This is a genomic window from Pseudonocardia alaniniphila (assembly GCF_022524485.1).
Classification (GTDB): domain Bacteria; phylum Actinomycetota; class Actinomycetes; order Mycobacteriales; family Pseudonocardiaceae; genus Pseudonocardia; species Pseudonocardia alaniniphila.
In genome coordinates, this window is record NZ_JAKXMK010000003.1 from 171,923 (window position 1) to 228,386 (window position 56,464).

A 56,464-nucleotide genomic window follows, 5' to 3' on the forward strand; every position below is an offset into this window, starting at 1 on the left:
GGACGCCCCCGACCTGCGCCACGTCGTGCTCACCGGGGACGCCGAGCCGCAGGTCAGCGGCGCGGCCACGCTCACGTGGCAGGCCCTTCTCGACAGCGGTCGCGACGTCGAGGTCGGCGAGGCCTACCGCACGTGGGACGAGTCGCCCGCGCTGTGGCTCTACACCTCGGGCACCACGGGCACCCCCAAGGGCGCGATGCACCGGCACACCGACATCCGCTACGTCTGCGAGACCTACGCGGATCAGGTGCTCGCCGTTGGACCGGACGATGTCTGCCTGTCGGTGGCCAAGCTCTTCTTCGCCTATGGCATCGGCAATTCGCTGTTCTTCCCACTGGCAGTGGGCGCCACCACCGTGCTGGAGCCGTCGCGGCCGAACCCGGCGCTGTACGCCGACCGCGTGGCCGAGCACGGGGTCACGCTGTTCTTCGGCGGTCCGAGCTTCTGGGGCCCGTTGATGGCCGCCGACCTCCCGCGGGAGAAGTTCGCGACCGTCCGCAACGGAGTCTCGGCGGGCGAGACGCTTCCCGCCCGGATGTTCCACGGCGTCCGCGATCAGTACGGCTTCGAGATCCTCGACGGCATCGGCTCCACCGAGGCGCTGCACATCTTCATCTCCAACGTCGCCGGCAAGGTCGTTCCCGGCAGCTCCGGATTCCCCGTCCCCGGGTACCGGGTGGAGCTGCGCCGCACCGACGGCAGCGTGATCGAGGGGGCAGGCGAGTCCGGGATGCTCTACATCGCGGGCGACTCGATCTGCACGGGCTACTGGTGTCGCACCGAGGTGAACCGGGCGGTGTTCCAGGGCGAGTGGATGCGCACGGGCGACCAGTACGTGCGCGGCGAGGACGGGAGCTACACCTGCCTCGGCCGGGCCGACGACGTGCTCAAGGTCGGCGGGATCTGGGTGAGCCCCACCGAGGTGGAGACCAGGCTGCTGGAGCATCCGGCGCTGGCCGAGGCCGTGGTCGTCGGCGTGCCGGATGCGGACGGGCTCGACAAGCCGGTCGCCTACGTCGTGCCGCGGCCGGGCATGGCGGTGGACCAGGACGAGATCATCGAGTTCTGCCGGGCCGGGCTCGCGTCGTTCAAGCGGCCCCGGCTCGTCGTCGAGGTGGACGAGCTGCCCAGGACGGCCACGGGCAAGATCCAGCGTTTCCGCCTGCGGGCCCTCGCCACCGCCACCGAGGCACCGGTGCCCATCACGGCGGCGGACGTCGCGGAGGTGCAGTCATGACGGAGGTGCGGCCGTGAGGTGGGTCCGGGAGACGCCCGCGCACTGGGACACCGACAAGAAGCGCGTGCTCGGCGACCTGGCCCCGGAGCTGTTCGGCTTCGGCAGTCCCGGCGTCGGCGACGTCCTCGCCGACGAGTGGTGGCGCGTGGAGGACGGCGACCAGATCATCGGCTACGGCCGGCTCGACGACACCTGGGGTGACGCGGAGATCCTCGTGCTCGTGGATCCGCGGCGGCGCCGGTCCGGCGTCGGCGCGTTCATCCTCGCGCGGCTGGAGGAGGAGGCCGCTGCCCGTCATCTGAACTACATCTACAACGTCGTGCCGGACCGTCATCCGGATCCCGAGAAGGTCACCGGCTTCCTCGCCGCGCACGGCTTCACCCCCAACTCCGTGGGCGAGCTGCGCAAGAAGGTGCCGGCAGAAGGGGCCTGACACCCCGGCTCCTCCCATCGGACGCGAGGGCCGTTCAACCGGATCTATCGGACGAGGGTGCCGATCGTCCGGACGCCGGGACTGCAAATTCCTGCAAGGGATTGTGCCCCCGGATGCAGCCTGCCTATCTTCGGGCCCCAGCAGGCGGGTCCGCGGCTGCGATCAGACAAGGAGGTCTGACGATGTCCGGTCGAAGGTTCCTGGCGTTGGCGGGTGTGCTCGGGGTGGCGGTGACCATCGCGGCGTGCGGGGGCGGGTCGAGCAGCGGCGGCGGTGACCACGCCGGTCAGACGCTGCAGGTCTACCTCAGCAGGCAGGCGTCCTATCCCGACCAGCAGCAGCAGTGGATGCAGCGCATCAAGGACGAGTTCCAGAAGAAGACCGGCGCGACCGTCGAGTTCGAGACCTACAGCTCGGCCACCGAGGAACAGCAGAAGATCCAGACCTCCGTGGTCTCGGGTCAGGGCCCGGACATCTACGAGATCGGCACGACGTTCACCCCCACCGCCTACTCCAGCGGCGCGTTCCTGAAGTTCGGCGACGAGCAGTGGGACGCCGTCGGGGGCCGGGACCGGTTCGTGCCCTCCACGCTGGCGATGTCCGGCCCCGACGAGGCGGACCAGATCGCGGTGCCGTTCTCGTCGATCCCGTTCGTGCTCGTCTACAACACCCAGATGTTCGCCGCCGCGGGCATCGACGGGCCACCGTCCACGTGGGACGAGCTGGTGGCGGACGCGAAGAAGCTGACCCAGGGCGACACGTACGGCCTCGCGATGGACTACAAGGACAACTTCTCGCCCTGGAAGTACGTCTGGATGTTCGCCCAGCAGTACGGCAACCCGCTGGTGGAGGGCACGACCGCCCGGCTCGACGACCCCACGGTCGCACGGGCGTACGACGCCTACTTCGGGTTCCTGACGAAGGACAAGATCGTGAACCCGGACGCGGTCAACTGGTCCTCGCCGGACGCCACGGCGAGCTTCGCGTCCGGGAAGTCCGCGATGTTCGCCATGACCAGCACGAGCGTCATCCCGACGCTCGCGAAGTCGCCCGTGGCGAACTCGTACGCGTTCGCGCCGATGCCGACCGTCCCGCCGGGCGAGAGCGCACTGCCCGCAGGCGGCGTGCCCGCAGCCAGCATCGTGTCCGGCCAGAACCTCGTGGTCGCGTCCTACTCGCCGCAGCAGGACCTGGCCCTGCAGTACGTGGAGCTCGTCACCTCGGAGGCCGAGCAGAAGCACTTCTCCGACGTGTTCGGGGTGCTGCCGGTCAACGCGGCGGCCGCCGACTCGGTGGCCAGCGGGAAGGATCAGTACGGGCCGGTGCTGGAGGCGGGCAAGCAGGCCAAGCCCACTCCGTTCACCGGAGCGTGGTCGGAGATCCAGCTGGGGCTGACGAACATCACGGTGCAGTCGCTCGCCGGGCTGAGCGCGGGCTCGGTGCCGCCCGACCAGGTGCAGCGACAGCTCGCCGACCTCCAGAAGACCGCGCAGGCTGCCGTCGACAAGGCGGCGGCCGCCCGGTGAGCCTCACCAGCCCGGCGGGCCGGCCACCCATGGCGACCCGCCCGGTCGCCGCGACGGCCGGGCCGCAGCGCACCGGCCCGGCCAGGACGGCCCGGCGACGGCAGGGGCCGCTGTGGCTGATGACGCCGGGCGGCCTGCTGCTGCTCGTGGTGGTCGTCGTGCCGTTCGTACTGGCGCTGTGGATGTCGGTCACCGACCTCGACCAGTACACGCTGCGGCAGTGGGCGGGGGCGCCGTTCCTCGGTCTCGGCAACTACGTCGAGGCCGTCGCATCAGGGCCGCTGCTGCACAGCGTGTGGCTGAGCGTCGCGTTCAGCGTGCTGACCACGGTGCTGACGCTGCCGCTCGGGCTCGCCGCGGCGTTCGCCGCGCACGACAGCTTCCGGGGCCGCGGCCTCGTGCGCTCGATCTTCCTCATCCCCTACGTGCTGCCGACCTTCGTGGTCGGCACCGTCTGGCGCATCGCGCTCGGGCCCGACGGCGCGGTCAACACCGTGCTCGGCAGCGTCGGGATCGACGGGGGCAACTGGCTGATCGGGGGCCGCACCTTCTGGACGCTCGTGCTGGTCGACACCTGGGCGGCGTGGCCGTTCGTCTATCTGCTCTGCCTGGCCGGACTGCAGTCCATCGGCCGCGAGGTGCACGAGGCCGTGGCCGTGGACGGGGCGTCGTGGTGGCAGAAGACGGTGTACATCGTGCTGCCGAGCCTGCGCGGTCCCCTCCTGCTGGCGGTGATCATCGCGACCCTGCACCACCTCAACAACTTCACGCTGCCGTTCGTGCTGTTCGGCTCCCCCGCCCCCGACGAGGTGAACGTCCTGCCGATCGCGATCTACTCGGCCTCGTTCCAGACGTTCCGCTTCGGCCTCGCCGCGGCCATGTCGGTGGCCTCGCTGGTGCTGGTGCTGATCCCGCTGCTGTTCTACCTGCGGGCCGTGCGGCTCGACACCGGGCTGGAGAAGGGGGCCCCCAGATGACGACCGGCGTGAGAGCCACCGGCCGCAGGCGTTCCGGTGTGGACGCCACCGCGATCCTTCCGCCGGGCCTTCGCCGTGGCGTGATCGCCGTGCTGGTGCTGCTCGTACTGGCACCGTGCGCCTACATCCTCGCGGCTTCCGCGATGCCCGACATCGAGGTGGCCTCGGGCTCGGTCGTTCCCAGCAGCGTCACGCTCGAGAACTGGATCGCGATCTGGACCACGGTGCCGCTGGCGCAGGGCCTCGCCACCAGCGTGCTGGTCTGCGGTGTCGTCGCCGTGGTCTCGGCGCTGCTCGCGGTGGCCACCGCCTACGTGCTCGTCCGGTTCACGTTCCTCGGGCGCATCACGTTCCTGCGGGCGCTGGTGGGCCTGCAGAGCGTGCCCGGCACGTTGCTGCTGCTCCCGCTGTTCGTCGTCTACGCCTCGGCGCCCACCTACCTCGGCATCACGGTGGTGGGTACGACCTGGGGCCTGATGATCACCTACCTGACGTTCGCGCTGCCGTTTGCGACCTGGGTGATGGTCACCTACCTCCGCGGGATGCCCGTGGAACTCGAAGAGGCCGGGCTCCTGGACGGCCTGAGCCGCATCGGGGTGCTGCGCCGCATCGTGCTCCCGCTGAGCGCCCCCGGACTCATCGTCGCCGCGATCTTCTCCTTCCTGCTGGGCTGGAACGACGTGCTGTTCGCGAGCGTGCTCACCCAGCCCCGGACCCGTACGGCAGCTGTCGTGCTGCAGGCGTTCGGGGCTTCCCAGGAGGGTGGGGCGCTCCCGCTGTACGGGCAGGTCATGTCGTCCGCCGTGGTGTGTGCCGTGCCCGTCGTCGTCCTGTATCTGATCTTCCAGCGCTACCTCGTGGGTGGCCTGACCGGAGGCCTGAAGTGAACGATTCGGCAGTGAACGATTCCGTGCCGCACGCACCCGTACGGTTCGCCGTCGTCGGTTGCGGGGTGATCGGACGCCTGCACGCGGAGGTCCTCGCCGCCGGGGAGGACACAGCGCTCAGCGTGCTCGTGGACACCGATCCGGCTGCGGCGGACGCCGTGGCCGACCACGTGGCTGGGCTGTTCGGTGACCGGCCCGCCGTCACCACGTCCCTGGCCGAGGCGCTGGCCCGCGACGATGTCGACGCCGTCGCCGTCTGCGTGCCCAGCGGCGCGCACGCCGCGGTCGGGGTGCCGGTTCTCGAGTCCGGGCGCCATCTGGTGGTGGAGAAGCCGCTCGACGTCAGCGTGACAGCGGGCCGGGCCGTCGCCGAGGCCGCGGCCCGCCGCCCCGGCCTCGTCGCCGCCGTGATCAGCCAGCACCGTTTCGACCCGGCGAGCGTGGCCGTCCACGAGGCCGTGACGCGCGGGGAACTCGGCAGGGTCACCTCGGCCGTCGCGACGGTGTCGTGGTGGCGCAGCCAGGGCTACTACGACTCCGGCGACTGGCGCGGCACCTGGGATCTCGACGGGGGCGGCGCGCTGATGAACCAGGGTGTGCACACCGTCGACCTGCTGTTGTGGTTCCTCGGCCGGCCGATCGACGTGGTGGCCCACACGGCGCTGCTCGCCCATGAGCGGGTGGAGGTGGAGGACACCGTGGCCGCCGTGGTCCGCTTCGAGTCCGGCGCGCTCGCGACGCTGCACGCCACCACGGCGGCCTACCCCGGCCTCACCGTCCGGCTGCAGGTGATGGGCGACGCGGGCTCGGCGGTGGTGGACAACGATCGGCTGTACTACTTCCACAGCGCCCGCCGCTCCAGCGTGGAGGCGGCCGGGGACGCGGGCGTCGGGCCGAACCGTGGGATCGGCGGCGACGGCAACCAGGCGGCGCAGCTCGTCGGTCCCGAGGAGAGCGGGCAGCAGGTCGGAGGGGGCCCGGGCACCAGCGCCATGTTCGCCGGCCACGAGCGTCAGTACCGCGACGTCCTCGACGCGATCCGGACGGGCCGCGCACCGGGCGTGACCGTGGCCGACGCCCTGCTCGCCCTGGCCACCGTGCAGGCCGTCTACGAGTCCGCCCGGACCGGCGCGACGGTCGCGATCGCCGATGTGCTGGACGGCCGGATCGTGCCCACGCCCGAACCACCTCGGCGACCCGCCGCCGTCAGCTGAGACCCCTTCCGACCCGACCCGAGGAGCAGCCCGTGTGGACCCTGTCCGGCTTCGCCGACGAGATCTCCCCCGACCTGGACGAGCAGGTGCGCGTGCTCAGGGAGCTGGGGATGACCCAGCTGGAGCTGCGCGGTGCCTGGGACACGAACGTCTCCGACTTCGACGAGGAGCAGGTGGAGCGCATCGCCCGCACCCTCGACGGGGCAGGCATCACGGTGTCCTCGATCGGCTCGCCCATCGGCAAGGTGCCGGTGACCGCTGACCTCGACGAGCACGTTGCCCGCTTCCGCCGCTGCGCGCAGGTCGGACGCCGGCTCGGCGCACCCTACGTGCGGGTCTTCTCCTTCTACCCGAGGGACGCCAAGGATCCCGCCGCCGACCGCGACACCGTCCTGCGCGGCATGTCGGCGCTGGCAGCGGCGGCCGAACAGCACGGGGTCGTGATGCTGCACGAGAACGAGAAGGCGATCTACGGGGACGTCCCCGACCGCTGCCTCGACATCGTCGAGTCCGTGGGTTCTCAGGCGCTGCGCCTCACCTGGGACCCCGCCAACTTCGTGCAGTGCGGTGTCCGGCCGTTCAGCGAGGGCTACGAGATGCTGCGCCCGTACGTGGAGTACATCCAGATCAAGGACGCGATCGCCGCGACCGGCGAAGTGGTGCCGGCCGGGAAGGGCGACGGCGAGGTGGCACAGACCCTGGCGGCCCTGCGCGCCGACGGTTTCGACGGCTGTTTCTCACTGGAGCCGCATCTCGCGCAGGCGAGCGCGCGCGGCGGGTTCAGCGGACCGGAGCTGTTCGCCGTGGCGCACGCGGCGTTCACGGGACTGCTGCGCGAGCAGGACATCCCGTTCCGGTAGAGCACACGTCGCCCGGCCGGGCCCGGCGATCACTCGCCGGCCAGGCGGGCGGCCCGAGCTGTGCGGCGGACCGCGATCCGGTCAGGCCGGCATCGAGGGCGGCGGTGGCGGCGAGCAGCCGGTCGACGTCGGCGTGCTCGTCGCACCAGGGCTCTTCCCTGGATGTCAGTGACGGGGTCTTCTCCTGGCGGGGACGGGTCCGGTCGAACCGCGGATCGTCAGCACGGCCGGCACGGTGTGCACACGCGGCGGGGGCGCCACCGACCGCAGCTGCTCCAGCAGCATGTCCGTGGCCAGGCGCCCGACCTGCTCGATCGACGCGGTGATGGTGGTCAACGGCGGGTGGCAGAAGTCGGCGCCGAAGGTGTCGTCGCACCCGACCACGCTCATGTCGTCCGGCACCGCCACCCCGCGAGCGAACAGCCGCTGCAACACGCCCAGCGCGATCAGGTCGTTGAAGGCCATCACAGCCGTCACACCGGCGTGCACGGCGGCGTCGGCCGCTGCCGCACCCGCCGCGCGGGTGGGCGGGAACGGCCCGAGGCGCCGGACCGACAACCCGGCCTGGCGCGCGCCCAGCTGCACGGCCCGCCAGCGCCGTCCGTTGGACCACGACGAGCGCGGGCCGGACAGGTAGGCGACATCGCGGTGGCCGAGCGAGGCCAGGTGGTGCACGGCCTGGATCATGCCCGACGGGGTGTCGATCACCACCGAGGTGACTCCGGGCGTGCTGCGGTTGACGGCGGTGAGCGGCACCGAGCGGGCCGCCTCGCGCAGCGCGTCGTCGCCCAGCCGTGACGCCCCCAGCACCAGGCCGTCGGCGCCCTTCGCCGCGGTCGCGATGTGCTGGTGCTCCAGCTCCACGGACTCGTTGGTGTCGATCAGGATCTGGCTGTAGCCCGCCGCGGCAGCCTGGGCCTGAGTGCCCCGGACGAGGTCGAAGAAGAACGGGTTGGTGATGTCGGGGACGAGCAGCGCGAGCGTCATCGACCGGCCCGACATGAGCGAGCGGGCGGCGGTGCTCGGCTGGTAGTCCAGCTCGGCGACGGCGGCCAGCACCCGCTCGCGAGTGGCGGCGTTGACGAGGTCGGGCCGGGAGATGGCCCGCGACACCGTGGAGATGGAGACCCCGCAGGCGCTGGCCACGTCGTGGATCGTCGCCATGGCCCCCCTTGCTCGCACCGTTGCGATGCGGCGGTCGGGACCCGCCGCGGATTGCACGCTACTGCAAGCGCTTGCGCCGGGTAAGGCTCTCAAAGTTCTACACACATGGCCCGTCGAGCGTTGATGTTGTAGAGTGTTGTGCGACCCACGGAGGAGCCGATGACGACCACCGCAGATCCCGACCAGGCCGCGATCCCGGCGGTCTCGTTCGACACCAAGCCTGCGTCGTACCGGCACTGGAGCCTCGACATCGACGGGGAGATCGCCTACCTCCGCCTCGACATCGACGAGGCGGGCGGCATCGTCCCGGGCTACGAGCTGAAGATGAACAGCTACGACCTCGGCGTGGACATCGAGCTCTACGACGCCACGCAGCGGTTGCGCTTCGAGCACCCGCAGGTCCGGTCCGTGGTCGTCACCAGCGCGAAGGACCGCAACTTCTGCGCAGGCGCCAACATCCGGATGCTCGCCCAGAGCTCGCACCCGTGGAAGGTGAACTTCTGCAAGTTCACCAACGAGACCCGCAACGGCATGGAGGACGCCACGGCCAACTCCGGCCAGACGTACCTCGCGGCCGTCAACGGCACCGCCGCGGGTGGGGGCTACGAGCTCGCTCTGGCGTGCGAGCAGATCCTGCTGATCGACGACAACTCGTCTGCAGTGTCGCTGCCGGAGGTACCGCTGCTCGGCGTGCTGCCCGGCACCGGTGGGCTCACCCGGGTCACCGACAAGCGCCGGGTCCGCAAGGACCGCGCCGACGTCTTCGCGACACGCCCCGAAGGGGTGCGCGGCAAGCAGGCGGTCGAGTGGAAGCTCGTCGACGAGGTGGTGCCGAAGCGGGTGTGGGACGAAACCGTGCGCGAGCGGGCCGCCGCTGCGGCCGCCCGCTCCACCCGTCCCGTTGACGTGCAGGGCATCTCCCTCACCCCGCTGGAGCGCGAGGAGACCGCCGACGGCATCCGCTACCAGCACGTCGAGGCCCGCTTCGACCGGTCGCAGGGCCTGGTGGAGATCACCGTGCACGGCCCGGAGGGGGACGTCCCCGACACCGTCGCGCGTGTGCACGAGCTCGGCGCCGACTTCTGGCCGCTCGCGATGACCCGCGAGCTCGACGACCTCATCCTGCGGCTGCGCACCAACGAGCTGGAGCTCGGCACCTGGATCATCCGCACGAAGGGGGCCGTCGAACACGCGCTCGCGTTCGAACGGGTCATCGCTGAGCACTCCCGCGACGACTGGCTGGTGGGCGAGATCCGCCACTACTTCAAGCGCGTGCTCAAGCGCCTCGACGTCACGTCGCGCTCGCTGATCGCGCTGATCGAACCCGGCTCGTGCTTCGCCGGCGCGCTGCTGGAGCTGGCGCTCGCGTGCGACCGGCAGTACATGCTGGAGGGCTTCCTCGAGGAAGACGCCCAGGAGGGCGAGCCCGCGCAGATCGTGCTCTCCGAATCGAACTTCGGCGCGTTCCCGATGTCGAACGGCCTCTCGCGGCTGGCCTCACGCTTCTACGGCGACGACGACCACGTCGCCAAGCTGCGCCAGGAGACCGGCCGCCGGATCGAGGCCGTCGAGGCCATGGAACTGGGCCTCGTCACCGACGCCCCGGACGACATCGACTGGGCGGACGAGATCCGGATCATGCTGGAGGAGCGCGCCTCCCTCTCCCCCGACGCGCTCACCGGCATGGAGGCCAACCACCGGTTCGTCGGGCCGGAGACCATGGAGTCGCGCATCTTCTCGCGGCTCACCGCGTGGCAGAACTGGATCTTCGTTCGACCCAACGCCTCCGGCCCCGACGGCGCGTTGCGCAGATACGGCACGGGACGCAAGGCCGACTTCGACCGCAAGCGAGTCTGAGAGCAGAGCGAATCATGCCGATCGACTACTCCGAGAAGATCCCGAACAACGTGGATCTGGCCGGCGACCGCAAGCTCCAGCGCGCGCTGGAGAGCTGGCAGCCCAACTTCCTCAACTGGTGGAAGACGATGGGCCCGGCCGTTCCGACCGAAGACGTGTACCTCCGTACGGCGGTCGCCGTGGGCCGTGAGGGGTGGGCCCACTTCGACCACGTCGCCATGGAGGAGTACCGGTGGGGGGTCTTCCTCGCCGAGCGCAACGCCGACCGGCGGATCGCGTTCGGCGAGCAGAAGGGCGAGCCGGTCTGGCAGCAGGTCCCCGGCGAGTACCGCGCCGACCTGCAGCGGCTGATCGTCATCCAGGGCGACACCGAGCCCGCCTCGGTGGAGCAGCAGCGACGGCTCGGCGAAACCGCGCCGTCGCTCTACGACCTGCGAAACCTCTTCCAGGTCAACGTGGAGGAAGGCCGCCACCTTTGGGCGATGGTCTACCTGCTGCACGCCTTCTTCGGTCGGAACGGTCGCGAGGAGGCCGAGGCGCTGCTGCAGCGCAACTCGGGCGACCTCGACAGCCCGCGCATCCTCGGCGCGTTCAACGAGGAGACGCCCGACTGGCTGTCGTTCTACATGTTCACCTACTTCACCGACCGGGACGGGAAGTACCAGCTCGGCACGCTGAAGGAGTCGGCGTTCGACCCGCTGTCGCGCACCTGCGAGTTCATGCTCAAGGAGGAGGCGCACCACATGTTCGTCGGCACCACGGGTGTCGACCGCGTCGTGGCCCGCAGCGCCGAGCTGATGCGCGAGCACGACACCGAGGACATCGCCCCACACGGCGGCATCCCGCTCGACGTGATCCAGAAGTACATCAACTTCCACTACTCGGTCTCGCTCGACCTCTTCGGCTCCGAGCAGTCCACCAACGCCGCCAACTACTTCACCGCGGGCCTCAAGGGACGCTGGCAGGAGGAGCGGCGCAAGGACGACCACGTGCTCACCGAGGACTCGGCCCACATCCAGCTCGTCCGCGACGGCGAGCTCACCTCCGACGAGGTCCCGGCGCTGCTGGCGCTCAACAACGACCTGCGCACCGAGTACATCTCCGACTGTCAAAGCGGGCTCAAGCGCTGGAACCGCGTGCTCGAGCAGGGTGGCGTCGACCAGCGGCTGACACTGCCGCACGTCGGGTTCAACCGCGACGTCGGCCTGTTCTCCGAGCACCACATCACGCCCAAGGGCGACCTCGTGGGTGCAGACGCCTGGGAGGCCAACCGCGACAGGTGGCTGCCGACCGAGGCCGACAAGACCCACGTCCGATCCCTGATGCGCCCGGTCTACGAGCCCGGCAAGATCGCGGGCTGGATCGCCCCGCCGTCGCACGGCATCAACGACAAGCCGTTCGAGTACGAGTACGTCCACTTCCCCTGAGCCCGTGAGACGCGCCCCGGCCCACTGTCCGTCGTAGGCCGGGGTGCGATCCCTCCACCGTCCCGATCATGATCACCGGCTGGGGACGCTGAGCCGCGCCCGGCACAGCTACTGGGCCCCGAACGACGATCACCGCGCAGCGCCGAGCCGCAGCGGCACCATGATCACCGGTTCGGGACGCGCAGCCGTCCCACGCACGGCTACCGCTCCCCAAACGACGATCACCGCACAGCGCCGGCCCGCAGCGACACCATGATCACCAGCTCGGGACGCACAGCCGCGCCCAGCACGGCTACCGCTCCCCGAACAACGATCACGAGCCCCGCCGGGGAATCCAGGCGATCATTCGGTCGGCTTCATGCGGGCCAGCCCGCCGCAGCACCGCGCGCCCACACCCGCCCACCACAGCCGCTCCATCATGATCACCAGCCGGGGACGTGCGGCCGCGGCAGACGCAACTGCCAGTCCCCAAACGATGATCACCACGCGGCGCCGAGTGGGAGCGGCACCATGGTCATCGTTTCGGGAGGCGCAGCCGCGCCCAGCACGGCTACCGCTCCCCGAACAATGATCACCGCACAGCGCCGGCCCACAGCGGCACCATGATCACCAGTTCGGGACGCGGAGCCGTCCCCAGCACGGCTACCGCTCCCGAAACAATGATCACGCCGCCGCGGAGCCCGCTGGCGGGGCCGAGGTGACCAGCGGTTGGCACCGACCGGCCAGCCTGCCGCACCACCGCCCTACTACGCCCGCACCGGCCGCCCCCACCATGATCACCACTTGGGGACGTACACACGGGCCCCACGCAGCTACCGCGCCCGAAACAACGATCACCACCGGGCCTCGGCGCCAGGCCGGCACGTGATCACGAGTTCGGGACGCGCAGCCGCGCCCAACACACCAACCGCTCCCCAAGCGACGATCACCGCGCAGCGCCGAGCCGCAGCGGCACCATGATCATCGTTTCGGGACGCGCAGCCGTCCCACGCACGGCTACCGCCCCCAAACGATGATCACGCCACCCCGCACCTGCCAGCGGGCTCGAGCGCATCGCTGGTCGACACCATCGAGGCCAGCCCGCCGCAGCCACCGCCCCCACTCGCCCACCCCGGCCGCCCCACCATGATCACCACTTGGGACGCACACACGGGCCCCACGCAGCTACCGCGCCCGAAACAACGATCACCACGGGGCACCGGCCCGCAGCACGCACCATGATCACCAGTTCGGGACGCTCAGCCACGCCCAACACACCCACCGCTCCCCAAACGATGATCACCACCTAGGGCCGAGCCGGAGCGGCACCATGATCATCGTTTTGGGACGCGCAGCCGCGCCAACACAGCTCCCGCTCCCCAAACGACGATCACCACGCAGCGCCGAGCCGGAGCGGCACCATGATCACCAGTTCGGGACGCACAGCCGTCCCCAGCACGGCTTCCGCTCCCCAAACAGTGATCACGCCACCGGGCAACCGTCCGCGGGATCGCGGTGATCACCGGTCGGCACCCGGAGCGACCCAGGGATCGAGCGGCGGCGGGCCGGCTCGCTCACCGCCGCCTGCGGGTGTCCGACCCTCAACGGACCGGACACCCGCAGGTGCGCTGGACGGTTATGAGACCGCCAGTGCGGTCGGGGTCGGCTGCGGGAGCGGGGAGCACTGAGCGTCCGAGGTGTCGCCGGACTTGCGCTCGGGCAGCGTGCCGTTGGCGAGGTAGTCGGCGACGTGGTCGTTCACGCAGTCGTTGCCGCTCGAGAGCGACGCCGCGTGCGTGGTGCCGCCCGTGCCTTCCACCAGCGCGGAGTTGGGGAACTCGCGGCGGGCCTGGAGGGCGCCTTCGTAGGGCGTGGCACCGTCGAGCGTCTCGCTGACCAGCAGCAGGTTCTTCAGCTTGCTGCCGTCGATCTTCACCGGCTTGTCGGCTCCCGGTTTGACCGGCCAGAAGGCGCAGGGCGCGTTGTACCAGGCGTTGGCCCAGGTCTCGAACGGCGCCTTGGCCGCCACCCTCGTGTTGTCGTCCTGCCAGGTGCTCCAGTCGGCGGGCCAGGGCGCGTCGGTGCACTGCACCGCGAGGTAGATGGCGTAGTTGTTGTCGTCGGTTGGCGAGCCCGAACTGTCGTAGACCGCCTTCAGCGCCCCGGCGTCGCCGTTGTGCACCCAGCGTGAGAAGGCGCTCGCGACGGCCTCGTAGTTGCGGACGTCGTAGCCCGCCCCGAGGAAGAGGTCGGTGAACTCGTCCGGCCCGATCTGGCCGCCGGCCGGATTCTGGCGCAGCTTGTCCTTCTCCGAGTAGAAGAGCTTCTCGATGTCATCGCCGCTGTTGCCGAGCTTGTAGATGTTGTCGTTCTTGGCGATCCAGTCGAAGAAGATCTTCTCGTTGCGGTCAAACGCGACGTCCTGGCTGAGGTTCGCCTCGTACCAGACGTTCCGCTCGTCGACCACGCCGTCGAGCACCATCCGGCGCACCCGGTCCGGGAACATCGTGGCGTACACCTGGCCGATGTAGGTGCCGTAGGAGAAGCCGTAGTAGTTGATCTGGTCGGCGCCGAGCGCCTTCCGGATGCTCTCCATGTCGTTGATGGTGTCGACGGTGGTGAGATGGCGCAGGAGAGCGCCGCCCTTGGCCTTGCAGGACTGGGCGTAGGACTGCGCGCGCTTCAGCCAGGCGGCCTCGGTGCCTGCGTCGGGGTCGTAGTCGGGGCGGTTGTAGCCGCCGTAGTCGGGGATGCAGCTCAACCTGGGCTCGCTCGACCCCACACCGCGCGGGTCGAAGCCGATCCAGTCGTAGCTCGAACCGACGTTGCGCGGCACCGCGCCGCCGAGGAGCGAGAGCCCGAGGCCGGAACCGCCCGGCCCGCCCGGGTTGACGAGCATGACGCCCTGGTACTGGTTGTCGGGCACGGTGTGCTTCACCATCGACACCGCGAGCTTGATCTTCGTCTTCTGGGGTGCGGAGTAGTCGAGCGGCACCTCGACGGTCCCGCACTGCGCCGACGCGGCCTTCAGTGGTTCGACGGCGCATGGCGCCCATGCCACCGGTGGTGGCGTGTAGTCAGGCGTGGCCGCGCCGGTCTGCACGGCGGCGTGCGCCTCCGCCGTCGCGAGCGCCGGATGGCCCGCCGGCGCGACAGCGGCCCCCACCGCCACAAGCCCAGCTGCCGCAACAATTGTCACAATTCTGCGCACGCATGCCCTCCGACTTCTGCCCCGATGCGAGCGACAGATCCCCCTACGAGCGACACGTCACTCTGCGCTATCGCCGCCCAAACCTCAATCCGAGGCACGGCCTGCCGAGGGCAGATGCTCACATGCGGAACTGCTCGGCGGTTTCCCGCTGTGTCCCGCCGCCCTCCACACCGGACAGACGGGTCCATAAAGGCCCCAGGCAGCCCCGCGAGGGCAAAACTGTGATCTGCGTCTCAGTAAGGGCGGCGGTGCGCACCCCGCCGGTCGCGCTCCTCCGTGCAGATGCCGCTAGTAGAACTCGACGGTGTTCACCACGTTACGTAGCGGGCGTCCGTCGAGGAGCCGGCCGGCGTTCTCCGCGAAGAGCTCGGCGATCCGCCGGTCCTCCGCCGCGGTGATGGTGGCGGTGTGCGGGCTGATCAGCACGTTCGGCAGCTCCCACAGCGGGCTGGCCGCATCAAGCGGCTCCACCGCGAACACGTCGAGCGCCGCGAAGCCGATACGCCCGTCGCGCAGGCCGTCGATCAGGGCGTCCTCGTCGATGACCGTGCCACGGCCGACGTTGACGATCGTCACGCCGGGCCGGACGGCGGCGAGCACGTCGGCGCTCACCAGCTTCTCGGTGGCGTCCGTGCCGGGAAGAGTGACGACGATGCCGTCGACCCGCCCGACCACTGCGGCGAGCTCGTCGGGATGCACCAGCTCGGCCACACCGTCCACGGGCTCGCCGCGCCTGCTCGTGCCGATCACCCGCGTACCGAGCGCCGCGAGCACCCTGGCGACCTCGCTGCCGATCCCGCCGAGCCCGACCACCAGCACCGTCTGTTCCCGCAACTGGGCCACCGGCCAGCGGCCCCAGCGATGCGCGGCCTTCTCGACGAGCAGCTTCGGCAGGTTCTTCGCCCCCGCCAGCAGCCCGAGCAGCGCGAACTCCGTGAGCGGGGCGGCGTGGACACCCGCCGACGTCGTGAAGGTGACGCGGTCGAGCTGCTCCTGGGTGAGGCCGGCCGCCTTCACATGGGCGCCTCCCCCGGCGGCCATCGTGTGCACCCAGCGCAGGCCAGGGTTGGCCTCGACGGCGCGGCGCAGCTCGGCGGGGCGGTCGTCCGGGATCCCGTAGAGCGCCTCCGCCGCGTCGAGCATCTTCTGGAAGCGCTCCCGCTGCTCCGGGGTACGGACGAACGACGGATCGCCGGCGTGGTCGGCCGGGTAGCGCACCGGCGGTAGCAGTTCCTGGTCGCGCACCAGGTCGATGCGCGGCTCCAGACGCTCGATCAGCCCGCACAGCTCCTCGCTCAGGGGCGTCGCCACCGCGACCCGGAGCCGATCCTCCACCCGCCACCTCCTGCTCCGACCGCCGCTGCTGTCCGCGGCTTCGGTGACACACCCTGTCACGACGACGAGCCGGCCCCGCTGCGGACCTTGCCCGGCAGACCGACACCCGAGAGCATCCGCGCATGACCCTGTCACCGACGGCGCTGCTCCCCGGCGTACGTTCCGCGACCGTCGACACCGACCGCATCCGCATGCACTACCTCGACTCGGGCCCGGCCGACGGCACCCCGATCATCATGGTGCACGGAAACCTCTCGACCAGCCGTTTCTTCGAGCACCTGATGCCCGAGCTCCCGCAGTACAGGGTGATCGCGCCGGACATGCGCTGCTTCGGCGACTCCGAGCCCGCTCCCGTCGACGCGACCCGTGGCCTCGCGGACTGGGCGGACGACGTGTTCGCGCTGGTCCGCGCCCTCGGAATCGACGAGCCGCCCCATCTCGTCGGCTGGTCGACCGCAGGTGCGGCGATCGCCCGGTACGCGATGGACCGGCCCGTCGCGTCGCTGACCCTCCTCGATCCGGTTTCGCCCTACGGCTACGGCGGCGTGCGCGCCGACGGCACACCCTGCTTCCCCGACTTCGCGGGTTCCGGCGCCGGCACCGTCAACCCCGAACTCGTGCGGCGCATCACCGCGGGCGACGACTCGGACGAGAGCCCCCTCTCCGTCCGCAACGTCTTCAACGCCTTCTACGTCGCACCGGGCCATCGCGAGTCGCCCGAGCGCGAGGACCTGCTCGTCTCCGAGATCCTCAAGACGGTGACGGGCGAGGCCAACTACCCGGGTGACCTCGCGACCTCGCCGAACTGGCCCGGGATGGCCCCCGGAACGTCGGGCCTGCTCAACGCGCTGTCCCCCAAGTACTGCAACTGGGCGGGCATCGTCGACCTGGATCCCAAGCCTCCCGTCCTCTGGACGCACGGCAGCGCCGACCTCGTGGTCGCCGACGGCTCGTCGCTGGAGCTGGGCACGCTCGGCGCATCAGGGACCGTCCCGAACTGGCCGGGGCCGGACGTGTTCCCGCCGCAGCCGATGGTGAGCCAGATCAGGGAGGTGCTGGAGCGCTACGCGCAGGCGGGCGGGACGGTCCGCACCGAGTTCTTCGACGGGTCCGGGCACGCCCCGCATCTGGACGCCCGAGAGAAGTGGCTCGCGGTGTTCACGGAGTTCCTGACGTCCACCTGACGCCGCGAGTCGCCCGTTCCGGCCGGCGAGTCACCCCGGCTCGCTGGTCGGATCGGGTGAACCACCGTCGGAGAGCGCTCCCGCGCGCCGATGAAGAGGTGTGCACAGCGGCGAGAGGGTCCGGCCGGACGCCGGTGCCGTGCTGCTCGACCTCTACGACGTGGCGCTCCCTCAGGTCTACGGCTACCTGCTGGCGCGCTGCGGCTGGCAGGCACTCGCGGAGGAGTTGACGGCGGAGACCTTCCTCGCCGCCGTCGCCGCGTGCCGGCGTGAGCCGCCCCCGGCACCCACCACGGCGTGGCTCATCGGCATCGCCCGCCACAAGCTGATCGACCACTGGCGCGCCGCCGAGCGTGAACATCGCGGGCGGATCACCGTCGCTCTGGCCGAGCCGGACCCGGTGCAGGACCCGTGGGAGGAGCGGCTCGACGCGATGCTCGCCCACGAGGTGCTCGACGCGCAGACCAGCACCCACCGGGCCGCGCTCACCCTGCGCTATCTCGACGGGCTGCCGGTGCCCGACGTCGCGCAGGTCCTGGGCCGCACCGTGCACGCCACGGAGGCGCTGCTGGTTCGCGCGCGGAGCGCGTTTCGCCACAGCTACGCGGCAGTCGAGAAGGAAGGCCCGCGATGACCGACGCCTTCGACGCCCTCCGCATCCCCGACGCTCCCGCCGCGCCCGACCTGGAGTTCGCCAGTGGCCTGCGCGCCCGCGTCGAGCAGGCCCTGTTCGCCCCACGGGAGGCCCGCATGTCTGCCGTGGAGGCGACGGCCACGAACGTGGCCGCGCCTTCGCAGCCGCCCACTCAGCACACCATCACGCCGTACCTCGCGGCCGCCGACGCCCGCGCCGCCGTCGACTTCTATGTCGACGCGTTCGGCGCGGCGGAGCGGGGCGAACCGATCGTGATGCCGGACGGCCGCATCGGGCACGTCGAGATCGAGGTCGGCGACAGCGTGCTGATGCTCGCCGACGAGTACCCCGAGATGGACCTTCTGGCCCCTGTCACACGCGGCGGCCCCAGCCAGTCGCTGCGCATCGAGGTCGCCGACCCGGACGCGGTGGTGCAGCGCGCGGTCGCCGCGGGCGCCGAACTGGAGCGTCCCGTGGCCGACTCCCCCCATGGCCGCGGCGGCGTGGTGCGGGATCCCTCCGGGCACCGGTGGATGGTGTCGCGTGAGGCCCCGTCGGCTGCGGCGCCACGGCCGGGAGACGTCGTCTACACCTCGATCTGGACGGACGACGTCGAACGGGCCGAGCGGTTCTACGGGGCCGTGCTGGGCTGGGTCACGGCTCGGGGGCACGGACCGCAGGACCGTCACGTGACGAATGCGGGCGCCCGGCTGGGGCTCTCCGGTGGGCACGCCCGGCCCACCGCCATGCTCTGCTACGCCGTGCCGGACGTGGACGCGGCCGCCGCCGTGGTGCTGGCCGCCGGTGGCACGGCGGGCGAGCCCACCGACGAGCCGCACGGCCGCGTCGCCGACTGCGTGGACGACATGGGCGTGCCCTTCGCGCTGTGGACGGGTGGGTCCGCCCCGGCCCCGTCGTCCGAGCCCCGCAACGGGATCGCCCACCTCGTGTTGCGGACGCCGGACGCGCGCCGCGCGCGGGCCTTCTACGGCACTGTTCTCGGCTGGGGTTTCGCCCCCGCCCGTGTCCCGGACGGGTGGAACGTCCGAACGGCGGGGTACGAGCCGCGGCCGCGCACCTCGATCTGGGGCGGCCACTCCGAGGACGCCGCAGTGGTGCCGGCATTCACCGTTCCCGACCTCGCCGCCGCGGTGGATTCCGTCCGCGGAGCGGGAGGCAGCAGCACCGGGCCCGAGCAGCGCCGCTTCGGGACGGTGGCCGAGTGCCGCGACGATCAGGGCGGCCACTTCCAGCTCGTCGAGCGCTGAACCGGGCCCGAGCACGGGCCGCTCACCAGGGCAGCGGGCCGGAGCGGTCGAAGAACCGGCCGGTCGGGCCGTCCGGCGCCACGGTCGCGAGGGCGACGACGGCGTCGCTGCCCTCGTCCACGGTCTGGACGCCGGAGTTGCCGTTGAGGTCCGTGGCCGTGTAGCCGGGGTCGGCGGCGTTGATCCGGAACTCCGGCAGCGCCCGCGCGTACTGGCTCATGACCATGTTGAGAGCCGCCTTGGACGACGGGTACGTGAGCGCCACGATCTGCGACTCCGGCCGCTCCGGGTCGCCGGTGATGGTCATCGAGCCCATCCCGCTCGACACCATCACGATCCGCGGCGCGGCCGAGCGCCGCAGCAGAGGCACGAACGCCCTCGTCACGCGGACCGGCCCGAACACGTTCGTCGCGTAGCAGGCGAGCATCTCCTCGGCGCCGGTGTCCAGCGCCGACACCAGCGGCCCGAGGATCCCGGCGTTGTTCACCAGCACGTCGAGCCGCCCGTAGCGGCTCACGACCTCCTTCGCTGCGCTCGCCACGGACTCGTCGCTGGTCACGTCCAGCGGGAGCACCGTCACGTCACCGTCGAGGCCCGCGGCTGCGGCCGCCCCGCGCCGGGCGTCGCGCGCCCCCAGCAGCACCGTCCAGCCGCGCTCTGCCAACCGGCGCACGGTCGCCAGGCCGATGCCCTTGTTCGCGCCGGTCACCAGCGCGATCGTCGCTCCGCCCACGGGCGTCATCCCGAATGTCCCCGTCGATTCCGTCATGCCTCGACGGTGCGGCCGGGCGGGGCCGCCTACCAGGGCCGACTCAGGCCGGGACTGCTTGTACCAGGCTGCCAGAGCGCTGCGTGCGCCATGCTCATCCTGTGGACCGCACCGAGTTCGGCAGCACGCTACGCACCTGGCGCGAGCGGCTCCGCCCGTCCGACGTGGGAGTGCCAGCGGGGCTGCGCCGACGCACGCCGGGGCTGCGGCGTGAGGAGGTCGCCGCTCTCGCGGGAGTGTCGGTCGACTACCTGACGCGGCTCGAACAGGGCCGCGGTCCGCACCCGTCCGACGGGGTGTTGTCCGCGCTGGCCAGAGCGCTGCGGGTCACGGATGCCGAGCGGGACCACCTCTTCCACCTGGCCGGCAGCACCCCGCCCTTGCCGGGCCGGATCCGCAGCGCCGTCCGGCCGAGTGTGCTGCGGTTGATGGACCGTTTCACCGATCTCCCCGCCCTCCTACTCGACGCGAAGAGCGACGTTCTGGCCTGGAACCCGATGGCGGTCGCACTGCTCGGGGACCTGTCGTCGATCCCGCCCGCCCAGCGCAACATCGCGAGGCAGGCGTTCACCGGGACGCACCGGGTCGAGTTCCACGCGGAGGAACGCGAGCGACTCGATCGAGCCCTGGTCTCCGAACTGCGCCGATGCGCCGCCCGCTACCCGGCCGACCCGGATCTGCAGCGCCTGGTGTCGGACCTACGAGCGGCGAGTGCCGACTTCGAACGACTATGGACCCTGCGCGAGCTCGACGAGCGTCACGGCGACACGAAGCGGATCCACCACCCGGAGCTCGGGGTGCTGGAACTGGACTGCAACGCGCTCGTGGTGCATGGCGACGACCAAGTGCTGCTGGTCTACTCCGCCGCACCCGGCACACCGGCCGCCGAAGCGCTGCAGCTGCTCCGCGTGATCGGTCTGCAAGACGTAGGTCACATCTCGACGGGCTACGCTCAAGCGCCTATACAAGGTCAGGACATCACTCAGGGGGGCCGGTAGTGAGCGAGCCTGCGAGCGGATCAATGTGCAGCGAGGGCGGGCGATGAGCAGGAGGGACGACCGAGGTGGTTGCTGACGAGGCGTTCGACGCCCTCGCGGATCCGGTTCGCCGCGAGATCCTCACGCTGCTCTCCCAGCGCGACGAGTGCAGCGCGGGTGAGCTGTCCGAGCAGATCAGCCGGGTCGGCCGCACGGCCGTCTCCAGCCACCTGCGTGTACTGCGCACCGCGGGGCTCATCGCCGAACGCCGTACCGGACGCTTCCGCTACTACTCGGTGGACCCCACCGGGCCTGCGCAGGAAGTGATCCAGCTGCTGATCGAGCTGTTCCAGGGATCGCTCGACGCCGCGAAGGCCGCTGCCGAGAACACCGCCGCGAGCACCGACCGGGTGAGCATCGCTCGTTCCGGCACGGCGACCGCGCCCGCGGCCCGGCCGGTCGCCGGCGCAGCCCACCCCGACGGGTCCGTCCGCAGAGCCATGTGATGGGGCGGCTCGCGCTCACCGCCGAAGAGCACGTCGACGCGCCGCCAGAAGCGGTATTCGCGCTGTTCGGCGCGGGCGCGGGCGCAGGTTGGGTCTTCGACGCGGTGTGCGACCGGGTCGCCGTCGGCGCGGTCGTCACGTTGCAGGCGCCGATGTTCGGCGTGGCCGCAGGCCCGGTGGAGATCCTCGGCCGGATCTCCGCGGTCCGCGCGCCGTCGCGCATCGAGATCCGGCACGACCAGCCGTGGCGTGGGCGACTACGGGTGCACGTCGACCCCGACGGTGCCGGCACCCGGGTCCGCCTGATCGCCGACCTCGACGATGCCGGCCTCCACTGGCTGATGCGCCGCCGCGGGTTCAGCGTGCCCGACGGCGCCCCCGAGGGCACCCATCCCGTGGGCCTGTTGACGAGCAAGTCCGGGCCGGCCAGCGTGTTCGCGTCGGGCACCGAGAACCTCGCGGCGATGGCCGTCGACGAGATCAACGCCGAGGGCGGCGTCGACGGCAGGCCGATGCGGCTGGTGGTCGGGGACGACGCCACCGACCCGCGGCTCGGCACGATCGAGGCGTGGCGGCTCGTGCACGCCGGCTGCCGGGTGATCATGGCGAGCACGACGTCGGCCACGTTCTCCCGCGCCGCCGACGAACTGCGCGACTCGGGCGTGCTGATGGTCCAGCCCGTCATGAACGAGGGCGGCAGCGGCGGCGCGCTGCGCGTTCAGCTCGGGGAACGCCCCGAGAACCAGTTGCGGGCTGCGGCGCGTCCGATCATGCAGGTGGCGGGCGGGCGCCGGTGGTTCCTCGCGGGCAACGACTACGTGTGGCCCCAGATGGTGCACAGCACGGCCCGGCGGGTGCTCGCCGAGGACGGCGGCACCGTGGTGGGGGAGACCTTCGCCCCGCTGGGCACGCGCGACTTCGCCCCCCTCATCGAGGACGTCCTGAACTCCGGCGCCGACGTCATCCTGTCGTCCTTCGTGGGAGCCGACCTGGTGCACTTCGAGCGGCAATGCCACGCGATGGGCGTCCGCGATCGGTGCCGCTCCCTCGCGCTCGCCCTCGACGAGCCCACCCGCGAGCGCATCGGCGACGACGCCGCGGCCGGCATGTGGGGGGTCTCGGGGTACTTCGAGGAACTTCCCGGCGACGTCAACGAGGCGTTCCTGCAGCGGTACCGATCGGCGTTCGGACCGTTCGCACCGCCGGTCTCGAGCATCACGGAGTCGGTGTACGAGGCGATCCATCTCTACGCCAAGGCAGTCCGGCGCGCGGGTGTCGACGATCTGGAAGACATCGCTCGCGAGCTGCGCGGCAGCCGCGACGACTTCCCCCGCGGTGAGGTCGCGGTCGTCGGGCCGGAGACGCTGCGCCAGCGCATGTTCCTGGCCGAGGCGACGCGAGGCGGGTTCCGCGTAGGCCTCCCGGGTTGACGTTCGATCACAACTTCGCCGTCGCGCCAATGATCGTTGACGCGTCCCGTATCGCCTAGTTACGGTGCGTTGTCTGCCGACTGCGAGGAGATTCCCGGATGCCCGTTCAGCCGCCTGATCCGTCGATCCTCACCAAGGTCGCCGAGAGCTACGGCCTGGGTCTGACCGACACCGACGTCGCGTCCTTCGCCCCGCTGGTGAACGGCGTGCTTCAGTCGTGGGACGTTGTCGAGCGGTTGCACGCCGAGGTCGAGCCGGCGGTTCCGCAGCGGGCCTGGACGCGTCCGGAGGCGGCCGAGAACCCGCTGGGCGCCTGGTACGTGACCTGCGAGGTGACCGGAAGCGGTGAGGGTCCGCTCGCCGGGCGCACGGTGGCGGTCAAGGACAACACCGCCGTGGCCGGAGTGCCGATGATGAACGGCTCCGCCACGGTGGAGGGCTTCGTCCCGCGCCGGGACGCCACGATCGTCTCCCGGATGCTCGATGCCGGCGCCACGATCGCGGGCAAGTCGGTGTGCGAGGACCTCTGCTTCTCCGGCGGTTCGCACACGTCACGCTCGGGACCGGTGCGCAACCCGTGGGACCCGACCCGGTCCTCCGGGGGGTCCTCCAGCGGCAGCGCGGCGCTGGTCGCATCCGGCGCGGTCGACTTCGCAACGGGCGGCGACCAAGGTGGGTCGATCCGCATGCCCGCATCTTTCAGCGGGATCGTCGGGCACAAGCCCACCCATGGCCTCGTGCCGTACACGGGCGCGTTCCCGATCGAGCAGACGATCGACCACGTGGGCCCTATGACGCGCACGGTGGCGGACGCCGCACTGGTGCTGAGCGTCATCGCCGGGGTGGATGGGTACGACCCGCGGCAGCCGGCCGACCTCGTTGTCGACGACTACGTGGGTGCTCTCGAGCGCTCGGCGGAGGGACTGCGCGTCGGCGTGGTCAGCGAGGGCTTCGGGCACCCGAACTCCGACCCGGACGTCGACGACGCCGTCCGCGAGGCCATCGAGACCCTGCGCGGGGCCGGGCTCACGGCCGAGGACGTCTCGATCCCCTGGCACGCACATGGGCTGAAACTCTGGGACGTCATCTCCATCGAAGGCGCCACGGCGCAGATGGTCGACGCCAACGGCTACGGGCTGAACTGGCAGGGCCTCTACGACCCCGAGCTGATGGAGTTCTACGGCAACAAGTGGCGTGAGGACGGCAGCCAGTTCTCCGAGACCGTCAAGCTCGTGCTGCTCTCGGGCCGGTACTCGCTCGATCGCTATCGGGGCAAGCACTACGCGATGGCCCGCAACCTGACATCGCACCTTCAGGCGGCCTACGACGAGGCGCTGTCGCGTTTCGACGTGCTGGTCATGCCGACCACGCCGATCCAGGCCTCGGTCATCCCGGCCGAGGACGCCCCCCGCGAGGAAGTGATCGCCCGCGGCCTGGAGATGGTGGCCAACACCGCTCCCACGGACGTGTCCGGTCACCCCGCGTGCAACGTGCCGGCCGGGATGGCGAACGGTCTCCCGACCGGGATGATGATCATCGGGAAGCGGTTCGACGACGCCACCGTGCTGCGCGTGGCCCACACGTTCGAGCAGGCGGTCGGGGGCTTCCCGGCCCCGACGACCGTTGCAGTGGCGGGCGCCTAGCACCGTCTCTGAGCCTGCGGCGGACCCACCGGTCCCCCTCCCGGTGGGTCCGCCGCCTCGTCAAGGCGTCGGCTGCTGCGCGCCGCCGCCTATGCACGCACCGCTGTCGCCGCCACCCGGCCACCGCACCGCGGGCATACCCTGTCTCGGTCGGGTCCTCACCTGGATCCCCACGCGGACAGGCGAGCATCTTGTCGCAGCACAGTTCGCGATCTCCCACGCGAGTGAGTCGAGGAGGCGATGTGGATTCCGACGAGCTGCGGTCGGAAATCGACCTTACAATGTGGCGGTTCATCGCCGACGTCGTGCTACGCACCCAGGCCGTTGCCCAGCAGGTGGGCCTCGGGGGAAGCGACTGCCAGTTCGTGGCCCTGCTGGGCGTGCACGGTCCGCTCACCGCGGGCCGTCTTGCCGAGCTGAGCGGGCTGACCACCGGCACCGTCACAGGGGTGCTCGACCGGCTGGAGAAGGCCGGGTACGCGCGACGCGTGCGGGACGCCACCGACCGGCGGAAGGTGCTGGTGACCCCGGTGCCCGAAGCGATGGAGACCCTCGCGGAGCACCACCGGGCCCACAGCGAGCATCTCGACGCGGTGCTGCACCGCCGGGACGCGGCTCAGCTGCAGGTGATCGCAGACTTCCTCGCGGAGCTGTGCGCGCCGGGCTCCTCGTCAGGCTCGCGGGAACGCGGGAACGGCACCACGGTGAGCAGCGGAAGCTGACCGTCCTCGGCCCGGTTGGGGCGCCGGACGTGGGCGACCACCCATCCGGTGCTCCGAGCGTGACCCTGCACGAACGACACCCTCATCACCTCCGCCTCCAGTGGAGCACGGGGCACCGACAGGCCGGCGCGCGACCGGCTAGTGGATCGTGCGGGACATGCAGAGGCTCAGCGGCGAGTCGGCGTACTCCCCGAATCGCTCGATCTCGACGTATCCGGCGCGGTGGTAGAGCTCGACGGCCTCGATCTGGCGAGCTCCGGTCTCGAGCACCACGCGGTCGGCGAAGAGTGCCTCCGCCTCGGCCTCCAGCGCGCCCAGGAGCGCTCTGCCGATCCCACGACCGCGAGCCTGCGGCCGGACGTACATTCGCTTGATCTCGGCGACCCCCGGTTCGCGCAGCCGCACGGCTCCGCAGCCGAGCAGGTCGCCCGTCGTCTCGTCGACGGCGGCGAGCAGCACCCCGCGGCCTGCGCTCACCTCAGCCGCGTCGAGCCGGTCGTGGACCGCTCCCGCCTCCGGATACAGGTCGTGCAGCTCGGCGTCCAGCTCCCCGATCAGCTCGCGCACGGCGGGCTCGTCGATGGTCACGGACTCGATCCGTACGGACGACATCGGCGCAGGATATCGACGCGCGGATGATCACGACGTTTCCTAGGATCCAGCCGGTGTCCGACATCGCCACCGCCTCCGCCGCCGCCTTCGACGCCGCCGCCGACACCTACGACGAGGACCGCCACCACGTCGAGATCGCCGAAGAGCTGGTCCGCGGGCTGCAGCCGACCTCCCCACCGGCACTGGTCGTCGACGTCGCCACCGGCACCGGTTTCGCCGCGTTCGCCGCGCTGCGCCGGCTCGCAGCACGGCGAGTGGTGGGCATCGACATCTCACAGGGCATGCTCGACAGGGCACGGGCGAAGGCCGCGGACGAGGACCCCGGCGGCCGGATCGAGTGGCGCCACGCGCCCGCGATGCCGCTCGACCTCGTGACGGGCTCCGCCGACGTGGTGCTCTGCGCATCGGCACTGCACCTCCTCGGCCGCGAAGCTCTGCGCGAGTGGCTGCGCGTGCTGCGTCCGGGTGGACAGGTGGTGTTCAGCGTGCCGATGGCCGAGGACTTCCATCCGTCGCCCGAGTTCCGTCGCATGGTCGAGAGCCACCTGTCCGTTCCGCGGGACGCCACGGAAGCCGCCGGACTCGCCCACGAAGCGGGATTCGCCGAAGCGCGCGCCGAGGTCCTTCTCCCGGCTTCCGAACGTCCACGCCGCGTGTTCATCGTCCGGGCGCAGGCACCGCTGTAGCGTGGATCGAGTGGCCAGGGTGGTGTCGTTGCTGCACTATCCGATCAAGGGATGCGCCGGCACGCCGGTGTCCGGGTCGGTCGTGACCGCCGCCGGGCTCGCCCACGACCGGTCGTTCATGGTCGTCGGCCACGACTACGTCTTCCGGACGCAGCGGCGGGACCCCCGGCTCGCGGTGATCCGTCCGGAGGTCGGTGCCGACGGTGACCTGCTGACGCTGCACGCGCCGGGCATGGCCGAACTGTCCGTGAAGGTGGATCGCGACGGCGCCCGCCACGGCGTCGACCTCTTCGGCAACCGCTTCACCGGGATCGACCAGGGCGAACCGGTGTCCCGTTGGCTGACCGAGGTACTGGACGCGCCGAGCCGCCTCGTCCGGGTGCCGCCGGAGCACGACCGCGCCACCGACGGCGAGACGCCGGGCACCGCGGGCTACGCCGACAGCGCGGCCGTGCTCCTCGTCGGCCGGCCGTCGCTCGACCTGCTGCATGCGCGGCTCGTCGAGCAGGGTGGCGAGCCGCTGCCGATGAACAGGTTCCGGCCCAACATCGTCGTCGACGGGTGGGACGAGCCGCACATCGAGGACAGCGTCCGAAGAGTCACGATCGGGAACGTGCGGCTCGGCTTCACGAAGCTCGCCATCCGCTGCCCCGTCACCCTGGTCGACCAGGAGACGGGTGTCCGGGCGGGTCCGGAGCCGCTGCGCACGCTCGCCTCCTACCGGCGCTCGCCGGAGGGCGGGGTGACCTTCGGGACGAAGCTGGCCGTCCTCCAGGCAGGCGAACTATCAGTAGGCGATGAGGTAGAGGTCGATAACTGGGCCTAGGCGACGGCACACAAGGCGACGGCACACATCACGGGGCGACGGCACACATGTCCGGCCGTGTGCACGGCGGCCACACGGTGTGTCCGGTCAACGCTTGCTGTGGGGGAAGGCTCCCGGCGCTCTCCCGGGGCCTGGTTCGCCCGCGAAGGCCTGCGCGATCGAGATCCACTCGGTGGCTACCGGCCCGACGACCTCCAGGTCCGTGTCGGCAACGTTGCGGCGCTGGGTGACGACGAGGCAGAAGTCCAGCGCGTCGCCGCTCACGCGGTCGGCTGCGTCGGCGTCGCCCCAGGTCCAGACGTCCCCGGACGGTCCGGCGAGCTCCACCCGCACGGGGACGGACGGGGCGGCACGGCCGCGGAGCGCGAAGCTGAAACCGGTGGTGCGCACGCCCAGATGGGCCACGTGCCGCAGCCGGTCGGTGGGCTCCCGGCGGACGCCGAGCGCGTCGGCGATGTCCTGGCCGTGGGCCCAGGTCTCCAGGAGCCGCGCCGTGACCGACGTCGCCGCGCTCATGTCCGGCCCGTACCAGGGCAGCCGGGCCGAGGGGTCGAGCGTCCGGAACGTGTCGATGAACTCCTGCCGGGCCTGCAAGAACCACGACCGCACCTCAGCGGCGCTCATGTGGGCGTGCTCGGCCGCCACCCGGTCGGGATGGTCGGTGCCGGCCTCGGCCTCCGCGACGCGCCGGAACCCGGCGGGATCCACCGCGGCCTGCCGGGCCAGCTCGTCGAAGAAGGCGAGGTGGGTGAGCTGGTCGCGGATGTCCCAGCCCAGGGACGGGGTGGGGGTGCTGATCGAGTCGTCGTCGAGACGGGCCACCAGCGCGCCCACCGCGTCGGTCTCGGCCTGCAGGTCATCCAGCAGCGCCGCCATCGACACGGCCATCGTCAACGTTCCTCCACCTTCTCGACGATAACCGCGAGCGGTGCGCCGGCGTCTACGGTCTGCCCCACACCCACGAACCCCTCACCGACGGCTCCCTCGGCCGAGACTTCAGCGGATGCTCCATCTTCATCGCCTCGACCGCACCCTGCAGGCGGGCCACGCGGAGGATGCCGTGAGTTCACCCGGAATCGCTTGCCCGCGCTCGCCACGCCGACCGAGGATCTCCGGTCGTGACCCCCGAGCACACCCTGATCCAGCTCACCGACCTCCATCTCGTCGCCGAGCCCGGGGAGCTGCGCCACGGCGTCGACACGGCCGACGCACTGGCACGCGCGCTCACCTCGGTGGAGGAGTCAGGAGTGCGGCCCGCCGCTCTGCTGTTCACCGGCGACCTGGCCGACGCGGGCGAGCCCGGTGCGTACGAGCGGCTTCGCGAGATCGTCGAACCGGTCGCCAGGCGTCTCGGTGCTCCCGCGCTCTACGCCATGGGAAACCACGACGACCGCGCCGCATTGCGCCGGCACCTCCTGGGAGTGCGCCTGTGCGGCGAACCGGGCGACACCGCCCCGCTCGACCACGTCACGTGGGTCGGCGGCCTGCGGATCGTCGTGCTCGACAGCACCGTGCCCGGGCACGTCCACGGCGAGCTCTCCCCTGCCCAGCTCGCCTGGCTGGAGGCCGAACTGGCCGAACCGGCACCTGCCGGCACGGTCCTCGCGCTGCACCATCCGCCGCTGCCGACGTCCTCCCGGCTCTCCGCGGACATCCAGCTGCAGAACCGGTCGACGTTCGCCGCGATCCTCGCCGGGACCGACGTGCGCGTCGTACTCGCCGGGCACACCCATGTGGTGAGCGCTGGTGCGGTGGCCGGGATCCCGGTCTGGATCGGTGGAGCCACCTCCTACATCAGCGACGCCCTCGTCCCGGCGGGTGGGGAGCGCACGCTCAACGCACCGTCGGTGAGCCGGATCGACCTGTTCGCCGACGCCGTGGTGACCGCGGCCGTGCCCGTGGGCGCGGAGCACGGGACCGCCCTGTCCGCAGTGCAGGTGACGCAGCGGATCGCCGAGTTCGGCGTGGCCTGACCAGGAACGGCGATCAGCCCGCCGGGCGTCTGAACGCCCCGTGCCACTGCGAGACGGCGAGCTCGCGGGCGATCAGCGTGTCGCGGGCGGGGTCGCCGACGGCGACGTGGCGGGCGATGACCGCCGCGCCGCCGACGGCCAGCGTCCAGCCCGCAAGGGCTGGATCGACGTCGGGGGCGAGGCGTCCTGCCTTCTGCTCCGCCGTCAGGCGCACCACCGCGCGCTCGGCGAACCGGCCGATCTCCTCCGTCCAGTACTCACGGACCTCCGGGTCGTAGCCGGCCGTCTCGGTGATCGCCGCCAGCACCGCCCCGTGGTCGCGGTAATAGCGGATCATGCGCTCGTACAGCGTGGTGAGCCCGTCGGGCCCGCCGCCCGGACCGGTCGGACGCCAGTCCTCGCCGAGGTCGAACAGCTCGTCCTTCAGCGAACCGGCGAGCCGGACCAGCAGCTCGGTCTTGTCCCGGAAGTGCAGATAGAACGTGGAGCGCGCGATCCCCGCCTCGGCGGCGATGCGCTGCACCCCCAGCTCGGTGAACGGCACGCCCCCCACGAGCAGTCGCTCGGTCGCGGCCAGCACCTGGGCGACCGCCGCCGCACGGCGGTCGGGGCCCTGGGGCCGGGGGCGCGTGATCGAGGGCATCGTCGGATCCTATTTCGCCCGAACCCTGTGCCACCGTGCACACCACGGCGCCACCGTGCACACGTCCTGACGTGTGCACGGTGGCCATCGGGTGGGTGCGGTCAGCGGGCCTTCGTCAGAAGGTCTCCTCCGCGCGCAGCACCGACCGGACCACGGGCCAGGGGTCACCCGCCTGCAGCAGGACGAGGTCGGCGCGCAGCCCGGCGGCGAGCCGGCCGCGGTCGGTGAGCCCCGCGGCCTCCGCCGCACCCCCCGTGATCAGCGCGATCGCCGCGGGCAAGGACATCACAGCCCGTGTTGCGAGCAGGAACGCGGCGGCGGTGAGCCCGGACGGGAGGTAGTCCGACGCCAGCGCGGTCAGCAGCCCGCGGGCCGCGAGGTCACTGCCGGAGACGTTGCCGGCGTGCGACCCGCCACGCAGGACGTTGGGCGCTCCGGCGATCACCGGCAGCCCCCGCTCACGTGCCGCCTCGGCCGCCTCCAGGGTGGTCGGGAACTCGGCGACCGAGCCGCCCCTGGCCACGAGCTCGTCGATCTCCACCGCGCTCGCGGGGTCGTGGCCGAGCAGCCGGATCGCCTTGGACCGCGCCAGCCCGCCCAGCCAGCCGAGGGCCTCCTCGCGAACGGTGAGCCGGCCCTCGCGCTCGACGATCAGCTGGTCGACGTGGTCCTTGGCCTCGCCGTCGCTCAGGCCCCGGGTGCCCGCCACGTACCGCTCGTAGTGGCGGCGGTCGGCGTACTGACCCTGCCCCGGGGTGTGGTCCTCGTGGGACACCAGCAGAGGCATGTCGTCCGGATCCGGCAACGTGTCGAACCGTTCCCGCAATGCGGCGATCCCCTCCGGGGAGCGGACGTCGAGCCGGTGGAGCAGGCGATGGTCGACGGGCGCCGTCCCGCGCGCCGTGACCGTGGCGATCAGCTCGCGTGTCCGGGCGATCGAGCGCTGCGTGGAGGGAGAGGTGCCCTCCTCGAAGGAGGCCCCGTGGAACACCGTGGTGACACCCGCGGCGCGCAGCTTGCCCTCGAAGGACAGGATCGCGAACTCCCACGGTAGGCGCGCCGACGGTCGGGGCAAGATCTCCCGCTCCAGGCCGTCGGAGTGCACGTCCACCACGCCCGGCAGGCACAGCAGCCCGGCACCGTCCACATCGGCTTCCGACCCGGCCGGCTGCGGCGCCACCTCGGCGATCCGCCCGTCGCGGACGGCGATCCACGCGTCGTCGACGACCCGGTCGGGCAGCACCGCCCGGACGTGGCCCAGCACGTAGTCGACCGGCGGCAGCCCGAGCGTCCATCGCGTCGACGTGCCGCTCGCCTGCTCGGTGAGTTCACTCATGCCGCGCTCCCCAGCAGCTCGGTCGGAGCGCCGTGGCGCTGCACCCGTCCGGACCCCAGTTCGACGACGCGGTCGGCCAGCCTGCGCATCGCGTCGGCGTCGTGGAAGACCGCGAGCACCGCCACGCCGTGTGCCGTCAGGGAGGCGACGAGGTCGAGCGCACGTTCCCGGTTCGCCGGGTCCAGCGCCGACACCGGCTCGTCCAGCAACAGCAGCCGAGGCGGCCGCACGGTGCCTGCCGCCAGGTTGATCCGCTGCCGCTCACCGCCGGACAGCACCCCGCAGTCGACGTCCCACAGCGCCTCCTCGATCCCGAGGGTGCGCAGCGCAACGGCCGCCGCATCGAGCGCCTCCGCACGGTCGAGTCCTCGCCTGCGTGCGGCAGCCGCCACGACCTGCAGCGGACCGGTCCGCGGGGGCGCGGTCAGGAACTGGGCGACGTAGCCGAGCTCGCGGCCGCGCAGCCGGGCCATGGCGCGGTCCGGGAGTGTCGTCAGCTCGATGTCACCCAGGAGCACGCTCCCGGCGTCGGGGAGATAGCTGCGATACACACAGCGCAGCACGCTCGACTTCCCCGCACCGCTCGGACCGGCCAGCGCCACGTGCTCACCGGCTGCCACGTCCAGATCCACGCCGTCGAGGGAGACGACGGTGCGCCCGTCGACGGTGTGCAGGGTGAAGGTCTTGCACAGTCCCCGGACTCGCAGGACCGGTTCCTGCGCCGGGCCGTCCGTACTCACGGCGGTCACCTCCGTGCCGCGGCCACGAGCCGCTGGGTGTAGGGGTGGTGGGGGTCGGAGAAGAGCTGGTCGGTGAGCCCATGCTCGACCACCCGGCCGAGCTGCATCACCACCGCCCGGTCGGTGAGCGCCTCGATCACCGCGAAGTCGTGGCTCACCACCACCGCGGCGACGTCCCGCTCGGCGAGCAGTCCGCGCAGCAGATCCAGCACACCGGCGGCGACGGAGGCGTCGAGCCCGGTGGTCGGCTCGTCGAGCAGCAGCACGGCCGGGTCGGTCGCGAGCGCCTTCGCGATCTGGACGCGCTGGCGCATGCCGCCGGAGAACGTGCGCACCGGGTCGTCCATGCGGGAGAGCGGGACCTCGACGCGGTCGAGCAGCTGCGCGGCGCGCCTGCGGATCGCGTGGTAGCTACGCCACCCCGCGGCCGTCAGGCGCTCGGCGATGTTGCCGCCCGCCGAGACGCTGAGCGCGAGCCCGGCCGACGGGTCCTGCTGCACGTAGCCGAGCACGTCGACACGCAGCTTGCGCCGCGCCGCCGCGTCCAACGCCAGAAGCTCGGTGGCGCCGCCGTCGAGGGCGGCCAGCCGGACGCTTCCCGTGGTGGCCTCCTCCTCCCCGATGACACAGCGCAGCACCGTCGACTTGCCGGAGCCGGACTCGCCGATCAGGCCGACCGCCTCGCCGGGAGCCACGTCGAACCCGACGTCCCAGGCAGCGACGATCGCCCCGGTGCCGGGGCTGACCGCGGTGCCGTGCTCCGGGCCCGTGCCCGCGATGGCCGCGGCGCCGCCCGGGCCGTGCACCTTGCCCAGGCCTGCCACTCGCAGCGTCCACTCCTCGCCCGCGGCCGCGAGTCGCGGGGTGGTCGTCGCGGGTGCCGGGCCGACCGGCGCGACCGGACCCGACCGGACCCGTCGCGAGGGATCGGGCAGCAGGCGCAGCGGCGCCACTGCGGCGTGGGCGGCCAGGTCGGCGTCGCCCGCGGCCACCCGGGCGCACCACTCCGTGTCGCTGCAGATCGTGCGACCGCCACCGCCCTCGACGAGGAACGTGTCGGCCGAACCGCAGAGCGCGCAGCGCTGCTGCGGGCCGCCCTCCACCTCGAACGGCACGTCGTCGAACGTCAGCGGCTCCACGTCCGTGCCCGGCGGCACCGCGTAGATCCGCTTCTCCCGGCCCGCGCCGAACAGGCTCAGGTGCGGAGCCTGGTGCAGCCGCGGGACGTCCCAGCGCGGGATCGGCGTGGTCGCCATGACATAGCGCCCGCCGACGAGCACCGGGTAGCCGGTGGACTTGGTGATCACGCCGTTGCGCACCAGGTCCTCGTAGAGGCTCACCCAGATCGAGGCGTAGTCGCCCTCGGCGTGCATCCGGTCGCACTCGGCGGTGGAGCGTTCCACTCCACGCAGCGGTTCGGGCACCGGCACCTGCAGCACGAGCACGTGCTCGTCGGTCAGCGGTTGCTCGGGGATGCGGTGCCGGGACTGCACGATGCTCGCCTCCCGGCTGTCCGTCGTCTCCTCGCAGCCCTCGGTGGCGGCGATCATCCGTCGGAGGTTGGTGGCGTTGACGCCGGCGTCGTCGCCCTGGTCGATCACCTTGACGGTGTCGTCGGCGCCGATCACGGCCAGGGTGACCTGCAGCCCGCCCGACCCCCACCCGCGTGCCACCGGCATCTCCCGCGAGCCGAAGGGCACCTGGTGGCCCGGCACGCACACCGCGGTCAGCGCGGCCCGGCGGATCTCCCGCCGCGCGCCCTCGTCGAGCAGCCCCTGCCCCTCCTCGCCGGAGTCGATCTCGGCGAGCAGGTCCACGACGGCGGTCATTCGCAGTCCTTCCCGATCGGGTCCGTCGCGCGCGGCCGCTCCCCGGTCCCGCGCACGGCGAGCTTCCGGTCGACCATCGAGCGGAAGGTCACGTAGTGCGGCAGCTTGAGGTGCTCGAGGAAGCCGCCGGAGTCGAGCCCGTCGACGGTGAGCAGCAGCAGCTGCTCCAGCGGGGTGTCGCGGCCGAAGCGGCGGCACGCGATGTCGAGGTTCGCCATGGCGATGGCCTTGCGCTCGTTGTGCCCGAAGCACAGGCCGTACCCGAGGTCGAAACGGCCGCGGTCCTCGTCGGCCCCGTCGAGGTCCTCGATCGCCTCGGTCTCGGTGGCCCGAAAGTGCCCGACGGTCACCGGCGCGCCGGTATGCGGGTGCTTCACCCGCAGCGGCAGCCTGCCGTGGCGGACCTCGCCGAGCGTGACCTCGTGGACGTTCCCGTCCGGGCCGAGGATCGAGCGGTACCACAACCCGACGAGCGCACCGGTCTCCGCGCGGGCCATGCTGGCGAGCACCGCCGAGCGCGGTGCCGGCGGGCGGGCCGGGCGGCGGGTCACGTCGAAGGGCTCGGGGCGGGGAGCCGTGGGGTCGGCGGGCCGGTGGTCGACCAGCAGATCCATCTCGCGCAGCAGCTCCGAGAACCGCCGCGGCCTGCGCTGCGAGTCGCCCGTTCCCAACCCCCGAGTCGCCCCGTTCCCGTCCGCGAGTCGCCCGTTGCCGTTCTGCGACTCGCCCGTTTCGAGCCCGTGAGCCGCCCCGTCGCCGTTCCCGTTCGTGGCTGCGGGCGGCCCGTCGAGACGCTCGAGCAACCGCCCCGTGTAGTCCGACGTGCGACCGAGCAGCTGCGGCCCCTCGGGCGTGCGGTGGGCCGGGACGATCCGGCGCAGCACCACCATCTCGTCGGGGTTCACCGGCTCGCTGCGCGCCAGCCGGGGCAGCGCCGAGCGATGGGCGCGCACGAGGTGCGCTGCCTCCAGCGTGTCGCCCTCGGCCTGCCGGAATGCGTGAGCGGCCGTCTGCTCGTCGTAGAGCCCGGCCTCCCCCATCACACGGTCCACGGCCAGCCGGAACCGCGCCGTGATCTGGCCGGTCTCGGCCCAGGGCGCAGGCGCGTGGTCGCGCGAGCGGCGCACCAGGTCCTCCGCGGCCAGAATGGCCTCCAGGCCGCCGCGGGCTCCTGAGTACCCCATGGTCAGCTCCCTTCGTTCGTACGCGTGCTGCGCGGCAGGCCGACGCAAGCGCCGTCGGAGTCCACGAGCAGCAGGTCGGCGCCCGCGGGGTAGGTCACCGCGGCGCGGACGTCGAGCCAGCCCACCGGCAGCCCGGCGGGGGTGATCACGGCACCGGGCGCCACCCCGGGGCCCTCCAGCCGCACGACCGGGCCCCCGGTCAGTGCGGACACGGCGAACGCGACCAGCGCGGCCTCTTCCGGGTCGGCCGGGCTCCCCACCCGAACGGCCCGCAGCTCGTCCACGGTGATCGGCCGCAACGCCGCCACCAGCCGCGCCTCCCCGAGGACGGAACCGGGCGCCGACGTGGCGGTCATGACGGCCCGCAGCCACTGCTCACTGTCGGCCGTCGTGGCGTCGAGCACGCACACGGGTGTGTCGAGGTCGGCGAGGGCGAGGAGCGGCACCAGCGCCGCCGGCACCCCGGCAGGCGCAGGCAGGTGCGTCGTCGTCCCCGGCCGGGCCAGGGCGTCGAGCACCGCGCGGAAGATGCGTTGAGCGTCCCGATGCCCGGGCCGGACCAGGACGGGTGCCGCCTCGGTGCTGGTCATGCGAGCTCCTCGAACGCGACGACGGTGGGGGCGAGCACAGCCCATTCCGCAGCCTCGGCAGCGGCCTGACGTGCAGCGACACGGCGGCACAGCGCGGCCACCTCGCCCGCCATCGGCCTGTCGGCCTCCGCCTCGGCGTCGCACACGGCTGCGGCGAGCACCGCCACCCGGTCGTCGCCGAGACGCATCGCCCATCCCCTTGTGCCGGCCAGATCGACCTCCGCACGGCAGGCGAGCACGTCGCCGAGCAGGAACCGCTCGTGGCCCACCGGCTCCAGCACCTCGGTCGCCACGCAGCCGACCTCGGGTGGGACGAGGACCGTCAGCTGGGCACTGTCGGCGAGGCAGCCGTCGGCCAGCGCCACGAGCTCTGCGGTCCCGGCCAGCGCCAGCAGCCCCGCGCGTTCCTCCCGTCGGCCCGCTCGATGCCCGGTCGTTCGCTCCGATGTGGTCATTCCGCTCCTCTTCGTCCTTCCCCGAGCTCCACCACCACGCGGAGCGCATCCGCGCGCATCCATGAACTGCTGCACATCACCGGGCTCCCCGCATCGCCGTCCCGGCTGAGGCTCTCGACCAGCCAGACCGGTGCCGTCGACTCCATCTGCAGGCCCGCGACCACGTCCGGCGGTGGCACGTCGAGACTCACCCGGCTCCACGAGCGCACGGGACAGACCCGACCGACCTGGCGCAGCACGAGGTCGACGGACTCCGCGGCGTGCAGCGCCGCGCCCAGCTCGGGCACGATCGCGACCGGGATCCATTCGTGCGTCGCGGCGGCGAGCAGGTCGTCGATGTAGGACTGGCGGCGCAGCCGATGCGCGGGCGTACCCGGCGGCAGGTCGAGCAGCTCGGCAGGCTCCGGCGGCAGCGCCACCACATCGACCCCGCGCACCACGGTGCGGGGCTGGGCGCCCGCCGCGGACACCGTCTCGTGCCAGGACGGCCGCCGGTTGTGGGAGATGACGTAGTCGATGCGCCGGTTGACGAAGGTGCCGGCGCCCTGGATCCGGCGCACCAGCAGGCGGCGCTCCAGCTCCTGGAGGGCTGCCCGGGCCGCCGCCCGCCCGACGCCGAACCTCAGGGTGATGTCGTGCTCCCCGGCGACCCGCGCCCCCGGTGGTAGCCCGGCCAGCTCGCTCGCCAGTTGCTCGGCGATGTCCAGGTACCGCCTGCCCCGGGTGGTGACGGTGGTGGCCGCGTCCATGGGCGAAACGCTGCCCCTCGAACTTGTCCGGACAACTCCACGAACGCGAACGCCAGGCGGTCCGCCGGTGAACCCCATGAGCGGTTGTCGCGGCCGAGGCGGGCAATTGGGATCAACGCCGGCTTGACCGGGCATCGGAGGGGAACCGTTGCCCTGCGTTCAGCCACTCGCAACCCGGGGGACCGCACCCCAGCATCGCCGGCTCGGACCCTCGGCGCTGATGTCGGACGGCCGGATGGTCCGACGCTTCCTACTGACAGGGAGACACCACCTCAGATGAAACGCACTCTCCGCCGCGTGCTCCCCGCCGTGGCCGCAGCTGTGCTGTTCGCCGCTCTCGCCGCGTGTGGCGAGAGCGCCTCCACCGCCGGCCAGGGTGGAGGCGGGGGCGCTGACCCGGACACCCTGGTGTTCGCCGCGGTGCCGAGCGAGCAGACGACGACCCTCCAGCAGAACTTCCAGCCCGTGCTCGACATGCTCGGCAAGGTCACAGGGAAGAAGATCGAGTTCCGGCAGGCGACGAACTACGCCGCGGTGATCGAGGCCCAGCTCTCCGGGCAGGTCCAGATCGCTCAGTACGGCCCGCTCTCGTACGTGATCGCCAAGTCCAAGGGCGCCCCGATCTCCGCCGTCGGCGCGCAGATCACCGCGAAGGGTGCCGCGCCCGGCTACAAGTCCTACGCCATCACGAAGGCGGGTTCCCCGATCAAGTCGCTGAAGGACTTCGCGGGGAAGAACATCTGCTTCGTCGACCCCGACTCGACCTCCGGTTATCTCTACCCCTCCGCCGAGCTGCTCCAGAACGGGATCAACCCGACCACCGGCGTGCACCCGATCTTCGCCGGCGGGCATGACGCCTCCGTGCTGGAGGTGGCCTCGGGTCGCTGCGACGCCGGGTTCGCCGAGGACTCGATGGTCGACACGACGCTGATCCAGTCGGGCCAGCTGAAGCCCGGACAGATCACCACGCTGCTGAAGTCCGAGGAGATCCCCGGGTCGCCCGTGGCGATCAGCACCACGCTGTCCCCCCAGCTTCAGAAGACCCTCGCCGACGCCTTCCAGAACATGGCGAACGTCGACTACCTGACGGCCAACGGCTTCTGCAAGGGGGCCTGCACGATCGGCGACGGCGGTGGGTGGGGTTACGCCCCGGTGGACGACGCGTTCTACAACACGATCCGCCAGGTGTGCGACGTCACCAAGAACAAGAGCTGTACGCAGGCATGACCGGCGACGGAAGAGTCAACGGCACGGCGCGACATGCCGGCGGGGCGCCGGTCGTGGAGTTCGCCGGCGTCACGAAGCGTTTCGGCCCGCAGGTGGTCGGTCTCGACGACGTCAGCCTGACCGTGCACGCGGGCGAGGTGGTCGCTCTGGTCGGCCTGTCCGGCTCGGGGAAGTCCACCCTGCTGCGGCACGTCGACGGCCTGCACCTGCCCACGGCAGGCAGGGTGCAGGTACTCGGCGTCGACGTCGGCTCGGTTCGCGGGAGCGCCCTGCGGACGCTGCGGCGCCGGATCGGCTTCGTCTTCCAGCAGTTCGAGCTGGTGGGGAGTCGGACGGTGCTGGAGAACGTGTGCACCGGTGCACTCGGCCGGCTCCGTGGACCTCGCCTCGGTCTGCCGACCTACCCGAAGGCGGTGCGCCGGGAAGGACTGGAGCACCTCGACCGGGTGGGGCTCGCCGACCGGGCGTTCCAGCGGGCGGATACCCTGTCCGGCGGGCAGCAGCAGCGGGTCGCGGTGGCCCGCGCGCTGATGCAGCGACCCGAGGTACTGCTGGCGGACGAGCCGGTGGCCTCCCTGGACCCCGAGTCCTCCGAACAGGTCATGGCCCTGCTGAAGACGATCAGCCGGGAGAACTCGCTCACGGTGCTGTGCAGCCTCCATCAGGTGGATCTGGCGCTCGGCTGGGGCGACCGGATCGTCGGGCTGCGCGGCGGGCGCACGGTGCTCGACCTGCCCACCGCCGGGCTGGACCGTGAGCAGGTGATGGCGGTGTACTCGCGTGTCGGTGCTGCCGCGAGTGCCCTGTTGACGACCGCACGCTGATGTCGGTCCCCTCCCCGTTGCGGGAGACCCCGGTGCCGGCTGCTCGTCCGCCGGCACCGGGGCGCCTCACGAACCGCCCGTCGGCCGGGACGGTCTCGGCCGTGCTCGTTCTGCTCGTGCTCCTGGCCGCCTCGCTGTGGTCGGTGGCCGAGCTGCGGATCAATGTCGCGACCTTCGTCGACGGCGCTCACCAGGCCGTGGCGTTCACCCGGCGGACGCTGCCGCTGGACTTCCCGCCGGTCGTGGAGATCCTCCGGCTCTGCGGGCAGACACTCGGCATCGTCATCCTCGCCACCCTGCTCTCGACGATCCTGTCGGTGCCGCTGGCCCTGCTCGCCGCCTCGAACACGACGCCGAACAACCCGAGCAGGCTCGGTGCCCGCAGCCTGATCGTCGTCGCTCGCGCGGTCCCCGACGTCGTGCTGGCGATCGCCTTCGTCCGGATCTTCGGCATCGGCGCGCTCACCGGCGTGCTGGCGATGGGCCTGCACTCCATCGGGATGATCGGCAAGATGTACGCCGACGCGATCGAGCACGTCGACGCCGGACCGCCCACAGCACTGCGCGCCTCCGGCGCCACGCGGCTGCAGCAGATCGCAGGCGGCGTGCTCCCCGCGGTGCTGCCGGCGTTCGTCGCGGTCGGGCTCCACCGGCTCGACATCAACCTGCGCGTCTCCGTCGTGCTCGGCTTCGTGGGTGTGCAGGGCATCGGCTTCGCCATCGCGGAGTCGATGGCGGTGCTCGACTTCCAGCGCGGCATCGCACTGTCGCTGGTCGTGCTCCTGCTGTGCGTCGTCGTCGAGCTGATCTCCGGGTCCATCCGCACCGCCCTGCTGGGCCGTGCCGCGGCCGGGCCGTCGCGAGGTATCGCTGCCGGCGTCACCCGGCTCGCCACCCGCCGCTCCGCGTCCGGCAAGGTCGACGACGAGCGCCTCGACCTCGACGTCGATCTCGTCCGTGATCCACGCCTGCGCTCAGCGGCCGCGCTCGTCTCCGGACGGACCACCCCGCCATGGACAGCCCGGCGGATCACATCGGCCACCTACACGGCGATCACGGTCGCGGTGATCGTCCTGTCGTTCATCGGTTCGGGCATCTCGCCTCTGGAGTTCCTCGAGTCACTTCCCCAGACGATCCACAGCATCGGGCTGTTCTTCCCGCCCCAGACCGGCGGCCTCTTCGGAACGCTCCTCGAGCAGTTGCTCGTGACCGTGCAGATCGCGCTCGCGGCGACGCTGTTCGGCGTGGTGCTGTCCCTCCCGATCGGGGCGCTCGCGGCCCGCAACGTCGCGCCCACACCCGGCGTCGCGAACGTGTTCCGGCTGGTCATCCTGCTCATCCGCGGCATACCGGAGCTGATCCTCGGCATCGTGTTCGTGGTGATCACCGGCCTCGGTGAGGTGGCGGGCGCGGTGGCGCTCGGGATCGGCGCGGTCGGCCTCCTCGGCAAGCTGGTGGCGGACTCGCTGGAGGAGGTGGACGCAGGGCCGGAGCACGCTCTGCAGGCCACCGGCGGGTCACGGTGGCAGGTCTTCTTCGCCGCGACGCTCCCCGCGGGCTCCCGTGCACTCGTGGCGCACGTGCTCTATCTGCTCGACACGAACATCCGCTCGGCGACGCTGCTCGGCATCGTCGGTGCGGGTGGGATCGGCTTCTATCTGCTCAGCGCCTCGCAGGTGCTGCAGTTCGGTGTCGTCACGACCATTCTGATCATGATCTTCGTGACGGTGATGCTCGTCGAGCTGCTGGCGCTCTGGCTGCGTGAGCGGTTCTGAACAACCTGACCTGAGGAGAGGACGTCTGCCATGAAGCTCCGCGAGACCGTCCGCGACACCATGCGCACCGACCTGCTGGCGATGGCCGAGCTGCCCTACGGCGGGGAGGACGTGGACCAGCTCGCCCACGCGCTCCAGGCGGGCACCCTCGCCGTCGCGGCAGGGAGCCGGCCCGCGCTGGTGGCTGCCGCCCTGCTGCACGACGTCGGCAGGGTGCCGCGCGTGATGGATGCCTTCCCGGAGACCCCGCACGAGGAGGCCGGAGCGGCGTACGTCAGCGACCTGGTCGGTGCCGAGGCGGGCTGGCTGGTGGGGTCACACGTGCTGGCCAAGCGTGCGCTCGTGGCCACCGACCCGGACTACTTCGCGCTGCTGTCGCCCGCATCGGTGCGGAGCCTCGCCCGGCAGGGCGGCGCCGCGGACGCGGAGGAAGTGCAGCATTTCCTGCGCCACCCCCTCGCTGCCGATGCGATGCAGCTGCGGCGGTGGGACGACCAGGCCAAGGATCCGCAGGCCCGGCCGCTCCCGATGGACGAACTCCTGGACGCCGCCCTCAGTGGCTGATCAGGTCTACGGTCGAACCCGCACCACGACCTCGGTGTCGGTGACGCGCTCGACCCCGACGGTGAAGCCTTCGGCCTGCGTCTCCCCGCCCACCGGCGCCGTGATGCGCTGACCGGCGACCTCCAGTTCGGCCGTGCCTGCGTTCACCCCGACGAGCTTGGCCTCGATGCCCAGCACGGACACGGCGGCGGCGCCGTCGCGGGGGAAGGTGATCGTGCAGCCGTCTAGACCGCAGTCGGTGTTCGAACCTGCGCCTCCGCATCCGGCGATGAGGACGAGAGCGGTGAGTGTGGAGAGGACGAGCGCTGCGGGGCGACGGGTCATGATCGCCATGGTACGTGCCCACTGGTCCGTTTTGTCCGGGTGCCGTTGCCACCCGGCGAGATCCGTCACCTGTCCGCGAAGCGGCTGATGCAGTAGGCAAGGACTCATCCGCACACCCGACTTGGGGGGAACGATGAGCGAAGGGCCTGCTGCCGAGCGGCGTCGGGAGTTCGTGGCCGTCGCCGACCGGCTGGCCGGGCGCTTCGCCGAGCGCGCGGCGGCCCACGACGTGGAAGCCAGCTTCCCGCACGAGAACTATGCCGACCTCACCGACGCCGGGCTGCTGCGGCTGACCGTTCCCGAGGAGCTCGGCGGGCTCGGCGCGGGACTCGGCGACGTGCTGGCGGTGCTCGAACGGCTCGCGACGGGCGACGGGGCCACCGCGCTCGCCGTCACGATGCACATCTCCCCGCTCGGCCAGTGGGCCGCCGTCTGGCGGCGCACCGGGAACCCGCGACTGGCGCACCTGCTGCGGCAGGCAGCGGAAGGTTCGCTGGTGTGGGCGGCCGTGACCGGCGAGCCGGGCATCCGCAACGACATGACCGACGCCCGCACGGCCGCCGAGAAGGTCGACGGCGGGTTCGTCCTCACCGGCCGCAAGGTCTTCGCGACGAACACTGCGGTCGCCACGCACTTCTCCACCACCGCCCGCCACGAGGACGCCGACGGCGGGCCGCGGCTGCTGCTCTGCCAGGTGGCGATGGATCAGCCCGGTGTGCGGGTGCACCCCACCTGGAACGCGATGGGGATGCGTGCCACGCGCAGCGACGACCTCGAGCTCGACGGCGTCTTCGTGTCCGACGAGCAGGTGGTGCACTCGCTGCCGGTCGGCCACCTGGACGCGCGGGTGCTCGAAACCGTCTGGTCGTGGGCGATGCCGTCGTTCGGAGCGGTCTACACCGGGATCGCGGCGGGAGCGCTGGACTGGACCGTCCAGCGGATCCTGCGCTCGGGGCGGGCGGACGACCCGGTTGTCCAGGACGTGATCGGCGGGTGCCGGATCCTCCTCGACACCTCGCGGGCGATGCTGGCGAGCCACGTCGACAAGGTGGAGAACGGCCGCCTCCTCGACCGGGGAGTACAGGGTGGGCTGGCCTGGTGTGCCACGGTCAAGTACGTGGCCGCCACCAACGCGGTCGAGGTGCTGCAGCGGCTCGTCGACGTCGTGGGCGGGCCCGCCTACACCAGGAACCAGCCGTTCGAGCGCATGTGGCGCGACGTCCAGGCCGGTCCGATCATGCCGATGAGCAACCTCGCCGCCCGCCGTCTGATCGGCGCCGACACGCTCGGCGTGACCGTCGCGCCGGTCAGCTGACCGGCTGGGTCACGAGCCGGTGAACGACCCGTGCCTGCCCGCGCCGCCCGCGAACCGCGCGGCGCCGGCGATCGCGTCGGCCGCCAGCGACACCTGGCCGTGTGCGAACTCCGCGTCCAGCGCGTCGGCCTCGGAGAGCCCTTCCTGATCGAGCACGGAGAGCCGGTCGCGGCGCATGCAGGTCTGCGGGAACGCCGCCAGCTGCGTGGCGAGCTCGTGGGCTGCGGCGAGCGCGTCCCCTGCCGGTACCACCCGGTTGGCCAGGCCGATCGCCAGCGCCTCCGCGGCGTCGACCGGCCGCCCGGTGAGGATCATGTCCATCGCACGGCTCGTGCCGATCAGGCGCGGCAGCCGCACGGTGCCACCGTCGATCAGCGGGACGCCCCACCGCCGGCAGAAGACGCCGAACACGGCGCTCTCGTCGGCCACCCGCAGGTCGCACCACAGCGCCAGCTCCAGCCCACCGGCCACGGCGTATCCCGAGACCGCGGCGATCACCGGTTTCGACAACCGCATCCGGGTCGGCCCCATCGGGCCGTCACCCTCGGGGTCGACGCGGTTGCCGCGCTCGGTACCGACCGCTGTGAGGTCGGCGCCCGCGCAGAAGACGCCGCCCTCGCCGTGCAGCACGGCGACCGCAGCGTTCTCATCGGCGTCGAACGCGCGGAACGCGTCGGCCAACTGCGCGGCGGTGGCTCCGTCGACGGCGTTGCGGCGCTCGGGGCGATGCAGGAACACCGTGGTGACGGGTCCGTCGCGCTCCACGCGGACCGCGGTCACGACCGGCCCCACAGCGGGTCACGCAGCGCCCGGCGCAATACCTTGCCCACCGGCGACAGCGGGAGCGCATCGACCACGTGTACCTCCTTCGGGACCTTGTAGCCGGCCAGCCGGGCACGGACCGCACCCCGCAGCTCCTCGGCGGCCGGCGGCTGCACGCCCGGCCGGAGCGTGACGAATGCGGTGACCGCCTCCACCCACGTCTCGTCCGGCGCCCCGACGACGGCGGCCGCGGCGACGGCGGGGTGCGTGAGCAGCGCCTCCTCGACCTCACGGGGGTAGACGTTGTACCCGCCGGTGATGATCATGTCGCTCGTGCGGTCGACCAGGGTGAGGTAGCCGCGCTCGTCGACCCGGGCGAGGTCACGCGTGCGTACCCACCCGTCGGTCGTGATCGTCTCGGCGGTCAGCTCCGGCGCCGCGTAGTAGCCCGCCATCGCGAACGGGGCGCGCAGCTGTAGCTCACCCACGTCGCCCACGCCCAGCGGCCTGCCCTCCTCGTCGGCCACCCGCACCTCGGCGTCCACGGACGGGTGCCCGCAGCTGCCCCACAGGCCCGGGTCGGCATGGTCGCCCTTGTCGAGCACGGTGATCGCGAGCGGGGCCTCGGTCTGGCCGTAGTATTGCACGAACCGCGGCCCCCACAGGTCGAGCACCTGCTCCAGCAGCGGGCCGGGCATCGGGCTCGCCCCGTAGAAGGCCGTGCGGAGATGGGAGACGTCGCAACGTTCGGCTGCGCCGGACGCGACGAGCATCCCCAGCATCGTCGGCACCAGGTTGATCTCGGTGGCCCGGTGTGCGGCAACCGCGTCGAGGTAGGTGGCGGGGTCGAACCCGGGCAGCACGGCGGAGACGCCGCCGCGGACCCAGTACGGGAGCACGAAGGTGCCGCTCGCGTGGATCAGCGAAGCCGCGTGCAGCATCACCGAGTCCGGCCCCGGAGAGACGAGGTTGGCCAGGACGTTCGCCGTGATCGCGGCCCAGCTCGCCTGGGTGTGCACCACGGCCTTCAGAGCACCCGAGGTACCCGAGGTGTAGGCGACGACGACGGGGTCGTCCGGCTGCGCGGGGAGCATCGGGTCGCGCCCCGACGCGGCTGACATCTCCGTGATCAGGTCGGGGGCGTCCACCACGTCGGTCGGGCCCAGGCACGCCGGCCGCAGCCCGTCGAGCCGCGCCACCAGCTCGCTCGCCCGCTCCGCGAGCGCGGGGCTGTGCACCAGCAGGCGCACACCGGTGGCCTCGATCATTCTGGTCTGCTCGTCCAGCGACAGCCGGGGGTTGAGCGGGACGCGTGCCACGCCGGCCTTGAGGCACGCGAAGTCGATCGGTACGGACCACAGCCCGTTGTCGACCAGCAGCCCGACCCGCGCACCCCGCTCCATTCCGAGCCCGCCGAGCACGTGGGCCAACCGGTTGGCCGCGCCGTCGACCTCGGCGAAGGTCATCGACTCGGCTCCGGCGACCACGGCCGTACGCCTACCGTGCCGGGCTGCACCCCGGCGCACCAGTTCGACTGCGAGCATCAGCGTCTCCCCCCTGATCGCGCCCGAACCTACCTGCCCCCGGCAAGGCCCGGAGGGGAACGCGGAAAGGTCGGGACAGAGCCCCATCCGGGTGAATGTGAGAATCCCGGAGACCCGTCCGAAACGCCTCGTGCGACGCCGTGCGCCGATCACGCCGGTGCAACGGACCGTGTTCCCATCGGAGCACACGGGACGTCGCCGGCATCCGGCCGACGATCATCAGATCGAAGAAACCCCAGGTCATGTCATGGATGAGGGCCGTCGTGGCCGTCGCGACCGATCGACTGCCTTACGCGCGACAACCAGCCGTCGGCCGGACGTGGACGCGCTCGTCCGGGTCGGCGGCCATAACCGTGACGTGACAACTGGCCGGATTTCAGAAAAGGGCCGGTTAACAGTTCTCCGGCCTCCTGCGAGCCCTGAGAGAACCGCTCGGCGCCAATCCCCCCGGGAGTCGAGCGGCCAGTCACGGTCCCGCTGGACTTCACGGTCCAGCGGGACCGTGGCGCCCTTCCGAACCGGCCACGGCGCAGGCCGGTACCGCAGAGCGTGATCTCCGGTGCGTCGATCAGCCGGTCGCGGAGCAGCCCGACTGCCTCGAACAGGACGGGCGCGAGGCTCCCGAGCAGACCTGGGCCGACACCCCGAATCCCGTACGGACCGATCGGTCAACGGCGGTCCGAACCGCGATGATCGTCCTAGACTCGGCGCGCTGTCGACCATGTCGGTTTCGAGACCGAGGAGTGAGAACCACGATGTCGAGTGCCGCACCTCCGTACGTCGACACGACGAAGGCCAGCGTCGCGAGGGTCTACGACGCCTTCCTGAACGGCACCGACAACTACGAGATCGACCGCGAGGTTCTGCGCCGCATCCAGCAGGTGGCTCCCGAGGCCACCTTCCTCGGCCGGGACAACCGCGAGTTCCTGAACCGGGCCAGCCGGTTCATCGCCGGACAGACCGAGATCACCCAGTACCTGGACTGCGGTTCGGGTCTGCCCACCGCGGAGAACACCCATCAGGTCGTGCAGCGCATCCATCCCGAGGCGCGCGTGGTGTACGTCGACAACGACCCCGACGTGCTCAGCCACGGCAGGGCGCTACTGGAGGAGAACGACCGCACCCACCTGATCGGAGCCGACATCTTCGAGCCCAGCCAGGTGCTGGACAACGAGGTGGTGCGCAAGCAGCTCGACTTCTCCGAGCCCATCGCGCTGTACCAGTGCGGCACCCTGCACCACTACACGGGCGAGCGGAGCGCCGAGATCATGGGCGAGTACATCGACGCCCTGCCGTCGGGCTCGTACCTGGCGCTGAGCCACTTCTTCGACCCCGAGACCACCGAGGACAGCGCGCTCGCCCGGAAGATGGAGGACATCTTCCTGCACAGCCCGATGGGCAGCGGCATGTTCCGTACTCGCGCCGAGATCGAGAGCATGTTCGCCGGGCTCGAGCTGGTCGATCCCGGCCTGGTGTTGTGCGCGGACTGGTGGCCGGACGGTCCTCGCGTCAAGCCGCTGGTGCCGGTGCAGCGCTGCATCGTCGGGGCGGTCGGCCGCAAGCCCTGACCACGGACCGAGATCAGGAGCCCGCCACGGAGCCGATCGCCGGCGGGGTCGGTGCGCTGCCGCTCACGACCGTGCCGAGGGTCGCCTTCCACAGCTTCGCCCAGCTGCCGGTGACATAGATCTTCTGGAGCCACTCGTCGACGAAGGCCTTGGCCGTCGGGTCGCCGAGAGGGAGCCCGATGCCGTAGGACTCCTGGGTGAACGGCTCACCGACGACCTTCACCCCTGGGTCGGTGCTCGCGTCGGAGACGAGGATCACCTGGTCGATCACGTACGCGTCGGCGCGGCCCTGCTGCACCGCGGCCACGCACTCGGAGTCGTGCTCGAACGTCACCAGGTGGGCCGCGGGGGCCGCTCTCTGCAGCGCGAGCACCGCGGTGGAGTTCGCCTGGGTCGCGACCGTCTTGCCGTTGAGGTCACTGACTCCGTGGATCGCCCCGTCGCCCGCCCTGACCATGATCGCGTCGCCCGAGGAGTAGTACGGGCCGGCGAAGGCGACCTTCGTCGCACGCTCCGGAGTGATCGAGTAGGTGGCGACCACCGCGTCCACCGTGCCGTTCTGCAGCAACGGCTCGCGAGTGTCCACGTGGGCCGGGGTGATCGCGACGGCGTTCATGGGCTTGCCGGTGATGTAGTGCGCGAGCATCTCCGCCAGCCCGGCGTCGAACCCGGTGACCCTGCCGGTGGTCGGGTCCCTGAGGGCGAAGAACGGCGTGGTGTCGCCACTTCCGACCTTCAGGGTGCCCCGCTGCCTGATCTTGTCCGCCCATGAGCCCGGGGTGATCGACGCAGGGTCGGCGACCGGTGAGTTCGCGATGATCGCGTCATACCGCTCCGTATCGGTCGTCCCCGGAAGCACGTGGGCTGTGCCGGAGTCGGCACACCCCCCGAGCGCGACGACGCAGGACACCACGGTTACGAGCACCCCCAATGCCCGAACGATCACAATACGCATCGTCATCGCCCCCAAGACGCCGCGATATTGCACGCAGCGTAACCAGACGGGGAATGACAGGGATGGCAGTCAAAGCACCCGCGCCCGGCTCTGTGACCCGTCGTACTGTCGAGATCCGGTACCGACGAGGAGGACACCCCCGTGGCGAACACCGGCATCGACTCGGTTCTGCGCGATCGCGTGGCTCTGATCACCGGGGCCTCCGGTGGTATCGGCCAGCAGATCGCCCGGAGGCTCGCCGAGAGCGGCACCGATCTCATGCTCACCTACGGCAGCCATGCCGACGAGGCCGAGCACGTCGCTGACCAGGCCCGCAAGCTCGGCCGCCGTGCCGAGGTCATGCAGGCCGACTTCGCGGACCCCGACAGCCCGGCCCGGGTCGTCGCCGCGGCCCGCGAACGGCTGGGTGACGTCGACGTGCTGGTCGCCGCGGCGGGGGTGGCCGAGCAGAGGTCATGGCCGGACGTCGACGGGGCGCTGTGGGACGAGAGCATGACCGTGAACGTCCGCGCCCCGTTCTTCCTCACCCAGCGGATGCTGCCCCGGATGATCGAGCGCGGGTTCGGCCGGATCCTGCTGTTCTCCTCGGTGGCCGCGTTCACCGGCGGGGTCATCGGACCGCACTACGCGGCGGCCAAGGCGGCACTGCACGGCCTGACGCACCACCTCGCGGCACGCGTCGCCGACACCGGTGTGACCGTCAACGCGATCGCTCCTGCCCTCATCGCGGGCACCAGGATGCTCCCGGTCGATCCGGACGGCCCGGCGCCCCCGATGATCCCCGTCGGCCGCCTGGGCACCACCGAAGAGGTGGCCGATCTCGCGCTCGCCATGCTCCGCAACGGGTACCTGACCAACAAGATCATCGCGCTCGACGGCGGTGCGTACCCCGACTGAGGCGCTCTCGTCCGGTCAGGACACGGTGATCCGGTCGGTGGCCGGGGGTGCGACCGGGCCCACCTCGGTCAGGTACGCGGCGAGACCGTCGATGTCGAGGCCGCCCACCACCCGGTTCGCGCCCTGGGTCAGCACGGAGAAGCCGTCGCCGCCGTCGGCAAGGAAGCTGTTGACGGTGATCCGGTAGGTGGCCGCGGGGTCGACGGGCGTGCCGGCGATGCTGAGTGCGCCGACGCGGGTGCCCGAGCAGGGATCGGCGGCCGTGCCCGACACCCCGCCGGGATCGACCGTGTAGGCCACCGACGCCGACGGCTGCAGCGTGCGTTCGGCCACGAACTGCTGTTCCAGCAGGCAGTCGAGCTGCGCGCCGGTGAGGTCCACCGTGGTCAGGTAGTTGTTGAAGGGCTGGACGGTGAAGGCTTCCTCGTAGGTGACGGGGCCGGCGTCCAGGTCGGCGCGCACGCCACCGGGGTTCATGAACGCGGCCACCGCGCCCTGCTCCTGGTCGGTGGCGGCGAGCTGGGCGTCGGCGATGAGGTTGCCCAGCGACGACTCGCCCACCAGGGTGCCGAACAGCGGCTCCTGGGCGCGGGTGAGAGCGCCCGTGGTCTCGCCCACCTGACGGGAGGCGATCGGCCCGAGCAGCGTGCGGTACCGCGCGACGAGCTCGGTCTCCGCCGGATCGGCCGGGACGTCGCGTCCCACGACCACGTTGGTGGCCGTGGCCATCAGCACGTTGCCGGTGGCGGGGTCGATCTGCAGGTCGATGTCGGTGATCAGGCGCCCGAACGAGCTCGCGCTGGTGACGACCTTGCCCGCGATCACGCAGTTGTAGGCCTGGTGGGTGTGGCCGCTGACCACCACGTCGATCGCCGGGGAGAACCCTTCGGCGATGGGGACGATCGGCCCCTGCAGCCCGGTGCAGTCGTTGATGCCCGCATTCGGGGCCTGCGTGCCGCCCTCGTGCAGGAGCACCACGATCGCCTCGACGCCCTGCTTCTGCAGCTCCTCCGCGTACCGGTTGCCGGTCTCGATCTCGTCGCGGAACTCCAGCCCGGCCACGCCGGACCGCGTGACGATGCCCGGCGTCCCCTCCAGGGTCATTCCGATGAACCCGATGCGGACGCCGCCGACCTCCTTGATCGCGTACGGCGCCAGCAGCGGTTCGCCGGTATCTGTGACGAAAGCGTTGGCCGAGAGGTACTGGAACTCCGCGCCCTTGTACGGCCGTTCCTGGTCGGCGCAGCCGTCGGCGGGGTGGCAGCCTCCGTTCTGGATGCGCAGCAACTCGTCGGCGCCTTCGTCGAACTCGTGGTTGCCCACGCTCGCCAGGTCGAGCCCGGCGAGTCCGAGTGCCTCGATCGACGGTTCGTCGTGGAACGCGGCCGACAGCAGCGGCGAGGCCCCGATGAGGTCACCGGCGGCCACGGTGATCGTGTTCTCCTGCTGTACCTGACCGGCGAGCTGCGCGAGCTGGGTGGCGAGGTACTCCACACCACCGGCCGGGGCGCCGGCGATCGTGCCGCTGGATCCTGTCGGCGGTTCGAGGTTGCCGTGGAAGTCGTTGAGTGCGAGCAGCTGCACCGCGACCGGCTCGGGGCCGGTGTCCCCGCCGTCTCCGTCGCCCCCGCCGCTGGTGGCGGCGGTCAGCGCCCCAGCGAGCAGCACACTCGCGGCCACCAGCACAGCGCGCCGGACCGGACGTGACGATCGAGGCATACGAGGCCCTCCACTGGCTACTGCCGCAGAACTGTGCCACAGCGGACACCACGAACCGGATCATGCTCGCATGATCGGATGAACAGGGCATTGCTGACGCTCGGCCGTCGAGCACCGGACGCGGAGCCCGACCACGTCACGGCCTGGTCACCGCGAGGTCCGCGGATCCGTCCTCACGGGGCCCTCACCTCGATCTCGGACGGGAGCGGGCGACTCGTGGGGCGGGTGCGCGACCCCGGCTTTGCGCTTCTGCCTCCGCGCCGGTATCCCTGTCCGGTGCTCCTGCGCCAGCTGGAATATCTCAGCGCCCTCGCGCGGGAACGTCATTTCGCCCGAGCGGCGGCCGCGTGCCACGTCTCGCAGCCGGCGCTGTCTGCGGCGATCCGCAGGCTGGAGGCCGATCTCGGGGTGCAGATCGTGCGGCGGGAGCGGCGCTTCGGCGGCTTCACACCGGAGGGCGAGCGGGTGGTGCTGTGGGCACACCGCATGCTCGCCGACCGCGACGCGCTGCGGCAGGACCTGGACCGGATGGCAGGTGGTCTCACCGGCCGGCTCCGCATCGGCGCCATCCCGACGGCGCTCACCGCCGCTCCCCTGCTCACCGGCCCGTTCAGCGAGCTGCACGGGCGGGTGCGGATCTCCTTCGAGTCGTTGTCCTCCCGCGAGATCGTGCGCAGGCTGGCCGAGTACGAGCTCGACGTCGGTATGACCTATGTCGACGGTGAACCGCTCGGCGGCGCGGTGCGCACCGTCCCGCTCTACCCGGAGCGCTACCTGCTGCTGACGCCCGACGACTCGCCGCTCGCCGAGCGGACCACCGCCGCGTGGGACGACGCTGCGACGCTGCCGCTCTGTCTGCTGTCGCCGGACATGGAGAACCGGCGGATCATCGACCGCGCCTTCACCGACGCAGGAGTCGCGGTGGAACCGATGCTGGAGGCCGACGCGGTGTCGGTGCTCTACGCGCATGTCGCCACCCACCGGTGGTCGACGATCATCGCGCACGCATGGTTGCATCTGTTCGGCGTCCCTGATGGGATGCGCATCGTTCCCATGATCCCGCCGGCCTCGAGCCATCGCATCGGCCTGGTCCTTCCCGACCGCGTTCCTGAGCCGATGCTCGCGCGTGCATTGCTCGACGTCGCGGGGTCGGTCGACATGCGTGCCGCCCTCGACCAGCTGCTGCGTCGCCACGTCCGCCGTTCATAGCTCCCGCTTATCACGGGATAGGCAAGATTGCTTTGAACTGTGGCACCTCAGAGCGGGACACTCGCGACCATGACGACGGACGTCACGGATCTCGCGGCAGTACGCGCTGAGCACGTGCGCAATATCGCGACAACGCTGCGGGACGTGCGCGGCCCGCTTTTGCCGATACTCCACGCGATACAGGAAGACCTGGAGTACATCGATCCGGCGGACGTACCGGTGATCGCCGACGTACTCAACCTCGCGGTCGCCGAGGTTCACGGCGTCGTCACCTTCTACCGCGACTTCCGGCGCGCCGCCGGCGGCCGCACCACGGTGCGGGTGTGCCAGGCGGAGGCCTGCCAGGCGGTCGGCGCCGAGGCGCTCGGCGAGCACGCGAAGCGACGCACCGGCGTCGGTTTCGGTGAGACCACCTCCGACGGCGCTGTCACGCTCGACGAGGTCTTCTGCCTCGGCAACTGCGCTCTCGGTCCGGCGGTGCAGGTGGGCGACCGGCTGCACGGCCGGGTCACCCCCGCCCGCCTCGACGCACTGCTGGGAGAAGCCCGATGACTGATCGTGTGCGGGTGTTCGTGCCGCGGGACTCCGCCGCGCTGTCGGTCGGTGCCGACGAGGTTGCCGAGCGGATCGCCGCTGCCGCCGGCACCGCAGGCCGTGACGTCGAGGTGGTCCGCACCGGTTCGCGCGGAATGCTCTGGCTGGAGCCGCTGGTCGAGATCGAGACGGCGCAGGGCCGCGTCGGGTACGGGCCGGTCGCGCCGGAGGAGGTCGACGGCCTGGTCGCCGCGGGCCTGCTGGACGCCGCACCGGAAGGCCTCGGACTCGTCGAGGACCTGCCGTGGATGCAGCGTCAGCAGCGGGTGACGTTCGCCCGCGTCGGGATCGTGGACCCACGCTCTGTCGACGACTACGAGGCCCACGGCGGCTACGCCGGGCTCCGGGCCGCGCTCGCGAAGACCCCGGCCGAGGTCGTCGAGGAGGTCGTGGACTCCGGCCTGCGCGGCCGCGGCGGCGCGGGCTTCCCCACGGGCATCAAATGGCGCACGGTGCTCGGCGCCGAATCGGACGTCAAGTTCGTCTGCTGCAACGCCGACGAGGGCGACTCGGGCACGTTCGCCGACCGCATGCTGATGGAGGGCGACCCGTTCACCCTCATCGAGGGCATGACGATCGCCGCCTACGCCGTCGGCGCCACCGAGGGCTACATCTACGTGCGCTCGGAGTACCCGGAGGCCGTCGAGGCGCTGAACGCGGCCATCGAGTCCGCCCGGCAGCGCGGCCTGCTCGGCGAGCGGGTGCTCGGCTCCGACCTGACGTTCGACATGTTCGTGCGGGTCGGCGCGGGCGCCTACATCTGCGGTGAAGAGACCTCGATGCTGGAGAGCCTCGAGGGCAAGCGAGGCACGGTGCGCGCGAAGCCGCCGATCCCCGCCCTCGAGGGCCTCTTCGGCCGCCCCACCGTCGTCAACAACGTGCTGTCGCTCGGCTCGGTGCCTGCGATCCTCGCCCACGGCGCCGCCGCGTACGCGGAGCTGGGCACCGGCCGCTCGCGCGGCACCAGCGTCTTCCAGCTCGGCGGCAACATCGCCCACGGCGGCATCTTCGAGACGCCCTTCGGGATCACGCTCGGCGAGCTCGTGCAGGACCTCGGCGGCGGCACGGCCTCCGGCCGGCCGGTGCGTGCGATGCAGGTCGGCGGACCGCTCGGGGCGTACGTCCCGGCGGAGCAGTTCCACCTGCCGATGGACTACGAGTCGTTCGCCGCGGCGGGCGCCATGCTCGGCCACGGCGGCGTGGTCGTGTTCGACGACACGGTGGACATGGCCGCGATGGCACGGTTCGCCTTCTCCTTCTGCGCGGAGGAGTCGTGCGGTAAATGCACACCCTGCCGCGTCGGCGCCGTCCGCGGTGTCGAGACGATCGACCGTATCCGCGCAGGTGAGGACCGCACGAAGAACCTCGTGCTGCTCGACGACCTGTGTGAGCTCATGACCGACGGATCCCTCTGCGCCATGGGTGGGCTCACCCCCATGCCGGTGTTGAGCGCGGTCCGCCACTTCGGCGAGGACTTCGGCGTCCCGGCGACCACCACCACAGGAACAACCGACGGGGGCACACCATGAGCGAGCTCGCGAGCGAGTCATCGACACAGCGACTCGTCGAAGCCACGACCGAGCGAAGCGAGGGAGCGCGATGACTCTGCTCAAGGAGCCCGACTTCGGAACGCCCGCCCGCGAGGGCGCGGCCACCGTCGAGGTAACCATCGACGGCGTGGCCGTGACCGTGCCACCGGGAACGTCGGTCATGCGCGCGGCCAAGGAGGCCGGGCTCGACATCCCCAAGCTCTGCGCCACCGACAGCCTCGAGGCCTTCGGCTCCTGCCGGCTGTGCGTCGTCGAGATCGACGGCGCCCGCGGCACGCCGGCGTCCTGCACCACGCCGGTCGCCCCCGGCATGGTGGTGCGCACGCAGACCGAGAAGCTCGGGAAGCTGCGCCGCGGGGTCATGGAGCTCTACATCTCCGACCACCCGCTCGACTGCCTCACCTGCTCGGCCAACGGCGACTGCGAGCTGCAGGACATGGCAGGCGTCACGGGGCTGCGCGAGGTCCGCTACGGATCCGGTGTCGATGCCGGCGCCAACCACATGGACGCCCCCAAGGACACGTCCAACCCCTACTTCGACTTCGACGCCTCGAAGTGCATCGCGTGCTCCCGTTGTGTCCGCGCCTGTGACGAGGTGCAGGGCACCCTGGCCCTCACGATCGAGGGCCGCGGCTTCGACTCGAAGGTCGCCGCGGGCGCCGGCGTCTCGTTCATGGAGTCCGACTGCGTCTCCTGCGGCGCGTGCGTGCAGGCCTGCCCCACGGCCACGCTGCAGGAGAAGTCGGTGGTCCAGCTGGGCATGCCCACCCGCTCCGTGGTCACCACCTGCGCGTACTGCGGCGTCGGTTGCTCGTTCAAGGCCGAGCTGCGCGGCGACGAGCTGGTCCGGATGGTGCCCTTCAAGGACGGTGGCGCCAACGAGGGCCACTCCTGCGTCAAGGGCCGGTTCGCGTTCGGCTACGCCAGCCACCCCGACCGCGTGATGTCCCCGATGCTGCGCGACTCGATCACCGACCCGTGGCGCGAGGTCTCCTGGGACGAGGCCATCCAGTTCACGGCGCGGCGGCTGCGGGAGATCCAGGCCGAGCACGGCTCGAGCTCGATCGGCGCGATCACCTCGTCCCGGACGACGAACGAAGAGGTCTACGTCGTCCAGAAGATGGTGCGCGCGGTCTTCGGCAACAACAACGTCGACACCTGCGCCCGCGTCTGCCACTCCCCCACCGGCTACGGGCTCAAGCAGACCTTCGGCACCTCGGCCGGCACGCAGGACTTCAAGTCCGTCGCCAAGGCCGACGTGATCATGGTGATCGGGGCCAACCCCACCGACGGCCACCCCGTGTTCGCCTCACGGATGAAGCGGCGGCTGCGTCAGGGCGCCAAGCTGATCGTCATCGACCCGCGGCGCATCGACCTCGTCCGCTCCCCTCACATCGAGGCCACCCACCACCTGCAGCTCGCGCCCGGCACCAACGTCGCGATCGTCAACGCGATCTCGCACGTCATCGTCACAGAGGGCCTCGTCGACCGGCAGTTCGTGCAGGAGCGCTGCGAGGACGTCGAGGCGTGGGAGAAGTTCATCGCGCAGCCGGAGCACAGCCCCGAGGCCGTCGAGGAGATCACCGGGGTTCCCGCCGCCGAGGTCCGCGCCGCGGCCCGGCTCTACGCCGAGGCCGGCAACGGCGCCATCTACTACGGCCTCGGTGTCACCGAGCACAGCCAGGGCTCGACCACGGTCATGGGCATGGCGAACCTCGCGATGGCCACCGGCAACATCGGCCGCGACGGCGTGGGGGTCAACCCGCTGCGCGGGCAGAACAACGTTCAGGGCTCCTGCGACATGGGCTCGTTCCCGCACGAGCTGCCGGGCTACCGCCACGTGTCCGACGACGGCGTCCGTGACGTCTACGAGCAGCTCTGGGGTGTGCCGCTGCTCGAGGAGCCGGGCCTGCGCATCCCCAACATGTTCGACTCGGCCATCGAGGGCTCGTTCCGGGCGCTGTTCGTGCAGGGCGAGGACATCGCCCAGTCCGACCCGAACACCAACCACGTGCACGCCGCGCTCGCCGCGCTGGACCTGCTCGTCGTCCAGGACCTCTTTGTGAACGAGACGGCGAAGTTCGCCCACGTGCTGCTGCCCGGCACGTCGTTCCTGGAGAAGGACGGCACGTTCACCAACGCCGAGCGGCGGATCAACCGGGTGCGCCCGGTGATGGCGCCGCAGACCGGCAAGCAGGAGTGGGAGATCGTCTGCGAGATCTCGCAGGCGATGGGCTACCCGATGCACTACGACAACTCGTCGCAGATCATGGACGAGATCGCGATGACCACGCCGACGTTCGCCGGTGTCTCCTTCGCCCACCTCGACAAGGTCGGCAGCGTGCAGTGGCCGTGCAACGACGCGGCCCCGAACGGCACGCCGATCATGCACGAGACCGGGTTCGTGCGCGGCAAGGGCCGTTTCGTCGAGACGGTCTACGTGCCCACCCGCGAGCGCAGCACGCGGAAGTTCCCGCTGATCCTCACCACCGGCCGGATCCTGTCGCAGTACAACGTCGGCGCGCAGACCCGCCGCACCGCCAACGTCGCGTGGCACCCCGAGGACATCCTCGAGCTGCACCCGCACGACGCGGAGGTGCGTGGGGTCAACGACGGCGACATGGTGTCGCTCTCCAGTCGTGTCGGACAGACCACCCTTCGGGCGGTACTGTCGGAACGAATGCCGGTCGGCGTGTGCTACACGACCTTCCACCACCCGGTCACGGGAGCCAACGTCATCACCACCGACAACTCCGACTGGGCCACCAACTGCC

50 protein-coding genes (2 of these 50 cut by a window edge) are annotated in these 56,464 nt (G+C 71.4%); 31 read left to right on the plus strand and 19 right to left on the minus strand.

Features of this window, described 5'->3' with window-relative positions; genetic code table 11:
- The 7 genes from MMF94_RS03675 to MMF94_RS03705 all read left to right on the plus strand — a co-directional run.
- Window positions 1-1,237, plus strand: partial view of a benzoate-CoA ligase family protein gene (locus tag MMF94_RS03675; RefSeq protein ID WP_241034797.1) — the 3' portion only. 368 nt of this gene lie to the left of the window's left edge; only the last 1,237 of its 1,605 coding nucleotides appear in the window; its start codon lies beyond the left edge, outside the window; its stop codon occupies window positions 1,235-1,237.
- Window positions 1,238-1,250: 13 nt separating this feature from the next.
- On the plus strand, window positions 1,251-1,670 hold the full coding sequence (locus MMF94_RS03680) for a GNAT family N-acetyltransferase (RefSeq protein ID WP_241034798.1): 420 nt from the start codon (window positions 1,251-1,253) through the stop codon (window positions 1,668-1,670).
- Window positions 1,671-1,852: 182 nt separating this feature from the next.
- Complete coding sequence (locus tag MMF94_RS03685; RefSeq protein ID WP_241034799.1) at window positions 1,853-3,196, plus strand: ABC transporter substrate-binding protein; 1,344 nt, start codon at window positions 1,853-1,855, stop codon at window positions 3,194-3,196.
- Window positions 3,193-4,173, plus strand: a complete 981-nt coding sequence (locus MMF94_RS03690; protein ID WP_241034800.1) for a carbohydrate ABC transporter permease — start codon at window positions 3,193-3,195, stop codon at window positions 4,171-4,173. The genes MMF94_RS03685 and MMF94_RS03690 overlap by 4 nt, the downstream gene beginning before the upstream one ends.
- Window positions 4,170-5,060, plus strand: a complete 891-nt coding sequence (locus tag MMF94_RS03695) for a carbohydrate ABC transporter permease (protein WP_241034801.1) — start codon at window positions 4,170-4,172, stop codon at window positions 5,058-5,060. The genes MMF94_RS03690 and MMF94_RS03695 overlap by 4 nt, the downstream gene beginning before the upstream one ends.
- 11 nt (window positions 5,061-5,071) lie before the next feature.
- Window positions 5,072-6,274 carry a Gfo/Idh/MocA family protein gene (locus MMF94_RS03700; protein WP_241034802.1) on the plus strand — a complete coding sequence of 401 codons (1,203 nt, stop codon included), beginning with the start codon at window positions 5,072-5,074 and terminating at the stop codon, window positions 6,272-6,274.
- A 32-nt stretch (window positions 6,275-6,306) separates the two neighbouring features.
- Window positions 6,307-7,134 (plus strand): sugar phosphate isomerase/epimerase family protein, encoded by an 828-nt coding sequence (locus tag MMF94_RS03705; protein ID WP_241034803.1) that lies wholly within the window; start codon window positions 6,307-6,309, stop codon window positions 7,132-7,134.
- A 165-nt stretch (window positions 7,135-7,299) separates the two neighbouring features.
- Here the strand turns inward: MMF94_RS03705 and MMF94_RS03710 are convergent, their stop codons facing one another.
- On the minus strand, window positions 7,300-8,298 hold the full coding sequence (locus MMF94_RS03710) for a LacI family DNA-binding transcriptional regulator (protein ID WP_241034804.1): 999 nt from the start codon (window positions 8,296-8,298) through the stop codon (window positions 7,300-7,302).
- A 159-nt stretch (window positions 8,299-8,457) separates the two neighbouring features.
- Between MMF94_RS03710 and boxC the strand changes: the two genes are divergently transcribed.
- Window positions 8,458-10,155: a 2,3-epoxybenzoyl-CoA dihydrolase gene (gene boxC, locus MMF94_RS03715; protein WP_241034805.1), complete on the plus strand. Its 1,698-nt coding sequence runs from the start codon at window positions 8,458-8,460 to the stop codon at window positions 10,153-10,155.
- Window positions 10,156-10,169: 14 nt separating this feature from the next.
- Entirely contained in the window at window positions 10,170-11,582 is a 1,413-nt protein-coding gene (gene boxB / locus MMF94_RS03720; RefSeq protein WP_241034806.1) for a benzoyl-CoA 2,3-epoxidase subunit BoxB, read from the plus strand.
- 1,615 nt (window positions 11,583-13,197) lie between these two features.
- Here the strand turns inward: boxB and MMF94_RS03725 are convergent.
- Both MMF94_RS03725 and MMF94_RS03730 read right to left on the minus strand, forming a co-directional pair.
- The gene (locus MMF94_RS03725) at window positions 13,198-14,727 is read right to left on the minus strand and encodes an alpha/beta hydrolase (protein ID WP_241034807.1); all 1,530 of its coding nucleotides are present in this window, start codon (window positions 14,725-14,727) and stop codon (window positions 13,198-13,200) included.
- 333 nt (window positions 14,728-15,060) lie between these two features.
- A complete protein-coding gene (locus tag MMF94_RS03730) occupies window positions 15,061-16,107 on the minus strand; it encodes a D-2-hydroxyacid dehydrogenase (protein WP_241034808.1) in 1,047 nt (348 codons plus the stop codon).
- 122 nt (window positions 16,108-16,229) lie between these two features.
- Between MMF94_RS03730 and MMF94_RS03735 the strand changes: the two genes are divergently transcribed.
- The 3 genes from MMF94_RS03735 (at window position 16,230) to MMF94_RS03745 (ending at window position 19,193) form a co-directional block, all read left to right on the plus strand.
- Window positions 16,230-17,291 carry an alpha/beta fold hydrolase gene (locus tag MMF94_RS03735; RefSeq protein ID WP_241034809.1) on the plus strand — a complete coding sequence of 354 codons (1,062 nt, stop codon included), beginning with the start codon at window positions 16,230-16,232 and terminating at the stop codon, window positions 17,289-17,291.
- 100 nt (window positions 17,292-17,391) lie between these two features.
- Window positions 17,392-17,925: an RNA polymerase sigma factor gene (locus tag MMF94_RS03740; protein WP_241034810.1), complete on the plus strand. Its 534-nt coding sequence runs from the start codon at window positions 17,392-17,394 to the stop codon at window positions 17,923-17,925.
- On the plus strand, window positions 17,922-19,193 hold the full coding sequence (locus MMF94_RS03745) for a VOC family protein (protein ID WP_241034811.1): 1,272 nt from the start codon (window positions 17,922-17,924) through the stop codon (window positions 19,191-19,193). Before MMF94_RS03740 ends, MMF94_RS03745 begins: the two co-directional genes overlap by 4 nt.
- A gap of 22 nt (window positions 19,194-19,215) precedes the next feature.
- On the opposite strand, the gene MMF94_RS03750 is transcribed toward MMF94_RS03745, so the two are convergent.
- Window positions 19,216-19,962, minus strand: coding sequence for an SDR family NAD(P)-dependent oxidoreductase (locus tag MMF94_RS03750; RefSeq protein WP_241034812.1), 747 nt, complete (start codon window positions 19,960-19,962; stop codon window positions 19,216-19,218).
- A 101-nt stretch (window positions 19,963-20,063) separates the two neighbouring features.
- Here MMF94_RS03750 and MMF94_RS03755 point away from each other — a divergent pair, with 101 nt between their 5' ends.
- The 5 genes from MMF94_RS03755 to MMF94_RS03775 all read left to right on the plus strand — a co-directional run bounded on the left by MMF94_RS03755 (window position 20,064) and on the right by MMF94_RS03775 (window position 25,240).
- A complete protein-coding gene (locus MMF94_RS03755) occupies window positions 20,064-20,960 on the plus strand; it encodes a helix-turn-helix transcriptional regulator (protein ID WP_241034813.1) in 897 nt (298 codons plus the stop codon).
- Between the two features lie 65 nt (window positions 20,961-21,025).
- Complete coding sequence (locus MMF94_RS03760) at window positions 21,026-21,445, plus strand: ArsR/SmtB family transcription factor (RefSeq protein ID WP_241034814.1); 420 nt, start codon at window positions 21,026-21,028, stop codon at window positions 21,443-21,445.
- A complete protein-coding gene (locus tag MMF94_RS03765) occupies window positions 21,445-22,875 on the plus strand; it encodes a substrate-binding protein (RefSeq protein WP_241034815.1) in 1,431 nt (476 codons plus the stop codon). The genes MMF94_RS03760 and MMF94_RS03765 overlap by 1 nt, the downstream gene beginning before the upstream one ends.
- 98 nt (window positions 22,876-22,973) lie before the next feature.
- A complete protein-coding gene (locus MMF94_RS03770; RefSeq protein WP_241034816.1) occupies window positions 22,974-24,518 on the plus strand; it encodes an amidase in 1,545 nt (514 codons plus the stop codon).
- Window positions 24,519-24,799: 281 nt separating this feature from the next.
- Window positions 24,800-25,240: a MarR family winged helix-turn-helix transcriptional regulator gene (locus tag MMF94_RS03775; RefSeq protein ID WP_241034817.1), complete on the plus strand. Its 441-nt coding sequence runs from the start codon at window positions 24,800-24,802 to the stop codon at window positions 25,238-25,240.
- Window positions 25,241-25,378: 138 nt separating this feature from the next.
- On the opposite strand, the gene MMF94_RS03780 is transcribed toward MMF94_RS03775, so the two are convergent.
- A complete protein-coding gene (locus tag MMF94_RS03780; protein WP_241034818.1) occupies window positions 25,379-25,852 on the minus strand; it encodes a GNAT family N-acetyltransferase in 474 nt (157 codons plus the stop codon).
- A gap of 53 nt (window positions 25,853-25,905) precedes the next feature.
- Here MMF94_RS03780 and MMF94_RS03785 point away from each other — a divergent pair, with 53 nt between their 5' ends.
- Together MMF94_RS03785 and MMF94_RS03790 are read left to right on the plus strand one after the other, a co-directional pair.
- Window positions 25,906-26,538 (plus strand): class I SAM-dependent methyltransferase, encoded by a 633-nt coding sequence (locus MMF94_RS03785; protein WP_241034819.1) that lies wholly within the window; start codon window positions 25,906-25,908, stop codon window positions 26,536-26,538.
- Window positions 26,539-26,548: 10 nt separating this feature from the next.
- Entirely contained in the window at window positions 26,549-27,364 is an 816-nt protein-coding gene (locus MMF94_RS03790) for an MOSC domain-containing protein (RefSeq protein ID WP_241034820.1), read from the plus strand.
- 87 nt (window positions 27,365-27,451) lie between these two features.
- On the opposite strand, the gene MMF94_RS03795 is transcribed toward MMF94_RS03790, so the two are convergent.
- The gene (locus MMF94_RS03795; RefSeq protein WP_241034821.1) at window positions 27,452-28,252 is read right to left on the minus strand and encodes a TIGR03084 family metal-binding protein; all 801 of its coding nucleotides are present in this window, start codon (window positions 28,250-28,252) and stop codon (window positions 27,452-27,454) included.
- Between the two features lie 230 nt (window positions 28,253-28,482).
- On the opposite strand from MMF94_RS03795, the gene MMF94_RS03800 reads away from it, so the two are divergent.
- Entirely contained in the window at window positions 28,483-29,337 is an 855-nt protein-coding gene (locus MMF94_RS03800) for a metallophosphoesterase (RefSeq protein ID WP_241034822.1), read from the plus strand.
- Between the two features lie 13 nt (window positions 29,338-29,350).
- Here MMF94_RS03800 and MMF94_RS03805 read toward each other — a convergent pair whose 3' ends face one another.
- From MMF94_RS03805 to MMF94_RS03840, 8 genes are all read right to left on the minus strand, one after another.
- A complete protein-coding gene (locus MMF94_RS03805) occupies window positions 29,351-29,980 on the minus strand; it encodes a TetR/AcrR family transcriptional regulator (protein WP_241034823.1) in 630 nt (209 codons plus the stop codon).
- A gap of 115 nt (window positions 29,981-30,095) precedes the next feature.
- On the minus strand, window positions 30,096-31,316 hold the full coding sequence (locus MMF94_RS03810; protein ID WP_241034824.1) for an alpha-D-ribose 1-methylphosphonate 5-triphosphate diphosphatase: 1,221 nt from the start codon (window positions 31,314-31,316) through the stop codon (window positions 30,096-30,098).
- The gene (locus MMF94_RS03815) at window positions 31,313-32,056 is read right to left on the minus strand and encodes an ATP-binding cassette domain-containing protein (protein WP_241034825.1); all 744 of its coding nucleotides are present in this window, start codon (window positions 32,054-32,056) and stop codon (window positions 31,313-31,315) included. The genes MMF94_RS03810 and MMF94_RS03815 overlap by 4 nt, the downstream gene beginning before the upstream one ends.
- A 5-nt stretch (window positions 32,057-32,061) precedes the next feature.
- Window positions 32,062-33,885: an alpha-D-ribose 1-methylphosphonate 5-phosphate C-P-lyase PhnJ gene (locus MMF94_RS03820; protein ID WP_241034826.1), complete on the minus strand. Its 1,824-nt coding sequence runs from the start codon at window positions 33,883-33,885 to the stop codon at window positions 32,062-32,064.
- The gene (locus MMF94_RS03825) at window positions 33,882-35,069 is read right to left on the minus strand and encodes a carbon-phosphorus lyase complex subunit PhnI (protein WP_241034827.1); all 1,188 of its coding nucleotides are present in this window, start codon (window positions 35,067-35,069) and stop codon (window positions 33,882-33,884) included. Before MMF94_RS03825 ends, MMF94_RS03820 begins: the two co-directional genes overlap by 4 nt.
- Window positions 35,070-35,071: 2 nt before the next feature.
- The gene (phnH, locus tag MMF94_RS03830) at window positions 35,072-35,659 is read right to left on the minus strand and encodes a phosphonate C-P lyase system protein PhnH (RefSeq protein WP_241034828.1); all 588 of its coding nucleotides are present in this window, start codon (window positions 35,657-35,659) and stop codon (window positions 35,072-35,074) included.
- Complete coding sequence (locus MMF94_RS03835; protein WP_241034829.1) at window positions 35,656-36,114, minus strand: phosphonate C-P lyase system protein PhnG; 459 nt, start codon at window positions 36,112-36,114, stop codon at window positions 35,656-35,658. The genes phnH and MMF94_RS03835 overlap by 4 nt, the downstream gene beginning before the upstream one ends.
- Window positions 36,111-36,863 carry a GntR family transcriptional regulator gene (locus tag MMF94_RS03840; protein WP_241034830.1) on the minus strand — a complete coding sequence of 251 codons (753 nt, stop codon included), beginning with the start codon at window positions 36,861-36,863 and terminating at the stop codon, window positions 36,111-36,113. The genes MMF94_RS03835 and MMF94_RS03840 overlap by 4 nt, the downstream gene beginning before the upstream one ends.
- Before the next feature lie 276 nt (window positions 36,864-37,139).
- On the opposite strand from MMF94_RS03840, the gene MMF94_RS03845 reads away from it, so the two are divergent.
- The 4 genes from MMF94_RS03845 to MMF94_RS03860 are packed head-to-tail and all read left to right on the plus strand — an operon-like array spanning window position 37,140 to window position 41,253.
- On the plus strand, window positions 37,140-38,090 hold the full coding sequence (locus MMF94_RS03845) for a phosphate/phosphite/phosphonate ABC transporter substrate-binding protein (RefSeq protein WP_241034831.1): 951 nt from the start codon (window positions 37,140-37,142) through the stop codon (window positions 38,088-38,090).
- A complete protein-coding gene (gene phnC / locus MMF94_RS03850) occupies window positions 38,087-38,914 on the plus strand; it encodes a phosphonate ABC transporter ATP-binding protein (protein ID WP_241034832.1) in 828 nt (275 codons plus the stop codon). The genes MMF94_RS03845 and phnC overlap by 4 nt, the downstream gene beginning before the upstream one ends.
- Entirely contained in the window at window positions 38,914-40,689 is a 1,776-nt protein-coding gene (gene phnE, locus MMF94_RS03855) for a phosphonate ABC transporter, permease protein PhnE (RefSeq protein WP_241034833.1), read from the plus strand. The genes phnC and phnE overlap by 1 nt, the downstream gene beginning before the upstream one ends.
- Before the next feature lie 30 nt (window positions 40,690-40,719).
- Window positions 40,720-41,253: an HD domain-containing protein gene (locus MMF94_RS03860; RefSeq protein WP_241034834.1), complete on the plus strand. Its 534-nt coding sequence runs from the start codon at window positions 40,720-40,722 to the stop codon at window positions 41,251-41,253.
- A gap of 6 nt (window positions 41,254-41,259) precedes the next feature.
- Here the strand turns inward: MMF94_RS03860 and MMF94_RS03865 are convergent, their stop codons facing one another.
- The gene (locus tag MMF94_RS03865) at window positions 41,260-41,577 is read right to left on the minus strand and encodes a hypothetical protein (RefSeq protein ID WP_241034835.1); all 318 of its coding nucleotides are present in this window, start codon (window positions 41,575-41,577) and stop codon (window positions 41,260-41,262) included.
- A 133-nt stretch (window positions 41,578-41,710) separates the two neighbouring features.
- Between MMF94_RS03865 and MMF94_RS03870 the strand changes: the two genes are divergently transcribed.
- The gene (locus tag MMF94_RS03870; protein ID WP_241034836.1) at window positions 41,711-42,892 is read left to right on the plus strand and encodes an acyl-CoA dehydrogenase family protein; all 1,182 of its coding nucleotides are present in this window, start codon (window positions 41,711-41,713) and stop codon (window positions 42,890-42,892) included.
- A 9-nt stretch (window positions 42,893-42,901) separates the two neighbouring features.
- Here the strand turns inward: MMF94_RS03870 and MMF94_RS03875 are convergent, their stop codons facing one another.
- Together MMF94_RS03875 and MMF94_RS03880 are read right to left on the minus strand one after the other, a co-directional pair.
- Window positions 42,902-43,672, minus strand: a complete 771-nt coding sequence (locus MMF94_RS03875; protein WP_241034837.1) for a crotonase/enoyl-CoA hydratase family protein — start codon at window positions 43,670-43,672, stop codon at window positions 42,902-42,904.
- Window positions 43,669-45,198 (minus strand): AMP-binding protein, encoded by a 1,530-nt coding sequence (locus MMF94_RS03880; protein WP_241034838.1) that lies wholly within the window; start codon window positions 45,196-45,198, stop codon window positions 43,669-43,671. Before MMF94_RS03880 ends, MMF94_RS03875 begins: the two co-directional genes overlap by 4 nt.
- Window positions 45,199-45,953: 755 nt before the next feature.
- Between MMF94_RS03880 and MMF94_RS03885 the strand changes: the two genes are divergently transcribed.
- The gene (locus MMF94_RS03885) at window positions 45,954-46,766 is read left to right on the plus strand and encodes an SAM-dependent methyltransferase (RefSeq protein WP_241034839.1); all 813 of its coding nucleotides are present in this window, start codon (window positions 45,954-45,956) and stop codon (window positions 46,764-46,766) included.
- A 13-nt stretch (window positions 46,767-46,779) separates the two neighbouring features.
- Here the strand turns inward: MMF94_RS03885 and MMF94_RS03890 are convergent, their stop codons facing one another.
- A complete protein-coding gene (locus MMF94_RS03890) occupies window positions 46,780-47,712 on the minus strand; it encodes a glutamate ABC transporter substrate-binding protein (RefSeq protein WP_241034840.1) in 933 nt (310 codons plus the stop codon).
- A 150-nt stretch (window positions 47,713-47,862) separates the two neighbouring features.
- On the opposite strand from MMF94_RS03890, the gene MMF94_RS03895 reads away from it, so the two are divergent.
- Window positions 47,863-48,618 carry an SDR family NAD(P)-dependent oxidoreductase gene (locus MMF94_RS03895; RefSeq protein ID WP_241034841.1) on the plus strand — a complete coding sequence of 252 codons (756 nt, stop codon included), beginning with the start codon at window positions 47,863-47,865 and terminating at the stop codon, window positions 48,616-48,618.
- A gap of 15 nt (window positions 48,619-48,633) precedes the next feature.
- Here the strand turns inward: MMF94_RS03895 and MMF94_RS03900 are convergent, their stop codons facing one another.
- Window positions 48,634-50,337, minus strand: coding sequence for a bifunctional metallophosphatase/5'-nucleotidase (locus MMF94_RS03900; protein ID WP_241034842.1), 1,704 nt, complete (start codon window positions 50,335-50,337; stop codon window positions 48,634-48,636).
- A 276-nt stretch (window positions 50,338-50,613) separates the two neighbouring features.
- Between MMF94_RS03900 and MMF94_RS03905 the strand changes: the two genes are divergently transcribed.
- The 4 genes from MMF94_RS03905 to fdhF form a co-directional block, all read left to right on the plus strand.
- Window positions 50,614-51,546, plus strand: a complete 933-nt coding sequence (locus tag MMF94_RS03905; protein ID WP_241034843.1) for a LysR family transcriptional regulator — start codon at window positions 50,614-50,616, stop codon at window positions 51,544-51,546.
- Window positions 51,547-51,615: 69 nt separating this feature from the next.
- A complete protein-coding gene (locus MMF94_RS03910) occupies window positions 51,616-52,098 on the plus strand; it encodes an NAD(P)H-dependent oxidoreductase subunit E (RefSeq protein WP_241034844.1) in 483 nt (160 codons plus the stop codon).
- The gene (locus MMF94_RS03915) at window positions 52,095-53,669 is read left to right on the plus strand and encodes a formate dehydrogenase beta subunit (protein WP_241034845.1); all 1,575 of its coding nucleotides are present in this window, start codon (window positions 52,095-52,097) and stop codon (window positions 53,667-53,669) included. The genes MMF94_RS03910 and MMF94_RS03915 overlap by 4 nt, the downstream gene beginning before the upstream one ends.
- Before the next feature lie 70 nt (window positions 53,670-53,739).
- A protein-coding gene (gene fdhF, locus MMF94_RS03925) for a formate dehydrogenase subunit alpha (RefSeq protein WP_277398641.1) crosses the window boundary here: on the plus strand, window positions 53,740-56,464 show its 5' portion. It continues 101 nt past the right edge of the window; the window shows 2,725 of its 2,826 coding nt (coding positions 1-2,725); it begins with the start codon at window positions 53,740-53,742; its stop codon lies off the right edge, out of view.

What these genes read in the sequence shown, in the direction of transcription:
- MMF94_RS03835 (WP_241034829.1), bottom strand. Translation starts at nt 36,114, where the DNA reads ATGACCACATCGGAGCGAACGACCGGGCATCGAGCGGGCCGACGGGAG.
- MMF94_RS03860 (WP_241034834.1), top strand. Translation starts at nt 40,720, where the DNA reads ATGAAGCTCCGCGAGACCGTCCGCGACACCATGCGCACCGACCTGCTG.
- boxB (WP_241034806.1), top strand. Translation starts at nt 10,170, where the DNA reads ATGCCGATCGACTACTCCGAGAAGATCCCGAACAACGTGGATCTGGCC.
- MMF94_RS03845 (WP_241034831.1), top strand. Translation starts at nt 37,140, where the DNA reads ATGAAACGCACTCTCCGCCGCGTGCTCCCCGCCGTGGCCGCAGCTGTG.
- MMF94_RS03735 (WP_241034809.1), top strand. Translation starts at nt 16,230, where the DNA reads ATGACCCTGTCACCGACGGCGCTGCTCCCCGGCGTACGTTCCGCGACC.
- MMF94_RS03865 (WP_241034835.1), bottom strand. Translation starts at nt 41,577, where the DNA reads ATGACCCGTCGCCCCGCAGCGCTCGTCCTCTCCACACTCACCGCTCTC.
- phnC (WP_241034832.1), top strand. Translation starts at nt 38,087, where the DNA reads ATGACCGGCGACGGAAGAGTCAACGGCACGGCGCGACATGCCGGCGGG.
- MMF94_RS03810 (WP_241034824.1), bottom strand. Translation starts at nt 31,316, where the DNA reads ATGAGTGAACTCACCGAGCAGGCGAGCGGCACGTCGACGCGATGGACG.
- MMF94_RS03880 (WP_241034838.1), bottom strand. Translation starts at nt 45,198, where the DNA reads ATGCTCGCAGTCGAACTGGTGCGCCGGGGTGCAGCCCGGCACGGTAGG.
- MMF94_RS03765 (WP_241034815.1), top strand. Translation starts at nt 21,445, where the DNA reads ATGGGGCGGCTCGCGCTCACCGCCGAAGAGCACGTCGACGCGCCGCCA.
- phnH (WP_241034828.1), bottom strand. Translation starts at nt 35,659, where the DNA reads ATGACCAGCACCGAGGCGGCACCCGTCCTGGTCCGGCCCGGGCATCGG.
- boxC (WP_241034805.1), top strand. Translation starts at nt 8,458, where the DNA reads ATGACGACCACCGCAGATCCCGACCAGGCCGCGATCCCGGCGGTCTCG.
- MMF94_RS03685 (WP_241034799.1), top strand. Translation starts at nt 1,853, where the DNA reads ATGTCCGGTCGAAGGTTCCTGGCGTTGGCGGGTGTGCTCGGGGTGGCG.
- MMF94_RS03805 (WP_241034823.1), bottom strand. Translation starts at nt 29,980, where the DNA reads ATGCCCTCGATCACGCGCCCCCGGCCCCAGGGCCCCGACCGCCGTGCG.
- MMF94_RS03820 (WP_241034826.1), bottom strand. Translation starts at nt 33,885, where the DNA reads ATGACCGCCGTCGTGGACCTGCTCGCCGAGATCGACTCCGGCGAGGAG.
- MMF94_RS03710 (WP_241034804.1), bottom strand. Translation starts at nt 8,298, where the DNA reads ATGGCGACGATCCACGACGTGGCCAGCGCCTGCGGGGTCTCCATCTCC.
- MMF94_RS03695 (WP_241034801.1), top strand. Translation starts at nt 4,170, where the DNA reads ATGACGACCGGCGTGAGAGCCACCGGCCGCAGGCGTTCCGGTGTGGAC.
- MMF94_RS03870 (WP_241034836.1), top strand. Translation starts at nt 41,711, where the DNA reads ATGAGCGAAGGGCCTGCTGCCGAGCGGCGTCGGGAGTTCGTGGCCGTC.
- MMF94_RS03825 (WP_241034827.1), bottom strand. Translation starts at nt 35,069, where the DNA reads ATGGGGTACTCAGGAGCCCGCGGCGGCCTGGAGGCCATTCTGGCCGCG.
- MMF94_RS03775 (WP_241034817.1), top strand. Translation starts at nt 24,800, where the DNA reads ATGTGGCGGTTCATCGCCGACGTCGTGCTACGCACCCAGGCCGTTGCC.
- MMF94_RS03745 (WP_241034811.1), top strand. Translation starts at nt 17,922, where the DNA reads ATGACCGACGCCTTCGACGCCCTCCGCATCCCCGACGCTCCCGCCGCG.
- MMF94_RS03780 (WP_241034818.1), bottom strand. Translation starts at nt 25,852, where the DNA reads ATGTCGTCCGTACGGATCGAGTCCGTGACCATCGACGAGCCCGCCGTG.
- MMF94_RS03840 (WP_241034830.1), bottom strand. Translation starts at nt 36,863, where the DNA reads ATGGACGCGGCCACCACCGTCACCACCCGGGGCAGGCGGTACCTGGAC.
- MMF94_RS03750 (WP_241034812.1), bottom strand. Translation starts at nt 19,962, where the DNA reads ATGACGGAATCGACGGGGACATTCGGGATGACGCCCGTGGGCGGAGCG.
- MMF94_RS03795 (WP_241034821.1), bottom strand. Translation starts at nt 28,252, where the DNA reads ATGGCCGTGTCGATGGCGGCGCTGCTGGATGACCTGCAGGCCGAGACC.
- phnE (WP_241034833.1), top strand. Translation starts at nt 38,914, where the DNA reads ATGTCGGTCCCCTCCCCGTTGCGGGAGACCCCGGTGCCGGCTGCTCGT.
- MMF94_RS03770 (WP_241034816.1), top strand. Translation starts at nt 22,974, where the DNA reads ATGCCCGTTCAGCCGCCTGATCCGTCGATCCTCACCAAGGTCGCCGAG.
- MMF94_RS03915 (WP_241034845.1), top strand. Translation starts at nt 52,095, where the DNA reads ATGACTGATCGTGTGCGGGTGTTCGTGCCGCGGGACTCCGCCGCGCTG.
- MMF94_RS03900 (WP_241034842.1), bottom strand. Translation starts at nt 50,337, where the DNA reads ATGCCTCGATCGTCACGTCCGGTCCGGCGCGCTGTGCTGGTGGCCGCG.
- MMF94_RS03885 (WP_241034839.1), top strand. Translation starts at nt 45,954, where the DNA reads ATGTCGAGTGCCGCACCTCCGTACGTCGACACGACGAAGGCCAGCGTC.
- MMF94_RS03910 (WP_241034844.1), top strand. Translation starts at nt 51,616, where the DNA reads ATGACGACGGACGTCACGGATCTCGCGGCAGTACGCGCTGAGCACGTG.